Here is a 56,501-nt window from a genome sequence, read left to right as displayed (position 1 = left end):
CCGCTGGAGGGCGACGTGACCCGCGAGGATGTGCTGGCCGCGACCGAGGCGGTCGTGCCGTCGCTCGAGATCCTCGACACGCGCATCCTCCGCACCGATCCCGAAAGCGGCCAACCCCGCAGGATCTTTGACACGATTGCGGACAACGCTGCCAATGCCGGGATCGTCCTCGGGTCGGAGCGTCATGCCGCTGACGCGTTCGACCTGCGCTGGACCGGCGCCATCGTTCGCAAGAACGGAGAGGTCACGGCTACGGGCCTTGGCGCGGCGGTGCTGGACGATCCGGTGATGGGCCTTGTCTGGCTGGCCCGTCGCATGGACAAGTACGGGCAACGCATCGAGGCGGGGCAGGTCATCCTGTCGGGAAGCTTCATCGCGCCGATCGAATGCCCGCCCGGCACTGAGGTCGATGCCGACTTCGGGCCCTTCGGCTCGGTCTCCATTTCGTTCGTCTGAGGAAGCTGCCATGCCCGCCCCGAAAAACACCTTCAAGGTCCGCCTGAAATCGGGGGAGACGCAGTTTGGTCTGTGGCTCAGCCTCGGCGACCCGAGCGTGGCCGAGCTCTGCGCCGGCACCGGCTTCGATTGGCTGGTCATCGACGGTGAACACGGACCCAACGGGCTACGCGACGTGCTGGCCCAGCTGCGCGCGGTGGGTGACAAGACCCACGTCTTGGTGCGGACGCGCGACGACAACCGGGCCGAAATCAAGCAGATGCTCGATATCGGCGCCCGCACCCTGCTGGTCCCGATGATCGAGAGCGCCGACCAAGCGCGCGAGGTCGTCCGCTCGACCCTTTATCCCCCTCGTGGCGTGCGCGGTGTCGGTGCCGCGCTGGCCCGTGCGTCGGACTACAATGGCGTCGGGGACTATCTGCAGACTGCCAATGATGAGGTTTGCCTGCTTGTGCAGGTCGAAAGCATGGCCGGCATCGCCGCGCTCGATGCGCTACTCGAGGTCGAGGGGGTCGATGGCGTCTTCATCGGTCCCGCGGACCTCGCGGCTGACATGGGCCATCTTGGCCGTCCCGGCGCGCCCGAGGTGCAGGAGGTCGTGAACGATGCCCTCACGCGCATCCGCGCGGCGGGCCGGGCGGCGGGCATCCTGACGTCGGACCGCGTGCTGGCGCAGGGCTATGTCGAACTCGGGGTAGAGTTCCTGGCTATCGGGTCGGACGTCGGTGTCCTGCGCGCCGGCCTCACGGCCCTGCGCGGCGCGTTCTGAAGACGATCCCGCGCCGTCAAGGCCTTCGTCGGCGCGGGCAACCGCTCACATCATGCTTGGGAGCCAAAGGGACAGCTGCGGTACGGCAAGCAGGATGATCAGGCAGGCCAGCATCGCGAACCAGAAAGGCATCACGCCCCGGAAGATGTCGATCAGGGGCACATCCTTGGCCACCGATTTCACGATGAACACGTTGATCCCCACCGGCGGCGAGATCAGCCCCATTTCGAGCGTCAGCACCACGAGCACGCCGAACCAGATCGGGTTCACGCCAAGGTCCATGATGACCGGCATGAAGATCGGCAGGGTCAGCACGAGCATGGCCAGCCCTTCGAGGAAGCAGCCCAGCACCAGGTATATCGCCAGGATCAGGATCAGCGTGCCGTAGAACCCGAGGTCCAGAGTGACCAGCATCTCGCTGACTTCGGCGGGCAGGTGGCTGAGCGCGATGAACGGGTTGATCAGGTGCGCCGCGATCAGGATCAGCATGACCGAGGCCGTGGTGACGATGCTGCTGCGCGCGGCCGCCCAGAAGCTGCGCAGGTCGAGCGTTCCGCTGAACGCGCCGATGATGATGACGAGCCCGGCGCCGATCCCCGCCGCCTCGGTCGGAGAGAAATAGCCGGTGTAGATGCCGCCGATCGTGATGAACACGACCACCAGGATCGGCACGGCGCCCAGGAATGCGCGGCCCTTTTCCTTCATGTCGGTCGCGGGACCCTTGGGCCCCATCTCGGGCCAGATCGAGCAGAGGATCGTGACCGTCAGCAGGAAGGCCGCCAGAAGGAGAATGCCCGGAAGGATGCCAGCCATGAAGAGCCGGCCGATGCTCTGCTCGGTCAGGATCGCGTAGATCACGAAGCCGGTCGAGGGCGGGATCAGGATGCCCAGCGTTCCCCCCGCCGCGACGACGCCGGTCGACAGGCGCGGGCTGTAGTCGAAGCGGTCCATCTCGGCCAGCGCGGTGCGGCCCATCGTCAGAGCCGAGGCAACGGACGAACCCGACAAAGCCGCGAAGCCGCCGCAGCCGATCACGGTCGCCGAGGCCAGGCCGCCCCGGATCTGTCCGATGGTCGCATAGGCGGCGTCGTAAAGCCGCCGGCTCATCCCGGTGACGCTGGCCACGTTGCCCATCAGGATGAAGAGGGGCACGACGATCAGTTCGGAATCTGAGGCGAGGGCGAAGGTCTCGGACGACAGCAGCCCGGTCGCGGCCTGCAGTCCGTTCAGGATCCAGATCCCGACGAAGCCGACGGCGAACATGGCGAAGGCCACGGGAATACGGACGAGCAGCAAGCCCAGCAGCAGGACGAGGCCGACCGTGCCGACAAGAACAGGGCTCATAGAACGTCTTTCTTGGGATGCGGCTCGAACCCGCGGTCAAGGAGCAGGCTGACGGCGCGCAGAAACATGGCGAACGCACCGATGAGCGACAGGGCGCCCAGGGCGTACTGGAACCAAGCCGTCGGCAGGCGCAGCAGGTTGGTCGAGAGGTTCAGCAACTGGCTGAGCTGGGCGCTCTTGAACACGGTGAAGGCAATCAGGATGAAGATGACAGCCCCAAGCAACGCGGAAAAGATGTCGATCGCCCGGTTCACCGCCGGAGGGAAGGAGGATTCGAAGATGTCCACGACGATATGGCCGCCGGTGCGATCGCACAGGGCCATGCCGCCGAAAACGATCAGGACCATCGTCATGGTGATCAGGTCCTGCGACCCGTAAAGCGGACTGCCGAAGTTACGGCCGACCACGTCCACGACGATCACCGCCACGACGAAAAGGAGACCGAGGGTCCCGATGATCGCGGACAGGCCAATCAGCCTGTCCGCCACTTTCTGCAGCCTGGGCAGCATCACTCGCCCCGCATGGCCGCAAGCGCTGCGTCACCGTTCACCTCGGCGACGTACTCGCTCGTCACCTCGGAGAGGGCGTCGTCGAACGCCTTGCGCTCTTCTTCGTTCAAATCGATCACGTTGGTGCTGTCGGACTCGCGTGCCGCGTTCAGCGCGGCATCGGCCGTGGCGACCCAGGCCTCTTCGGTCATCTGCGAGATCTTCTCGCCCTTGATCTCGTCGATGGCCGCTTTCGCGTCTTCCGAGAGGCCGTCATAGGCCGACTTGTTCATCACCGTGTAGAAGGTGAGCCGGCCGAGGTTCGGCCCCGTCGTCACGCTGCCGACGACTTCGTTAAGCTTGAAGTCGGACATGACGGACGCGCCGCTGATGACGCCGTCGATCAGGCCGGTCTGAAGGCCGTTATAGACCTGCGTCATGGGGATCTGCACCGGCGTCGCGCCAAGCGCTTCCATGGCTTCGGCCGAGATCGACCCGGCAACGCGCATCTTCAGCCCCTTGAGGTCCTCGGGTGTGCGCACTTCCTTATCCCGCATCATCAGGATGTTCGGCTCGGAGGCCCAGAGCGCGATCACCTCGGTCAGGGGATACTCGCCGTTCAGCTCCTCGTCGAAGGCGCGCCAGAGCGCGGCATAGCCCGGCTGGTCCAGCGGCAGGGCGCCCGGAAGCTCGAGGATGAGGCTCTTGGGGAATTGCGACGAGGTATAGCCGTGGACGCCCCAGCCCATGTCGGCCGTGCCCTGGACCACGCGGACGAACTGGTCGGCCGGTCCTGCACCGAGTTCGCCACCGTGGAAGCTGCGCAGGGTGACGGCGCCGTCGGTGCCTTCCTGGATTGCGTCGGCCAGAGGCTGGATCTGTGCCTCGTTGATGGTATGCATCGGCGGCGCCCAGTTGGCATATTTCAGCTCCTGCGCGCCGGCGGTGGTGGCCAGGGACACGGCGACGGCCGCCCCGAAGGCGATTGACGTGATGTTCATGAGGTTCCTCCCTTATGGTGCCCTTGTATCAATCGGGCATCTAATTAACAAGTTAACTGTAGGATTGGTCAGGCGGCAACTGCTTCTTTCAGATCCGCCAGACTGACGGGCTTTCCGCCTGCCAGAAGTCGGCGCGCCTTCATGTGGACGCCCGCGCTGTTGACGGTTTCGACCGCCGCCAGCCCGTGCGCGTCGAACCGCGCCACGATCCCCTCCGACACGGCCTCCTCCGTGGCGTCCGGGCCTGCAAACCCGGCGATCTGCAGCTTTCTATCGTTCTGATCTGACCAGAACCAGGGCAGGGCGGCGTATTCGGCCGTGTCGACCTTGGCGATCCGGGCCGCGATCAGGCGGGCATGATCCGTTGCCGCCTGCACGCTTTCCAACCGAACATGCTGCCCTGTGCGGACATCGGGAAAGGATGCGCAATCCCCGAGCGCCGAGATGGCCGGGTCCGAGGTGAGCAGGGACGCGTTCACCTTCACTCCGTTCTCGACCTCGAGCCCCGCGTCCGAGGCCAATTCGGCGTTCGGGCACACGCCCGCCGCGAGGAGCACGAAATTGGCGGCGATCCTAGTCCCGTCGGCCAGAGTCACGCCGGCCTCGTCCACGCCGACAGCGGGTTGGCCGAGGTGCAGGCGGGTCCCCCATTCGCGGTGGAGCGCGGCAAAGTACTCCGACATCAGCGGCGAGACCGCGCGGGCCATCAGCCGTGGCGCGGCTTCGATGATGTCGACCTCGTGCCCCAGCTTGCGGGCCACGGCCGCGAATTCGAGCCCGATGAAGCCGCCGCCGATCACCGCGATGCGCTGCGGGCTCGCCAGCCGGTCACGGAGGATCTGGGCATCGGTCAGGCAGCGCAGGTCGCACGCACGATCAAGCCCCTCGATCGGCGGCCGCAGATTGCGCGTGCCCGTGGCGAGGATCAGGTGATCGTAGGGCAGCCGGCGCGCCCCTTCGGGGCCGCTGACGCTGATTTCCTGCGCCTTGCGGTTGATCCGGTCGACCGTCGTTTCCGGCAGGTACGTCACCTCTTTCGACGCAAAGAAGCTCTGCGGGCGTAGCGTCAGCGCATCCGCGTTGCCGTTCTGCAGGTAGGCCTTGGACAGGGGCGGGCGCTGGTAGGGCAGCCCGGGCTCGGCCCCCACGAGGATGATCGAGCCGTCAAAGCCGTTCTGCCGCAGGCTGATCGCCGCCTGAAGGCCGCCTTGTCCCGCGCCGACGATGACGACGGATCGCGGGGTCAAATCTGGTCCTCTGGCAGGTGGACGACGAGCCCGTCGAGATCGCCCGTTAGCTTGATCTGGCAGGACAGCCGCGATCGCTCGGTCACTTCCGACGCTGCCCCTTCGAGCATGTCTTCCTCGCCATCCGCGCGGCCGCCGACGCGCTCCTCCCACGCCTCGTCGACATAGCAGTGGCAGGTGGCGCACATCATCGAGCCGCCGCATTCGCCGACGATCCCGTCGATGTCGTTCGCGACCGCGGCGTGCATGACACTGTCGCCTTCGTCGGCCTCAATGGCGGTTTGGGTGCCGTCATGGGCAACGTAGGTTACCTTGACCATGTTATCCTCCTCCTTCTTCGTTGGTCCCGCGGGCCGTGGTCAGTTGAGCACGACCGGCAGGTTGATCGGCCCGCGGAAGCCGAAGCCTTTCCAGACGACGGTCTCGGGGTCGGTCAGGCGCATGTCGGGAAATCGGTCGAACAACATGGGAAGGATGATCTTTCCCACGGTCCGCCGCGCGATATGGGCGCCAGCGCAGTGATGCGGGCCGTTCCCGAAGGCCTGGTGCGGGTTCTTGTCGCGAAAGACAAAGAAATTCTCGCCGTTCTCGTAGAGGTCTTCGTCGCGGCAGGCCGACGCCTGGACCGTCATCACCGTATCGCCCTTGGGGATCTTGTAACCGCCGAGCTCGGTGTCCTCCGTCACGAGGCGCGAGCTGACCTGGATCGGCGCGACCCAGCGGATCGCTTCCTCAAAGGCCTTGCCCCAGGCCTCTTGCGCGCGCACTTCCTTCAGCTGCTCGGGCTCGGTCAGCAGACCGTAAAGAACCGTCGCCAGCGCATCGCGTGGCTCGTTGATACCGCCGCCGATGGCGATCTTGATGTTGGCGTAGATCTGGCTCAACGGGATCGGGTCGTCCGCGTTCAGCATCACCGAAAAGGCCGAGCCGTCATTGTCCGCCTTCCGGACGGGCGTCAGCTCGTCGAAGAGCGCATCCATCTCGTCATTGGCCTTGTCCGCGACGGCGAATGGCTCCGGCTTCCAAGCGAAATTGCCCGCCCCGTCGATCAGGGCCTGCGACCAGCGCTGCATCTGCTCGTCCGTGGCCTCGGGGATGCCAAGGATATGCGCGAGGATGCGGGCCGCCAGAGGGCCGCACAGCTCCTGGAAGAGGTCGACCGTCTCGCCGCGGGGCAGGCGCGCGATGTAGTCCTCCGCGATGGCCTCGTAGAGCGGACCCCAGTCGGTCTGAATCCGCTTGGGCGTCAGCGCCGGCATGATCGCCTTGCGCTCGCTCATGTGCTCGGCGCCGTCCTTGCGCATCAGCGTATGAGCGCGGAAGGCAGGCTTCATCGGCGTGTTGGGGTCATCGCTGCTGAAGAGTTCGGGGTTGTCCTTGACCTGCTTTGTCAGCGCCGCCTTCGTCAGAAAGGTGCGCCCGGCCGATGCGACCCGCAGAACCGGGCTTTCGGCGCGCAGTCTGCGGTAGATCGGGTAGGGATCGTTGATCAATTGATCCAGCGATATCTCTTGGTCCAGCGGTGCAAGCGCCATGGTTGTCCTCCCCCAAATTCTCCTCAGTGGACTTGGTACGGGAACAGCGGGTTGATCATCAATGCGATGGAATGGTTATATCCCATCAACGGATTTGATGGAGGTCCCGATGCCGCAAGCCAGCGCCGACCCGGGCAGCATCGATTTCGCGTCCCTCGACACGCTGCGGCTCGTGCACGAGCTGGGATCGTTCACCGCAGCGGCCGAGCGTCTTGGCGTCAACCAATCGGCCGTCAGCTACACGATCGCCAAGCTGCGGAGCTGTTTCCACGACCCGCTTTTCGTCCGCGAAGGGGGGCAGCAGGTGGCGACCGACCGGTGCGAGCAGATCCTGGCGCGCTCGATCCAGATTCTCGACGCACTGGACGAGATGGTGCAGCCCGAGATCTTTGACCGCGAGCACTCGGAGCAGACGGTCACGATCGCCTGCAACTATTACGAACGTATCCTGCTCATCCCGAAGATCGTGGCCGAGCTGCGCCGTCAGGCGCCGCGCATCTCGGTCCGGGTGATCAACGCGCTGGGTGACGGCCACCAGAGGCTTCTGAAGCGGCAGGCCGACGTGTTGGTCGGCCCCTTCGGGCGGACCGAGTCCGGCTTCCATTCGCGGCGGTTCTACACCGAGGAATATGCCTGTCTGATGGACCCGGCGCATCCCATGGCGGGTCAGTCGCTCGACGCCAAGAAGTACCTCGGCCTGAAGCACGTTTACATCAACTACGGTGGCGCCTGGAAGTCCGCGTACCTGCACGAGTTGGAGGCCGCGTCATACACGCTGACCCCGACTCTCATCGTGCCAAGCCCGGCGGGCCTCGACAGCCTGCTTGCCGGTTCGGATCTCGTGGCGACGGTTCCGCGTCGGCTGGGCGAGGCGATCTCGGACCGCCTCGTCCTGTCCGACAGCCCGTTCCGGGGGGCCTTCGATCTTTCGGTGGTCTGGACCGCCCGCACCAATGCATCGGCCATGCACCGCTGGCTGCGGGACGTCATCCTCGACACGTGCCGCGAGTAGGGCGGCCGCCAAGCCGCCGGACCTACATCATGTCACGCGGAATGCGGTGCTCGTATGGCTTTCGGAAGACCTCGACCCCGTTCTCTTCGGCCACCATCTCGCCGGTCAGGATCCACTCGTTCAGAGTGCAGGCAAGCGCCGCGAAGGACGTGGTGCGAGTGTGCCAGCCGGGGCGGCTGGTTTCGCAGATCCAGTCTGCGCGGCCCCTGCTGCTGGTCGGGTCGCCCTGGTCGATGCTCCAGACCTCGTTCTGGCTCACGCGGCTGGACATGCCCGTGTCGGGGTGCTCGGACAGGCCGGTATCGCTTTCGATGTGAAGCGACGTCCGGCCGATGGTGCGATCCGTCTCGATCCAGTGCCGCGCATGCGGGTCCGTGTGCGCGATGTAGTCGGGCAGCGGGTCCTCGTTCTCGGGCTCGGGAACGTGCACGTCGGTCGCACCCTCTGGCTGGGGCAGGCCCAGCTGGATCGAGGCCGTGTCGATCGTCACCCCGGGATCGGTGGGGGCGGGAAGGATCGTCGGCCAGTAGGCCGTCGAGATCGCGGCACGCAGACGGTGGCCGGGCCGAACGCGATAGCCACAGGCGTCGAGCTCGATCGCGATGTCCACGGGCGTGTCGTGGGGCATGGGCCGGGGATGCTCGTTGCCGTCACGGTGCGCGAGGTTCAGCACCCCGAACGCGATGCGGTAGGCCGTGCCGTCTGGATGCACGTCGACCAGCCGGACGCACAGGTTGGCGAGGTCGTCGGCGCAGGACACGCGGGCGCGGAACATAGGACGTCCCAGCATGTCGAGCGGCGCCTCGAGCGGCGCGGTCTCGAAGCAGAGAGACCCCGCGTCGTCCGCGCGCTGGTCCCCCGCCAGGTCCGAACCGGGCGCAATGGTGAACCATTCGCCCGCCATCACCCCCGTATCGAGGGGCGAGCGCAGATACACCTCGCGCGGGGTCGTGGCTTCGGCTTCACCGGGACACAGATGGCCGCCGGGACCCACATGGAACGGCACCTGGTCCGGAACCGTCCACGTGTCGAGCGCGAGCCACGTGCCCTCGTCGCGGTCGCGGCGCGGGGCAGGGGGGCGGTTGCCCTCGCTGCGGTAGGCGCGCACCTGCGGAAGCGTCTCGGCACCGTTGGGCTCGTCCCGCAGCCAACGGTTCCACCACTGCACGGCTTCGGACAGGAAATCCATCCGCGGCTTCGGCCAGGCGAAATGCGGATACTTGTGGACCCAAGGGCCGACGATCGCCTTTGCGCGCGGCCCCAGCCCCTCGATCGTCTTGAACGGCGTGGTGCGGTAGCCATCGGCCCAGCCGGCAAGGACGAGCACAGGGATCTCGACCTGGTCGAAATCCTCGCAGATCGAGGCGTGCTGCCAGAATGTGTCGCGTCGCTGGTGCGAGATCCAGTCGAGCGCAAAGTTCGGCGTATGCTCCAACCGCTCGAGCCACATGTCGCGCCAGGCCTCTCCGACCAGCTCGGGATCGGGCGGACGCGACTGGAACGCCTGCATCGTCGCTGCCCAGTTCAGGTTGGCGTAAAGGTGGCAGCCGTTCTTGTAGTGGACGTCGTCGTTGTAGCGGTCCACCGTCGATGCGATCGAGATCACCGCCTTCAGCGGAGAGGGGCGAAGCGCCGCCACCTGCAGGCCATTGAACCCGCCCCACGAGATGCCCATCATCCCGACATTGCCGTTCGACCAGGGCTGCGCGGCAATCCAGTCGATCACCTCGCAGGCGTTGGCAAGCTCGAGCTCGGTGTATTCTCCGTCGATCACGCCCTGGCTCTCGCCCGAGCCGCGGATGTCAACGCGCACCCCGGCGATACCGTTGGCGGCGAAGGTTGGATAGGTGCTTTCATCCCGCTGCGCGGTGCCGTCGCGCTTGCGATAGGGCAGGAATTCGAACACGGCGGGCACCGGGTCGGCCTCGGCGCCCTCGGGCATCCAGATGCGGGCGGCCAGGCGGGTGCCGTCGGCCAGGTCGATCCAGTGGTTCTCGATGACGGTGAAGTCTCGCGTGGTCATGCGGGTCCTTGTCGTTACTGCCCGCCGCTTTCCATGCGGCGGGAGGCCAGGGCTCGTTCGAGCCAGCCGGCCTCCATCTCGGGCACTGATTTCAGAAGCAGGTCGGTATAGGCGTCGAAAGGCGGTGACAACGCCTCGCCCCGCGGACCAAAGCGTTGCAGCTGTCCGTTCAGCATCACGGCAACCGAGTCCGCGATCGCGCGCACGATGGCGATGTCATGCGTGATGAAGATGTAGGACACGCCGGTCTGTTTCTGAAGCTTCATCAGGAGCTTCAGAATGCCCTCGGCCACCAGCGGGTCGAGCGCCGATGTCGGCTCGTCGCAGATGATGAGCTTCGGCTCCGCGGCCAGCGCCCGGGCGATCGCCACGCGCTGCTTCTGCCCGCCCGAAAGCTCGGCCGGATAGCGATCGGCGAAGCCACGCCCCATCTCGATGGCGTCCAGCAGCTCCTGCACCCGCTCGCGGCGACGTCCCCCGCGCATCCCGTGGTAGAACCGCAGCGGCCGGCCGATGATCTGCGCGACCGTGTGGCGCGGGTTCACGGCCGTGTCGGCCATCTGGTAGATCAACTGGATCTGGCGCAGCTGATCCCGGCTGCGCTCCGCGAGGCGGGGCGGCAGGGGCGTCCCCTCGAACTCGACGTTGCCCCCGGACGGGGGCAGCAGGCCGGTGATGACGCGCGCGAGCGTGGACTTGCCGGAGCCGCTTTCCCCGACCACCGCCAGCGTCTGCCCCGGCGGCACGTGCAGCGACACGTCGTCGATCACCTTCGGCCCCGTGCCGTAGGAGGCCGAGATGTTTCTGAGGCGCAAGATCGCCTTGGACTGCTGCTCGGCCGGCTCCTTCACTACGGTCCGGACGTTGACCAGCGCGCGGGTATAGTCCTCTTGCGGTGCCTCGATGATCTGGCGCGTGGGGCCGTACTCGACCATCTCGCCGTGGCGCAGGACCATGATGTCGTCGGCGATCTGCGCGACGACGGCGAGGTCGTGCGTGATGTAAAGCGCGGCAGTCTCCGTCTCTTCGATCGCGCGCTTGATCGCGGCCAGCACGTCGATCTGCGTCGTGACGTCCAGCGCCGTGGTGGGCTCGTCGAATACGATGAGGTCGGGCCGCGGGCACAGTGCCATCGCCGTCATCGCACGCTGAAGCTGCCCGCCCGACACCTGGTGCGGATAGCGGCGTCCGAAGCTGTCGGGGTCCGGCAGCCCGAGCATGCCAAAGAGGTCGGCCGCGCGGGCGCGTGCCTCGGTGCGGGACATGATGCCGTGGCGGACACTCCCCTCGATCACCTGGTCGCCCAGCCGGTGGGCCGGGTTGAACGCAGCCGCTGCCGATTGCGCGACGTAGCACACCCGCGTGCCACGGATTTGCCTGATGCCGCGGGGTCCGAGGTCGAGGATGTCCTGCCCGTCAAGCCGGACCTCGCCCCCGGTGATGCGCACGCCACCGCGCCCGTAGGCGAGGGCCGCAAGGCCGATGGTCGACTTGCCCGCACCGGACTCGCCGATCAGGCCCAGCACGCGGCCCTTTTCAAGGTCGAATGAGATACCCTTGACGATCTCGATCTCGCGGGGCGTGCCGTCTTCCTCGTAGGCGCGGGCGCCGATCTGGAGGTCGCGGACCTCGAGCAGGTGATCAGCCATCCCGGCCCCCTTTCAGGCTGGACGTGCGGCGCAGCAGCCAGTCCACCACGATGTTGACGCAGATCGCAAGGACCGCGATCGCGGCGCCGGGGATCAGCGAGGCGGGCACGCCAAAGATGATCCCGTTGCTGTTGTCCTTGACCATGCCGCCCCAGTCCGCGTCGGGCGGCTGAATGCCGAGGCCAAGGAACGACAGCGTCGACAGGAAGAGGACGGCAAAGGCGAAGCGCAGCCCGAACTCGGCCAGGAGGGGCGAGAGGGCGTTGGGCAGGATCTCGCGAAAGATGATCCAGCCAGTGCCTTCGCCGCGCAGGCGCGCCGCCTCGACGAAATCCATGACGGCAAGGTCCACCGCGACCGCCCGGCCCAGGCGGAAAACGCGGGTGGAATCGAGCACCGCCATCACGAGGATCAGGATCCACAGCTCTTGCGGCAGCGCAGCCAGCACCACCAGCGCGAAGATCAGCGTCGGGATCGACATCATCAGGTCGTTGAGGCGCGACAGGCCCTGGTCGATCCAGCCGCGCACCACGGCGGCAAAGAAGCTGAGGAAGATGCCGATCGCGAAACTCAGGACCGACGCGGCAAGTGCCACGAACAGCGTCGTCTGCGCCCCGTAGACCACGCGCGACAGCAGGTCCCGGCCGAGGTTGTCGGTGCCGAGGGGATGCGTCCATGTCATCGGCTCCCACACCTGCCCGACGACCTCACGCTCGCCATAGGGGGCGATCCAGGGGGCGAAGAGGGCGGCGAAGAAGGCCAGTGCGATACCGGCCATGCCGATCCAGGCCGAGGGGGGAACGTTGCGCAGCCTCATCGCGGGTGCCTCAGCCTCGGGTTCGCCACGATCGAGATGATGTCGGCGACCATGTTCAGCAGGATGTAGACGGCGGCAAAGATGATCCCGCAGGCCTGCACGACCGGCATATCCCGCACCGTGACGGCATCGACCATGTATTGCCCCATCCCGGGATAGACGAAGACCACCTCGACCACCACGACGCCGACGACGAGGTAGGCGAGGTTCAGCGCCACCACGTTCACGATGGGCGCGACGGCGTTGGGTGCCGCGTGACGGATGATGGCGCGCAGGGCGCCGATGCCCTTCAGCTCGGCCGTTTCCATGTATTGCGACGACATGATCGACAGGATAGCCGCGCGGGTCATGCGCATCATGTGCGCGATGACCACAAGCACGAGCGTGGCGACGGGCAGGGCAATCATCTCGAGTCGCTCGAAGAAGTCCATGCCAGTATAGACCGTGGCCGGAAACGCCGCGATGCCGAACTTCACCGAAAAGAACAGCATCAGGAGGTAGCCGACGAAGAATTCGGGCAAGGAAATCGCGGCCAACGAGACGATGTTGATCAGCCGGTCGGCAAGGCGATCCCTGTAGCGCACGGCCAGCATCCCGAGGCCAACGGCAAGCGGGACCGAGATGACGGCGGCGACCGCGGCGAGGAACAGCGAGTTGCCGAGCCGGTTGGCGATCTGCCCGCTGACCTGCTGACCACTTGCCCAAGACGAGCCGAAGTCGCCGGTTAACGCGCCGCCGAGCCAGTCTAGATACCTGCTCCAGACAGGCTCATCCAGGCCAAGCTCGGCCCGGATGTTGGCCACGGCCTGCGGCGTCGCGCCCTGGCCCAGATAGGTGCTTGCGAAATCCCCCGGAAGCGCCTCGATGCCGATGAAGATCAGCAGCGACACGGCCACCAGAAGAAGGGCCGACAGCCCCAGCCGCTGCAGGATCAGCTTGGTGACGGGGGACAGGCCGCGTCGCGACCCGTCCGTGCTTGTCTCAGCCATTCAGCCAGACACGGCTGATGACGCGCCCGTTCGACAGGTCGTTGCCGATGTCGTGGACATAGCCCATCAGGCGGTTCGTCGTGGCGTTGATGTAGTCGTTGAAGACCGGCAGGATCAGCCCGCCGTCGTTGCGCACCATCAGGGCCATGTCGCGGTACAGCTCTTCGCGCCGCGCGGTGTCGAGCGAGGCGCGCGCTTCAAGCAGCATCCGGTCGAAATCGTCGCGGTAGAAATGCGTGTCATTCCACTCGGCCGAGGACACGAAGTTGGTCGAGTAGCGCGAATCCTGCGTGGGACGCCCGCCCCAGTACGAGGCGCAGAAGGGCTGCACGTTCCAGACGTTGGACCAGTAGCCATCCGCCGGTTCACGCACAACGTCGATCTCGATCCCGGCCTGGGCCGCGTTTTCCTTGAACAGAACCGCCGAGTCGACCGCACCCGGGAAGGCCGTGTCGGATGTGCGCAGAGTGATCGGCCCCTCGTGGCCCGACTTGCGATAGAAATCGGCCGCGCGGTCGGGGTCGTAGCTGCGCTGCTCGATCCCCTCGGGGAAGAGGGCGTAGGCCTCGTTCACCGGGAAATCGTTGCCGATCGTGCCGAAGCCGCCCAGCACCTGGTTCAGCATCGCCTCGCGGTCGATCGCCAGCTTCAGCGCCATGCGCAGGTCGTTATTGTCGAACGGCGCCGTGTCGCAATGCATGAGGAACGAGTAGTATCCCTTGCCCGACGTCGTGAGGATCTCGACGCTGGGCGCCCGCTCCAGCAGGGGGACGGTCTTGGGGTCGATCGTGTTGATGAAGTGGACCCGGCCAGAGCTGACCGCCGCGACGCGCGCCGTGCTGTCGTTGATGACCAGGATTTCGGCGCTGTCCACGTTGCCGCGGTCGTCGCGCCAGTCATCCTCGTTGCGGGTGAAGGTCGCACGCACGCCCGGCTCGAAGCTGTCGAGCTTGTAGGGGCCGGTCCCGATGCCCGCCTGCGGATTGTCGCGCCCGCCGTTCGGCTGCATGATCAGGTGATAATCGGTCAGGATCAGCGGCAGGTCCGCGTTGCCCGCGTCCAGCGTGATGACAAGATCACCGTTCCGGTTCTCGATCCCCGTGATCGAGCTGAGCAGGCCCAGCGCGCCCGATTGCGACGCCTCGTCCGTGTGGCGCTGCAGCGTGGCGACGGCGTCGTCCACGGTGAACTCGCTTCCGTCGTGGAAGCGCACGCCCTTGCGGATCTTGAACGTCCATTCGGCGGCGTCGGCGGACGGGCTCCAGCTTTCGGCGAGGTTCGGGACGGGGGTCCCGTCATAGGGATCGGACTCGACGAGCGTGTCGCCCCAGGTCTGGACGATGACGAACATCACCGATCCGGTCGCCGCAGCCGGGTCGAGCGAGTCCGACGATGCCCCGCCACCCAGGCCGAGCTGCAGATGCCCGCCGCGCTGCGCTTCCTGCGCGGCGGCAGAGCTGGCGAAGACCGACGCGGCGGTCGTGGCCCCGATGCCGGCAGCAAGGCTGCGCCCCATGAACTCGCGACGGCCCATGCGTCCCGCGGTGACCTGGCGTCCCAGAAACTTGACGAAATTGTCCATGATGAAGACCCTTGCTCCCTGACTGAGGCATTTTCATTGTTCTTGCTCGGCTTCAGGAGGGCACGGGACGAAGGACCTCATCCTCACTGGCGCGAGTGCGCGGACCTTAAGCGAGAAGCTCAAGCTGTCGCAACCCGATGACCACGACGCATGCCCGTTGCAGGCATATCGACATTCAGGGGTGGCGCGGCCAGAAAGGCGGCAGGGTCGCGTGCGGCGCCTGCGACGGGCACGCCGCATGCCCCGCATCTTCAGGAGGAGAAAGACATGACTGTATTGAGCAGGATCATCTGTGCAGCACTGGCCGCCGGGACCGTAGCCGGCGCGGCGGCGGCAGAGACGCGGGTGACGTACAAGTCCGCGAAATCCGGGTCGTCGTACTACCAGATGGGCGTCGAACTGGCCGAAGCCATGAAGGCCGGCACCGACGGCGAAATCTCGGTCACGGTCGAGGAAAGCCAGGGGTCGGTTCAGAACGTGATGGAGGTCCGCGCCCGTGGTGGCGACTACGTCTTCACCACGCCGCCGGCGCTCGTGAGCTCGGCGCAGGAGGGCACCGCCGCGTTTGAGGGCAAGGGGTCGCCCGCCTTCGACGAGATCCGCGCCCTGTTTCCCATCCCGTCGCTCACCATGCACTTCGTCACGTCCGAGGAAAGCGGCGCGACCGGGCTCGCCGATCTCGAAGGCACCACGATCCTGCTGGGCAAAGGGTCTTTCGGCGCCACCGAGGGCGAGAAGTACCTCGAAACCTTCGGTCTGGTGGACAAGGTTGAGATTGCCGACGCGGAACTGTCGAACGCGGTGGCGGCGCTCAAGAACGGGCAGATCGACGGCTTCGTCACCGCGGGCTCCTTCCCTGCGCCCAACGTTGTCGAAGCGGCCGCCTCGACCCCCGTCAACGTGCTTTCGATGACCGACGAGCAGGTCGAGCAGACGGGCCGCGCACGCCTCGTCATTCCCGCCGGGACCTATGCGGGGCAGGAGGAGGACGTCGTTACCACATCGCTGCCCGTCGTCGCCTACACGACCACCAAGATGGACGACGAGACCGCCTATCAGCTCACCAAGACCTATTGGGAGAACAAGGAGAAGATGGCGAACACCTCTGCGTGGTGGGGTGGCGTCACGCCCGAGCTGATGAGCAACATCACCACCGAGCTGCATCCCGGCGCCGTCCGCTACTACGAGGAAGCGGGCATCGCGATCGACGGCTCCGACCAGTGACACCGGGGCGCGACGCAAGGCACCTCGCGTCGCGCCGATCCATCCAGAACCGAGCTTTCCGCCCATGATCAACCTGCCCGAGAACCGCTTCGCCGCGGGGTTCTGGATCGCGCTCGCCGTGGCGCTTGTCGCTTATCACCTCGCGCTCGTCTTCTCGGGGCTGGTGCCCAACCTCGTCAGCCGGCCGCTGCACATGGCGTTCATCCTGCCCTTCGCCCTGGTCTTCGACGCGGGCACGCGCCTGCGGCGGATCACCGGGATCGCGATTGCCGCCCTCGGGGTGGCCGCCGCGCTGTGGGTTGCCTGGCGCAGCGACATGCTCATCGACCAGTACGGCTTCATCGAGAACGGGTTTCAGCTGGCCGTCGCGATCACGCTGCTTCTCGTCGTGCTCGAGACCGCGCGCCGTGCGATTGGCTGGCCCCTGCCGCTCGTCGCGGCGCTGGCGCTGCTCTATGGATTGTTCGGTCAGTACATTCCCGGTGAATTCGGTCATTCCGGCACCCCGACCGAGAGCTTTTTCGGCACGCTGACCATCGCCGAAGGCGGGATCTGGGGCACGCTGACCGGCGTGTCGGTGAACGTGGTCGCCATCTTCGTGATTTTCGGTGCGGTTCTGAACGCCGGTGAGGCGGGACAAGGCTTCATGAACCTCGCCGCTGCTGCTGCGGGGCATCTCAAAGGCGGTGCGGCGAAGGTGTCGGTGCTGTCCTCGGCGCTGTTCGGTTCGATCTCGGGCTCGGCCTCGGCCAACGTGGCCTCGACCGGGGCGATCACGCTGCCGGCGATGACGAAGCTCGGCTATCCAAAGCGCCTCGCGGCCGCGGTCGAGGCGGTGGCATCGTCAGGCGGCCAGATCATGCCGCCCCTGATGGGCGCCGGGGCCTTTGTCATGGTCGAACTGACCGGCGTTCCCTACACCGAAGTCATGGCGGCGGCCGCGCTTCCCGCGATGCTTTACTTCCTCGCTGTCTGGGTGGGCATCAACGCCTACGCGCGCCGGTTCGAGCTTCGCAGCGTCGACCTTACCGACCGGCCCGCACGGCGCGACGTGGCGGTGACGTCCCTCTTTTTCCTCGTGCCGTTCAGCGTCCTTTTGTGGGGCATGTTCGGGTCCGGCTTCACTCCGGAATACTCGGCAGCCCTAGCCATCCTCGCCGCCGCGCTGCTTTTGCTCGTCAACGCGCAGCTGACGTTCCGGCCGCGGCAGATTGCCGAGCGCGCCACGCTCGCGGTCCTCAACGCGGCGCGCCAGGTGTCGATGATCGCCGCGATCATCCTCTGCGCCTCGATCGTGATCGGAGTCCTCTCGATCACCGGTCTTGGCGTGAAGATCACGTCGGTCATCCTGCAGGGCTCGGGCGGACTGCTCTGGCCGTCGCTTCTGCTGACTGCGCTCGCGTGCCTCGTTCTGGGCATGGAGGTTCCGACCACCGCGGCATACGTGATCTGCGTGTCGGTTGCGGGGCCTGCGCTGGTCGAACTGGGGTTGGCGCCGCTTCAGGCGCACCTTTTTGTCTTCTGGTTCGCGCTTCTGTCGACGATCACGCCGCCTGTCTGCGGCGCCGTCTTCATTGCGGCGGGCATGATCGGCGAGAGATGGTTGAAGGTCGCGGTGACGGCCATGGCGCTTGGCGTCGGCCTCTACGTCATTCCGCTCGGCATGATCGCAAACCCGTACCTGATCGCCTTGGCCGAGCATCCGGCCTTGGCCATCTTTGCCGCAATCCGGGTCGCCCTGGGCCTGACCCTCATCTCGTCCGGTTTGATCGGGGCGAGACGCGCAGTCCCGACGATCGCGTTTTGTGCGGCCGGACTGACGATCATTTTCCTGCCAGTCTGGCTCTGAAATCGTAAGGAGCTGCCGGCGCCCGGATGGTCCGAGCGCCGGCAGCAGGTCCTGGCTTACCCGCGCAGGTCTTCGGGCAGCAGCGCAGTCGGCATGTTCTGGTAGCAGACCGGCCGCAGGAAGCGGCGGATGGCAAGCGTTCCGACGCTCGTGGCACCGAAGTTGGTGGTCGCGGGGTAGGGGCCGCCATGCACCATGGCATCCGCCACCTCGACGCCGGTCGGGAAGCCGTTCACGAGGATGCGCCCCGCCTTCCGTTCGAGGATGGGCAACAGCGGCTGGGCAGCGTCGGCGTCGCTGTCATCCATCTGCAGCGTCACGGTGAGTTGTCCGTGCAGGGCTTGCGCGATCTCGCGCACCTCGGACGCGTCGGCGGCGCGCACGACGATGCCGGCCGGACCGAAGACCTCTTGCGCAAGATCAGAGGTGCCGAGCCACTCCGCCCCGGTCACCTCGAACAGCGCGGGCGTGCCGTGCCGTGCGTCGCAGCTCGACTGGATATGCGCCTTGACCGAGCCGACGCCGGCGACCTTTTCGACGCCGCGGCGGTAGGCTTCGGCCACGCCACCGGTCAGCATGGGCTGGGCGGCCACGTCCTCGAGCGTCTTGCGCGCAGCCTCGATGAAAGCCTCCGCGCCTTCGCCGTCCTCGATGACGACGACGCCGGGGTTGGTGCAGAACTGGCCGACGCCCATGGTCAGCGAAGAGGCCCAGGCGCTTCCGATCTCGGCCCCGCGGGAGGTGCGGGCGTCGTTGAAAAGGAAGACCGGGTTGATCGAGCCGAGTTCGCCGAAGAACGGGATGGGCTCGTCGCGCGACATCGCCAGGTCAAAGAGCGCCTTGCCGCCCCCGAACGAGCCGGTGAACCCGACGGCGCGGGTCAGCGGGTGGGTGACCAGCGCCTCGCCCGCCTCTTTGGTGTTGGACTGCACAAAGCCGAAGACGCCCTTGGGCATGCCGGTCTTCTCGATTGCCGCGGCGATGGCCTGCGCGACCAGCTCGCCCGTGCCGGGGTGGCCGGGGTGACCCTTGTAGACGACCGGGCAACCCGCGGCGAGCGCCGAGGCGGTGTCGCCGCCAGCGGTCGAGAAGGCGAGCGGGAAGTTCGATGCACCGAACACGCCGACTGGCCCCAGCGGGCGCTGCATCATCCGCAGGTCGGGCCGGGGCATCGGCTTACGATCGGGGAGCGCCTCGTCGTGGCGCCGGTCAAGGTAATCGCCCTTGCGGATATGGTTGGCAAAGAGGCGGATCTGGTTCGCGGTGCGGGGCAGTTCCACGCTTTTCAGCCGGGGCTCGGGCAGGCCCGTCTCGGCCATCCCGATCTCGGTGATCTCGTCGACGCGGGCCTCGATCTCTTCGGCGATGGCTTCGAGGAACAGGGCGCGATCCTCGCGCGAGGTCCAGCCGTAGGTCTCGAAGGCAGTCTCGGCGGCTTTCATTGCCGCGTCGATCTCAGCCTTGCCGCCACAGTGAACGGTGAGGGGATCGCCCGTGACGGGGTCGGACTGGAACGTTTCGCCGCCCTCGGTCCAGCTGCCGTTTATGAAATGGCGTCCGGTGAAATTGGTCATCGTCTGCTCCGTTAGATCAGTCGTGGAAAGGGTCCGCATGAACGTGGCGCCCGAGCATGAAGGCATCGGACACGTGGATCAGCGGGGTTACGTCAACATCCGACCGCCCTTCGGCGATCAACTGGCCAAGCTGGGCGTAGAGGGTGGGGTACTCTCCGACCGCGTCAACCGGCTGTTCCGCGCCATCGACGAAAAGCCGCGCGCCGCCTTCGATCAGGCGAAGCTGTCCAGCGTCGGTCTCGATCTCGATCTGCCAGATCTCGCCGCCCTCCTGCCGCCAGTCGAACGCGGCAGAGGCCTTGAGTTCTCCGCCGTCGGTAAAGGTGAGGTCCGCGGCGATGGGGGCCGCGCGGTTACCCGGAAATGTCAGTTCGGCGCCTACCAGATGCAGGGGCACGGGGCAAATCTCGGTCAGGATCGACAGCGCGTTGATGCCCGGATCGAAGACGCCGAGGCCGCCCGGCTCCCAGATCCATGCCTGGCCGGGGTGCCACTTGCGCACGTCCTCCTTCCAGTCGATCCGAAGGCTGGTGATGCGCTTGTCCGCCAGCCAGCTCTTGGCGGGGGCAACGCCTGCGGCCGCGCGTGAATGCCATGTGGTGAACAGCGTCACGCCGGCCTCGCGCGCCAAAGCCTCAAGGCGGAAGACCTCGGCTACCGAAGCGCCCGGCGGTTTTTCCAGCATGACGTGCTTGCGCGCGGCGATGGCCTCTTGCGCGATGGAAAAGCGCGGCACCGGCGGCATGCAAAGCGAAACCACGGGAATGTCCGGCCGCGCTTCGAGCAGCTCGGACAGCGTCGCGTGGTTCTCCACCCCGTCCACCCCGCCCGAGCGGCTGACCGTGGCCGCAAGCTCGAAGCGCGCGTCGCCGGTGATGGCGGGGATGTGCTGGTCCCGCGCGATCTTGCCGATGCCGACGAGGGCAATGGGAATGGGTCCGTTGTCTGCGGATGCGCTCATGCCTGTTCCGTTTCTTGTGTGTCTTGAAGACGTAGCCACTTCATGCGCGAAGGCTGGTCACGCGCAGAAGGCCCCGTTGCAGGAGGATGAAGAGAAGGAGGAGCACGCCGATCACGATCTTCGTCCACCAGCTGGACAGCGTGCCGTCGAAAACGATGTAGGTCTGGATCAGACCCATCGTCAGGACGCCGAACAGCGTCCCCATCACATAGCCGGCCCCGCCGGTCAGCAGCGTGCCACCGATGACGACCGCCGCGATGGCCGTAAGCTCTGTGCCCACCGTGGCGAGCGGATAGCCGGAGCCGGTGTAGATCGAGAAGACGATCCCAGAGAGTCCCGCCATGAAGCCGGAGAACGCGTAGATGCCGACCGTCGTGGGGCCCACGCGAACCCCCATCAGCCGCGCGCTCTGCTCGCCGCCGCCGATGGCAAAGACGCTGGCGCCAAACCGGGTGCGGTGCGTGATGAGCGAGCCCACGACCACAGTCAGCAGCATCACGACCCCGATCACCGTCAGCCGGCCCTTGCCCGGCATCAGCCAATAGGAGTCCTTGATGAAGGCGTAGAACGGGTGGTCGATCGGCACCGAGTCGATCGTCAGCATGTAGGCCGCCCCTCGGGCAAGGAACATGCCGGCGAGGGTCACGATGAAGGCGGGCATTCTGAGCAGGTGGATGACGCCGCCCATCGCCGCGCCGAACGCCGTCGTCACCACGAGCAGCAGCGCAAAGACCGCCAAGGGATGCAGACCGGTGTCGCGCAGCAGGACCGCGATGAAGACGCCCGAGAAAGCAATGACCGACCCGACCGAAAGATCGATGCCGCCCGACAGGATCACCAGTGTCATGCCGACCGCGACGATGCCGAGATAGGCGTTGTCCGTCAGCAGGTTCCCCGCCACCCGCGTCGAGAGCATGTAGGGGAATTGAATCCAGCACACGAGGTAGGCCAGCAGGAAGATCCCGATGGTGACGAGCAGGGGATAGAGCCGCGGGTTGACGGTCATGAGTTCGCTCCCGTGCGGGCGGGCTTCGGTTCGCGCTGCCGGTCCAGGGTCTGTCGCAGCATTTGCCAATGCCCGGTGAGGTTCGGCGACTGGACGACGAGGATGATCAGCACGAGGCCCGCCTTGATGACGAGGTTGTACTCTGACGGGAAGCCGGCGAGCAGGATGCCGGTATTGATGGTCTGGATGATCATCGCACCCAGCACCGAAGCCGCGATCGAGAACCGCCCGCCAAGCAGCGAGTTGCCTCCGATCACGACTGCCAGGATCGCGTCGAGCTCGAGCCAGAGGCCGGCATTGTTTGCGTCCGCGCCACGGATGTCGGCGGTCGCGATGATGCCTGCCAGCGCGGCGCAGAGGCCCGAGGCCATGTAGACCGCGATCAGCAGCACGGTGGCGTTGATCCCGGCGAGCGCCGAGGCCGAGCGATTGATGCCGATCGCCTCGACCAGCAGCCCCAGTGCCGTCCGGCGCATCAGAAGTGCCACCGCGACGGCGGTCAGGACCCAGATGAAGACCGGCACCGGAAGGCCCAACAGGATGCCCGACCCGAGCCACGAGAAGGCTGGATCGTTGAAGGTCAGGATGCGGCCCTCGGTGATCAGCTGGGCGATGCCGCGTCCCGAGGTCATCAGGATCAGCGTCGCGACGATCGGCTGGATGCCCACCAGTGCGACGAGGCAGCCGTTCCAGAACCCGCAGACGAGGCCCGCGACCAGAGCCAGCAGCACGGCGATGCCGACGCCCCATCCTGACGCAATGGCCCAGGCTGCGGTGGCGCCGGTAATGGCCATCACGGTCCCGACGGACAGGTCGATGCCCCGCGTCGCGATGACCAGCGTCATCCCGACCGCGAGAAGCGCAACGGGCGCGCCGCGCTTCAGCACGTCGATGACAGGGCCGGACAGCCGGCCGCCCTCATAGTCGATCGACAGGAACTGGGGAAAGAACAGAGAGACGAGCGCGACGAGCAGGACGAGCGTCAGCAATTGCGGCGCGACACGGGCGAGGGCACGTTTCATCAGGCGGCTCCCCGCGTCTCTGCGTCGGCTGCATCGGGGGCGGCTATGGCCCGCACGATGGCGTCGGTCGTGACCTCGCTCCCGGTCAGCTGGTGGGTGTGGCGGCGGTCCCTGAGGACGATGATCCGGTCGGACACCGCCACCAGCTCGTCGAACTCGGACGAGATGACCAGCAGGGACATGCCCTCGGCTGTCATCTGGTGGATCAGGCGCAGGATCTCGGCATGGGCGCCGACATCGATCCCGCGCGTGGGTTCGTCGAGGATGAGGAACCGCGGGTTCATCGCCAGCCAGCGCGCCAAGACGACCTTCTGCTGGTTGCCGCCCGACAGGTCGCCGACCGCCTTTTCGGCGTCCGACGTGCGGATATCGAGGCGGTGGATGTAGTCGTCGGCCAGCTTGTTCTGCTCGCCCCGCGGGATGGGGTTGGTCCAGCCGCGCCTTGCCTGAAGCGCCAAGATGATGTTCTCGCGAACCGAGAGATCGGCGATGATGCCGTCGGTCTTGCGGTCCTCGGGCGCGAAGCCGAAGCCGGCGCGGATGGCCTCGCGGGGGTTGCCGTGATCGACCGTGCCTTTGGCGTCGTGCGTCGTGCCGGTCTGGGGCGAGCGGACCCCGAAGATCAACTCGGCGCTTTCGGTCCGCCCCGAGCCCAGCAGCCCGGCGAGGCCGATGACTTCGCCCTCGCGGACAGCCAGATCGAAAGGCGCAACGACTCCCGGTCGGCCGGTTCCTTCGAAACGGAGCAGTTCGGGGCGTTCCTCGTGCGCGGCGACGGTCTTTTGCCGCTCATCCTCGGGTGCGCCTTCAAGCTCGCGCCCCAGCATGTGTTCGATCAGCTTCAGGCGGTCCAGATCGGCCGTGACCTCGGTAGTTATCTTCCGTCCGTTGCGCAGCACGGTCAGGCGGTCGCAAAGCTCGAAGACCTGGTCGAGGAAATGCGAGACGAAAACGATTCCAAGACCGCGGTCGCGCAGGTCGCGCACCACGTCGAAGAGCATCCGCACCTCGGCCGCATCGAGGCTGGCGGTGGGCTCGTCAAGAATCAGGACTTTGCCCGACAGCGCGACGGCGCGCGCAATGGCGACCACCTGCTGAACGGCGACGGAATAGGAGCCGAGATCGCGGCTGACGTCGATCTCGAGCCCGTAGCCCGACAGCATCTCGCGCGCCATCTCGCGCTGGGCCTTGGCCGAAACAAGGCCAAAGCGCCGCGGTTCGCGCCCGAAGGTCAGGTTCTGCGCGACGGTGAGGTTCGGCAGGAGGTTGACCTCCTGATAGACGGTGCCGATTCCGAGTTCCTGCGCCTCAGAGGTGGAAGAGGGCGAGACCGGCTTGCCCTCAAGCAGGATTTCGCCTTCGTCCCTGCGATAGGCGCCGGTCATGCACTTGATCAACGTGGACTTGCCTGCGCCGTTTTCGCCCAGCAGCGCGTGGACTTCGCCGGCCTTCAGATCGAAATCCACCCCATCCAGCGCCTTGGTGCCGGGAAAGGACTTCGAGAGGGAGCGGATTGAAAGCAGCATGGGAACCCCTTTCGCAGCTGCAGATGACCGGGGCGGAGAGTCCGCCCCGGTCGCTGGATCAGTAGCCCAAGTCCTTGCGTGCCTCGTATTCGGCCATCGGGTCGTCGCTCTGCGTGTAGAGCTTGGATTCCGTTTGGATGAACTTCTCGGGGGTCGTTCCGTCCTGCCAGTAGGCCTCGAGCGCGTCGAAGGCGGGGCCGGCCATGTTCGGCGTCAGCTCGACCGTGGCGTTCGCATCGCCCTTGGCCATCGCCTGAAAGATGTCCGGCACCGCGTCGATGGACACGATCAGGACGTCCTCGCCGGGATTCATGCCGGCCTCGTTGATGGCCTGGATCGCGCCGAGGGCCATGTCGTCGTTATGCGCGTAGAGGGCGCAGATCTCGTTGCCGGACTCGGCCTGCAGGAAGCTTTCCATCACTTCCTTGCCGCCGGTGCGGGTGAAGTCGCCGGTCTGCGAGCGCACGATCTCCATGTTGTCGTGACCCTCGATCGCGTTGCGGAAACCCTCCGCACGGTCGATGGCGGGGGAGGAGCCCGTGGTGCCCTGAAGCTCGACGATGCGGCACTCGCGGTCGCCGACCTCTTCGACCAGCCACTGGCCGGCCACCTCGCCCTCGTGAACGAGGTCCGAACCCACGGCGGTCAGGTAAAGGTCGTCTGGCGCGTCGACCTTGCGGTCGAGCAGGACGACGGGGATCTCGGATTCCTTGGCTTCTTCGAGCACGCTGTCCCAGCCGGTCGCGACGACCGGGGCGAGCAGGATGGCGTCGACGCCCTGCGCCACGAACGAGCGGATGGCGGCGATCTGGTTCTCCTGGCGCTGCTGCGCGTCCGAGAACTTCAGGTCAATGCCGCGCTCTTCGGCCTGCTGCCGGGTCAGCGTGGTCTCGGCGGCGCGCCAGCCCGACTCCGAGCCGATCTGCGAAAAGCCGACGGTTTGCGCCGAGGCAGCGGCCGCACACGCGATCATCGCCGCGCTGGTCATCAAGGTCTTAATCATGTCTCTCTCCCTATGAAATTCTGCGATGGCCGGCTTTCGCGCCGCGCCTCGCGCTTATGATCCTGCCCCGATAAGCGGGGCCTCCTCCCTGCTCACACCTCAAATCGTAACAAGCACCGTCAGTGACTGTCCTTGGGCACCTCCCGTCCTCGGCAACCTTTGAGAAAGTCGAAATCCGCCCCGGTGTCGGCGCCTTCCACGTGGTCGTGGAACAGCTTCGCGTAGCCGCTTTCGGGCGCGTCGGTGCGGGCGGTCCATTCGCTCAGCCGGCGCTCGATCTCTTCTTCGGGGACGTCGAGATGCAGACGCCGTGCCGCGACGTCGAGCTCGATCATGTCGCCGCTGCGCACGATCGCCAAGGGGCCGCCGACCGCAGCCTCGGGCGAGGTGTGCAGGACAACCGTCCCGTAGGCCGTGCCGGACATGCGCGCGTCCGAAATGCGGACCATGTCCTTGATCCCGCGGCGCAGCACCTTGGGCGGAAGCCCCATGTTGCCGACCTCGGACATCCCGGGATAGCCTTTGGGGCCGCAGTTCTTCAGCACCATCACGCAGGTCTCGTCGATATCGAGATTCTCATCGTTGATGCGTGCCTTGTAGTCGTCGATATCCTCGAACACGACGGCCCGCCCGCGATGGGTCATCAGGTGCGCACTGGCGGCCGAAGGCTTGAGGACGGCGCCGTTCGGGGCGAGGTTCCCGCGCAGCACGGCGATGCCGCCCGAGGCGGTCAGCGCCTTTTCAACCGGCAGGATGACGTCCTCGTTCCAGTTTGTCGCGTCCTTCACCTCGTCCCAGATCGTTTCGCCCGAGACGGTCAGCGAGTCCTTGTTCAGCATGGACGCCTCGCCCAGCCGCTTCAGCACGACGGGCAGACCGCCGGCATAGAAGAACTCTTCCATCAGGTACTTGCCCGAGGGCATCAGGTTGACGATCGTCGGCACGTCGCGGCCCAGGCGGTCCCAGTCGTCGAGCGTGATGTCGACGCCGACCCGCCCGGCAAGGGCAAGCAGGTGCACCACCGCGTTGGTCGAGCCGCCGATGGCGCCGTTGCACCGGATCGCGTTCTCGAAAGCCTGCTTGGTCAGGACGTCCGAGGGCTTGAGGTCCTGCTTCACCATCTCGACGATGCGGCGACCCGAGATCTGCGCCATAACCCGCCGCCGGGCGTCGACGGCCGGTATCGCGGCGTTGCCGGACAGCGCCATTCCCAAGGCCTCGGCCATGGAGGCCATGGTCGATGCGGTGCCCATCGTGTTGCAGGTGCCGCTCGAGCGGTTCATCGCCTGCTCGGCCTCCAGGAACTCTTCCTGCGTCATCTTCCCGGCTTTGATGTCCTCGGACATCTGCCAGAGTGCGGTGCCCGAGCCGACACGCTCGCCCCGAAACCAGCCGTTCAGCATCGGTCCGCCGGTCACGACGATGGACGGGATGTCGGTCGACGCCGCCCCCATCAGAAGCGACGGCGTGGTCTTGTCGCAGCCAACCAGAAGGACCGCGCCGTCGATCGGCTGCGCGCGCATCACCTCTTCGACGGCCATCGCCGCGAGGTTGCGGTACATCATGGCCGTCGGGCGGAACGTGTTTTCCGAGGCCGAGAAGACCGGCACTTCCAGCGGAAAGCCACCGGCCTCCCAGATCCCGGCCTTCACCTTCTCGGCGAGCTCGCGCAGGTGCCCGTTGCACGGCGTCAGTTCGCCCCAGGTGTTGAGGATGGCGATGACCGGGCGCCCGTCGAACAGGTCGTGCGGGTAGCCTTGGTTCTTGAGCCAGCCGCGGTGGTAGATGTTGTCGCGGCTCGTGCCGCCGTACCATTCCTGGCTGCGCAGCCTGCGGGGCCATTCTGCCGGTTTGAACGTCATCAAAGCACCCGTATCTCGGTCATGGCCTCGACCTCGCCAATGGGGCGATAGGCGAGGGGATTTCTCAGCGGCAGCCCGAAGGGGGAGGCCTCGATCTCGAACACGTCGCCGTCCTGGGTGCTTATGCCGTCGGCAAAGGACAGGGTGGCGGTGCCGAACATGTGGACGTGGACGTCGCCCGGTTGCCGGAACAGGGCGTACTTGAAGTGGTGATGCTCGAGGTTGCGGATCGAGTGGGACATGTTCGCTTCGCCCGACAGGAACGGCTTTTCGAAGATGACCTCGTCGTCGCGGCGGATGCGGCTGACGCCCTCCACGGTTTCCGGCAGCTCGCCCACCAGCAGTTCGGGACCGAAGGAGCAGGGGCGCAGCTTGGAATGGGCGAGGTAGAGGTAGTTCTGCCGCTCCGTCACGTGGTCCGAGAACTCGTTGGCGAGCGCAAAGCCGACCCGGAACGGCGTGCCGTCCTTGCCGATCACGTAGATGCCTGCGACCTCGGGCTCTTCTCCGCCATCGAGCGCGAAGCCCGGGCTCTCGAGCGCCGCACCCGGCCGCACCAGCGCCGCACCATTGCCCTTGTAGAACCATTCGGGCTGGACGCCGGCCCGCCCGTTCGTGGGCTTGCCGCCTTCGACACCCATGCGGAACATGCGCATCGAGTCCGTCTCGTCCTCGGGCTTCTTTGCGTGCATCGAGGCGCGAGTCGACGCCGAGCCCAGATGCGTCAGACCGGTGCCGGTCAGGTGCAGATGCGCCGGATCGGGGTGCAGCAGGGGCGGCAGGACCCGCCCTTCGATCAGGAGCCGCTCGAGATCGACCGCACCGTTCAGGCTGAGTCCGAGGATGTGGTCGCGTATCGAAGCGCCGGTCTCCGCCGCCTCGAGGGCCAGGTCGTAAAGCGACCGGTCGGTCTTGACGTCGTAGGCTTCCGAGCCTTCGCGGGCGACGACCTGCGGGCGGCCGTCATCGTTGATGTACTGAGAGAGCAGCATGCGCCTCACCCTTTCTTCTTGTTCATGACGTCGAAGATCACCGCGGCGAGCAGGACGAGGCCCTTGATCACCTGCTGGTAGTCGATCCCGATGCCGAGGATGGACATGCCGTTGTTCATCACGCCCATGATGAAGGCGCCGATGACCGCACCGACCACGGTGCCGACGCCGCCGGCCATGGACGCCCCGCCGATGAAGACGGCGGCGATCACGTCAAGCTCGAACCCCGCACCGGCCTTGGGCGTCGCAGTGTTGAGGCGCGCGGCGAAGACAAGGCCTGCCAGCGCGGCCAGCATCCCCATGTTGGCGAAGGTCAGGAAGACCAGGCGGCGCGAGTTGATGCCCGACAGCATCGCCGCCTTCTCATTCCCGCCGATGGCGTAGATGCGCCGGCCCGTCGTGGTGCGGCTGGTCACGAAGGAATAGACGGCGATGAGCAGCGCCATGACGATGAAGACATTGGGCAGGCCGCGGAAGTCGGCCATGAGCCAGCTCATCCAGGTGATACCGAAGAAGATGATCGCGGTCTTGGCGGCGAAGAAGGCGAAAGGTTCCTCGGGCGTGCCGGTCCGGGCCTGCACGATGCGGTTGCGGATCAAGAGCACTGTCAGAACGCTCGCGATCGCGAGACCGATCACGAAGGACATCAGGTTGAAGCCCTCCATCGCGAAGAGGTCCGGCACGAAGCCCGACGAGATCAGCTGGAACTGACGGGGGAAGGGGCCGACCGACTGGCCGGCCAGCAGCCAAAGCGTGAGACCCTTGAAGACGAGCATCCCCGCGAGCGTCACGATGAACGACGGTATGCGGAAATAGGCGACCCAGAAGCCCTGCGCCATGCCGATCAGCGCACCTACGACGAGGCAAAGAACCCCCGCCAGCAGGTAGGGCACGTCCCAGTTCACGATCATGACTGCGGCGAGTGCGCCGATGAAGCCAAGGACCGATCCCACGCTGAGGTCGATATGGCCCGCGACGATCACCAGCAGCATCCCGATCGCCATGATGACGATGTAGGAGTTTTGCAGGACCAGGTTCGTGAGGTTGACCGGCTTCAGCAGGATGCCGCCCGTCGCAACCTGGAAGAATGCCATGATCGCGATGAGCGCGAACAGGATGCCGTATTCGCGCAGGTGGTTCTTCAGGAACCGCCAGCTAGCGCCGGATTGGGTTTCGGCGGGGGTATTCACTGTGCTGTCGACGAGGTGAGTCATTGCGCGGGCTCCCCGGACTTGATGATGCACTCCATGATCTTCTCCTGGCTCGCTTCGGCTGTGGCCATCTCGGCGACGAAGCGGCCCTCATTCATGACGTAAAGACGGTCGGTGATGCCCAACAGTTCGGGCATCTCGGACGAGATCACGACGATGGCCTTGCCGCTGGCGGCGAGGTCGCGGATCACCGTGTAGATTTCGAATTTCGCGCCGACATCAATGCCCCGGCAGGGCTCGTCGAGGATCAGCACCTCTGGGTCGGCAAAGAGCCACTTGGACAGGACGACCTTTTGCTGGTTCCCGCCCGAGAGGTTCCCGGTTTCCTGCTCGATCGAGCTTGACTTGATGGCGAGCCGCTCGCGGTAGCGTGTCGCCACCTCGGCTTCGCGCGTGCTGTTAACGACGACCCCGTCGGCAACCGCGTCCAGCTTCGCCAGCGGCACGTTCCGCCGGATCGTGTCGTCAAGCACCAGCCCGTAGGTCTTTCGGTCCTCGGTCGCGTAGGCGAGGCCCGCGTTGATCGCCGAGCGCACCGTGGACAGGTCGGCGACCTCGCCATTGATGCGGGCTGTCCCCGAGATGTCGCGCCCGTAGGAGCGGCCGAAAAGGCTCATGGCAAGCTCAGTCCGTCCGGCGCCCATCAGGCCCGCGATGCCCAGCACCTCGCCGCGCTTCACGTGGAAAGAGACGTCCTTGACCACGGCCCGGTCGGACTGGACAGGGTGGTGGACGGTCCAGTTCTCGACCTCCATCGCGATCTCGGGGCGGATGTTCGGAGTGCGCTGCGGATAACGGTCGTCGAGCGGACGGCCGACCATGCCGCTGATGATGTCGCCTTCGCTGATGCCCTCGTGGCAATCGAGACGCGCGACGGCCGAGCCGTCACGGATCACGGTGACCGTGTCGGCGACCTGGCGGATCTCGTTAAGCTTATGGCTGATGAGGATCGAAGTGACGCCCTGGTTGCGGAATTCCTTCAGCAGGGCCAGCAGCTTGGCGCTGTCCTGCTCGTTCAGGGACGAGGTCGGCTCGTCCAGGATCAGCAGGCGCACGTCCTTGGACAGCGCCTTGGCGATCTCGACCATCTGCTGCTTGCCCAGACCAAGGTCGGCGACGATGGCGTTGGGGCTTTCATTCAGCCCGACGCGCTCAAGCAGCTCTTTCGCGCGGCGTTCGGTCTCGTGCCAGTTGATGATGCCGCCGGACGCGCGCTCGTTCCCGAGAAAGATGTTCTCGGCCACCGACAGAAGGGGGATGAGCGCCAGTTCCTGATGGATGATGATGATACCGCGGCTTTCGCTGTCGCGTATCCCACGGAACTGCTGGACCTCGCCGTCATAGAGGATGTCGCCGGTATAGGAGCCGTGCGGATAGACCCCCGACAGCACCTTCATCAGGGTCGACTTGCCGGCACCGTTCTCGCCGACCAGGGCGTGGATCTCGCCCTCCTCGACCTTGAGGTTCACGCGGTCCAACGCCTTTACGCCGGGAAATTCCTTGGTGATCTCCCGCATCTCGAGCAGGGTGGCCATGTCGTATTTTCCTTGGTCTTTTATGATCCGCGGCCGCTGAAGGCGGGGATCGGGTCGGGCGGCGCTATGTGCGCCGCCCGCGGGAAGATCACTGGATCTGGTCTTTGGAATAGTAGCCAGAGCCCACCAGCACGTCTTCCCAGTTGTCGGCGGTAACCGGCATGGGCTCGAGAAGGTAGGACGGCACGACCTTCACGCCGTTGTCGTAGGTCACGGTGTCGTTGATCTGCGGCTCGCCGCCCTGCAGCAGCGCGTCGACCATGCCGACCGTTACGCCGGCCAGTTCGCGCGTATCCTTGAAGATCGTGGAATACTGGTCGCCGCGGATGATCGCCTTGATCGACGGGATCTCCGCATCCTGGCCGGTGACGATGGGCATGGCCATGTCGCCCGAGCCGTAGCCCACGCCCCGCAGGGACGAGATGATGCCGATCGACAGACCGTCATAGGGCGACAGGACGCCGTGGACCCGCTGGTCGGTGTAGTTGGCCGAAAGCAGGTTATCCATGCGCGCCTGCGCGACCGAGCCATCCCAGCGCAGCGTTCCGACCGTGTCCATGCCGCTCTGCCCGGACACGATGTTGATCTTCCCGGAGTCGATGAGTGGCTGCAGCACGCTCATCGCGCCGTCGTAGAAGAAATACGCGTTGTTGTCGTCCGGCGAACCGCCGAAGAGTTCGACATTCCACGTTTCCTGGTCGGGGAAGCGCTCTTCGAGGCCACCCACGAGCGTGTTCGCCTGTTGCACGCCAACCTGAAAGTTGTCGAAGGTGGCGTAGTAGCTCACGTCGCCGGAATCGCGGATCAGCCGGTCATAGGCGACGACCGGGATGTCCATTGCCGCGGCGTTGGCAAGCACATTGGTCAGCGTCGTGCCGTCGATTGCAGCGACCACCAGCGCGTCCACGCCCTTGGTGACCATGTTCTCGATCTGCGCGAGCTGGTTCGGGATGTCGTCCTCGGCGTATTGCAGGTCGGTCGCGTAGCCGGCTTCCTCGAACTGCTTCACCATGTTCTCGCCGTCGGCGATCCACCGTGCGGAAGACTTCGTCGGCATCGCGATGCCGATGGTGCCCTTGTCCTGGGCGTAAGCCGGCAGCGCCAAAAGCGCAGCAAGCGCGGTAGCGCCAAGAGCGCGTCGCGTCAGTGTCATGGTATTCCTCCCCTCAGCCGGGGCAATGGGGCCCCGTCTTCTTCTGCGGCCCTTCAAGTGGGCGAGGACAGACTTGCGTTATTAACAGATATTCAACAAGTTCCGATTTTGCTTTTGGATATACCAGAACTGTCATGTCAGGCACCGATCCCAAAGAAATCTCCTCGACCGGCGATTTGGTCCGGCGGGGGCTGAAATTCTCGCAGCTTCGCCTCGTCGCGGCGCTGCTCGAGCATGGCCAGATCGCCGCGGCTGCGCAGCATGTGGGCATGACGCAGCCGGCTGCTTCGCGCCTCATGGTGCAGCTCGAGGCGATGGTGGGCACGCCGCTATACGTCCGGCACCCGCGCGGCATCGAGCTGACCGAGGCCGGGCGTATCATGGCAGTGCAGGCGACCGAGACGCTGAAGGGGCTGGATCGCGCCTCGCAGAAGGTCTTGGAACTGAAGGGCGGGGTGCGCGGGCACATCCGCGTCGGCTCGGTCACCGGGCCGTCGCTCGAGCACTTGCTGCCGGTCCAGCGCGAGGTGCGTCTCGCGTATCCCGAGATCGCGGTCACCGTGCAGGTCGACACGTCGGACCGGCTGGCGGATGCACTTCTGACGGACGACCTCGACTTTTACATCGGGCGAATTCCCGACGCGGCCGACGCGCGCCCCTTTTCTATCGACATGATCGGGCCCGAGCCTATCAGCCTGCTCGTCCGGCTCGACCATCCGCTGACGCGGAAGATCAATCCGTCGCTGTCGGATTGCCTCGCCTTCGACTGGGTCATGCAGCCGCCGGGGGGGCTGTTGCGGCGCGCGGCCGAAAGCCACCTGCTGGAGCTTGGCCTGCCAGTCCCGCCCCGCGTGGTCAGCACAACGTCAATCCTGTTCACCCTAGCACTCGTCAACGACACGAACGCCATCGCCCCCATCGCGCACGCAGTGTCGCAGTTCTTCATTGAACGCGCCGCGCTCGGGAGTCGCCTCGCCGTCCTGCCCATATCGGAGCAGATCGTGGTGAGGGATTTCGGCATCGTCTCTCGTGCCAACGACATTCCTACGCCAGCGGCCGAGCGATTCCTCACCCTGCTTCGCGCGCGGACCCAGAGCGCGCGGGGCAGGGGGATAGCGTAGACGGAATCCGCTGTTCGGACTTACCCGGAGAGAGACGAATTGTGCGAGGATAGCAGGTGCGGCACCCAAGTTTGACGCCTTTTTCCGGTGATGCTGGTGCGGCCGGTCGCCGCTGTCACTAGCCCTGTACGTTTTCATGCTGCGCATGGACGATTTTCGTGAGATGAGGGAAGAATACACCAGTCTGGACGGTTCCGACCGAATTGCGATGATCGCGCATGGCTCTGATTGACATTGGCCTGGAGCAGACCTCCAGCAAGACTCTACAGGAATTCCTGTACCAGCTGCGCGACCGGCTTGAACTGGATCACGCGGCCTATGCGGGTATGGACCAGTCGGGCGGCGACATCCGTGGATTCGTCACGTATCCCGACGAATGGGTCCGTCATTACAGCGAGAATGACTTTGCCAAGGTCGATCCGACCCTTCGACTGGCCAGCCGGAGCATCGCGCCTGTTGACTGGAGCCGGATTCCGCAAACCAGGGAGTACGGACGGCTCCTCGACCAGGCGAGCGAGTTTGGCATACCCCGAAACGGGGCGACCGTTCCCGTCAGGGGGCCGTTCGGCGACATCGGAATGCTGAGCGTATCGCTGCGCGGCACCCCAGAGCAGTGGGCACGTACTTACGCGCGGATCATCCCCGATCTTCAGGCCGCGGCCGTTCATGTCCATGATAACGTCATGCAGGCGTTCTTTCTGACGCACCCGGCCATGCGACCGACGCTGTCCCGACGCGAAATCGAGATCCTGCAATGGATTGCCGTGGGCAAGACTCAGCGCGATATCGCCGCAATCCTTGCAATTTCGGACCGGACCGTGGAAGTACACATCAGATCGGCGCGGACGAAACTCGGGGCGTTGACGACGGCGCAGGCCGTCGCCCGAGGGATCAAGGCACGGTTGATCGACCCCGAGTAGAACTGGGCCACTTCTCGCTCAACCCTACGGGATTTCCCCAATTGCTGCCCTTGCGGAAAATGACGATCAAACTCCCATAAAAATGCTGGGAGAACTCGCAATGATCATTATCGTCGACGCCCTCAATCGCCACGAATACTCCGGCCTGCTCGACCGCATGTTCCAGTTGCGGGCACAGGTCTTCGGGGGACGGCTCGGCTGGGACGTCAAGGTGGAGAACGGTCGTGAAATCGACCAGTTCGACGCTCTCGACCCTGGATATGTCATCGGTGTGAACGAAGATGGGAACGTCGTCTCGTGTGTCAGGGCGCTTCAGACCACGGGTCCGCACATGCTGGCCGATGTGTTCAGCGCCATCTTGGGTGGAGAGCCGCCGCTTAGAAGCCCCACAGTTTGGGAGTCCACGCGCTTCTGTGTCGACACCAAGCGCCTGAGCCTTGGGCGCGGTCCGGGCACGATCTCGGGTGCGACCAGCGAGTTGATGATCGGTTCGCTCGAATGGGCGATGTCAGCGGGTATCAGCGACATCGTCACCGTGATCGACCCGATCATGAACAAGGTGCTGAAACGGTCGAACAACGCGCCTTACGACTACCTCGGGTCGACGACGCAGATGGGGAAGGTTCCGGCGATGGCGGCGCTGCTCGACTGCACGCCCGAGCGAGTCGCGCAGGTGCGGGAGTTCTCCGGGATCCACCACGACGTCTTCGCCAGCCCAAGCGAAGCCGAGTGCTTCAAGGACAAGCCTCGGTCCGCAGAGCCCAAGACCAACTCGCAGATGCAGCGCTACCTCGAAGAGCAGCTGGACCAGGCTCACACGCCAAAAGATCGGGATGCGGCTCTGCGGACCTGGAGCCAGCTTCACGATCGGGGTCTGATCGATAGCCTTCCCCCCGCTCGGGCAGGTCGGCGGGTCTCGTAACGAAGGGCGCACGGCGCGCGATTTAAGGAAATGCGCGCGCCGCATGTGCGGGCAGCGGGAGTAAGCAGCGAATCTTTCGTGTTGCAGATGTGTAGGCGACGCATCTATCGTTCGCGAGACTTTGTCTTCCTGTTTTCCATGAACCGATTGCCGGCGCCTGACATGAATTGCCACACAACACCGGACGCTGGGCTGAATCAGAGCGTCCGGGGTCTCCAGAAAATCGGGCCGTGCGGCTACGCCGTCATGCTGCATCTGCGGGGTCTTTCCTGCCGGATGCTCGACCGTACGTATCCGCAGGAGTGGGTCGAACACTATAACGCAAACGGGTATGCGCTGCGGGACCCGATCGTCGGCTGGTGCCTTGAGCACGTCGGTGTCTTCAGGTGGTCCAATCCGGACATGCCCGATCCATACGGCGTCATGCAAAAGGCGGCCGAGTTCGGGTTGAGGTATGGCGCCGCGATATCGTTAGGGCCCAAGAACTGCCGCAGCATCTTCAGTGTCGCGCGTGCGGATCGCGAACTGCTTCCAAAAGAGCTGGAAGAGCTTGAGAAATTGGGTCGGCACATCCACCAGCTGCTCCCCCGCGAACTGGAGTTGACCGTCAAGCAGATCGAGGCGATCGAATGCGTCGCGGCGGGCATGCGTATGAAGCAGGCCGCCGCTTTCATCGGCATATCGGATTCCGCCCTGAAATTTCGCTTCCGCGCGATCCGCGAGAAGTTGAGCGCCCGCACGAACGCCGAGGCGATTCAACGGGCAAAAGACTATAATCTGATCTGAAATCTGCGCTCCGCGGCATCGGGCATCACGCGCGGGCCACCGTTTCGCGCAGGATGTCGAGGAACCGGGCCTGAGGGACGCTGGGCATCCAATCGTTTCGGTGCGTGTAGCCGATGGACCGCGCCTCGTCGTGCACGGGCGCGTCCAGGCGGATGAGCGCGCCCGAGGAAACCTCGTGCTTCACCTGCATCCTCGACACCACCGTCAGCCGATCCGAGCCGATCAGCAGGCCCTTCATGACAGAGTGTGATCCCGTCTCGATCGGCGACGGCACGCCGGGGGCGCGTGCGAGAACGCCGTGCAGACGGTCGAACTGCGCCCTGGCGGGAGCGCCGGCGCGGGGGGCGACCCAGGGGAACAGGGCCAGATCCGCTTCGCCCAGGTCGCACACCCCTTCCAGCGGGTGACCGGGGCGCGCGACGATCCAAAGGTGGTCCGCGAACAGCTCTGCCTGCGTCAGGCCATCCGGCAAGTCGCTGCCTCGCAGCGCTCCGATCATCAGGTCGAGCGTGCCGCGCAACAGGTCGCGCGCCAACGCACGGTAGAGGCCGTCCACCACACGTTGGGCAATGCCCGGATACTCCAGGGCGAAGGCGTTCTGAGCTGCGGGCAGGATCGCCGTCTGCGCCAGGGGCAGGCATCCGATGTCGAGCCGCCCTTCGAAACTGCCTTGCCAGCCCCGCACGTCGCGCTCGGCCTGGCGGAACTCGTTAAGAGCAAGCTGCGCGAGCTGCGTGAAGGTTTCGGCCTGACGACGCGGACTGAGCCCGCGCGAGGTCGTCTCGAAAAAGCGGGTCTCGCCGAGGGTTTCCAAGTCCCGGCAGGCGCGGCTGATGGTGGAGACCCGCTGCCCCAGGTGGATCGCAGCCGGCCGAAACCCGCCCCGCTCGATTGCAGCGATCAGCGCGCGCAGCTGGGCGACCGTGACCAGTTGCCAAAGATGCGGGCGCCCCACGGCGCGGGCCGCCCGTTGCAGAAACCCAAAGCCGCGGCGCAGCCGTCGCACGTAAAGCTCGCCCGGTTCGGTGGGTTTCATCCCGGTGCCGATTCGCTGGAACAGGGCGATGCCGAGCCGCGCCTCGATCCGGGACAGGCCCTGTGTCAGCGCAGGTTGCGACAGGCTGATGCGATCCGCGGCCGCAGACAAGGTGCCGGTTTCGGCAATTCCGACGATCCCCGCGAGGTGTCTGAGGTTGGGCACGGGGTCGAGCACAGCGTCGTCCAGTTGTTTCGATGTTGCGTAAACTGAATAATGCTGCCCGTCAGGGAAAGTAAATGAATTGGCTTAAGGAAGGGGCACGGTTCTAGGATCGCACGAGCAACGCCATGCCTTTCGGCGCGGCCCGATTCCAATGGGAGGAATAGTAATGCTGACCAGACTGAGCCTTGCCGCCTGTCTTGCACTATCCGTGACCTTGCCCGCCGCCGCGCAGGAGCGCGTCTCCATCGGCACCGGCGGCACCGGCGGCGTGTTCTACGCCATCGGCGCGGGCATGGCGGATCTCTTGAGCCGCGAGCTCGAGGGCGTCACGGCCAATGCCGAAGTGACCGGCGCCTCGGTCGAGAACATTCGCCGCGTCTCGAATGGCGAGATGACAATGGGCTTCTCGTCCGCGTCCACACTTTACGAGGCGAAGAATGGGCAGGGGGTGTTCGAGGGCGACGCGCAGAACGTGGCCGCGATCGCGTATCTTTACCCGGCGGTTCTGCAGATCGCCGTAGCGGCCGACAGTGGCGCAGAGAGCGTCGCGGATCTGGCCGATCTCGATATCTCGATCGGTCCCCCAGGATCGAACTCGGCGGTCTTCGCCGAGCGGCTGTTGGACGCGCATGACGCGTTCAACATGGGAAACATCTCGTTCCTGAGCTACACCGAGGCGACCTCGGCCATCAAGAACGGCCAGCTTGAGGGCACCATCATCCTTGCCGGCACGCCGGCGGCGGCCTTCATCGAGTTGTTCACTACCGAGGATGCCAAGCTGATCCCGGTCGAGCCGGGGAACGTAGAGGGGCTGCTGGAAGAGTATCCGTTCTACGAGCTCGTCGAGATCCCCGCCGGCACCTACGAGGGCGAGGACGAGGCCGTCACCGCCGTCGGTGATCCCGCGATCCTCTTTACCTCGGCCGATGCCGACGAAGAGACGATCCGCAACATCACCGCGGCGCTTTTCGACAACCTCGACGCTCTGGGCCAAGTCCATCCGGCCGCACGCAAGATCACGGCCGAGAAGGCAGGGAACGCCCCGATCGACCTGCATCCCGGCGCGCAGGCGTATTTCGACGGCCAGTAAGACTGTCCCAGACTTGGACGCGGCGACCGATCGCCGCGTCCGCTTCCAGTTTTCCCCAGCTCGAGAATCCCGATGTCGGACCTTTCGGTCATTCTGCCGCGCCGTGGCCTGAGCCGCGCTGAATACGTCCTAACGGTCGCTGCGGTGGCCATCCTGTCCGCGCTGGCGGTGGGGCTGGTGATCTGGTCGGCCTGGTTCGGGAACATTACCGCGCTGGTCCTGCGCTCGGTCTTCTTCTCGCTGACGGTCTCGGCGGGACTGATCATCGTCGCCACGGACCGCACGGCCCTGTGGTGGCGCCTGTGCCTCTACGCTCTCGCCCTGGCGGTGCTGATCCCGGGACCGTTCCTGTGGACCAACTACATGGACATCATACGTTCGGGCGGGATCGCGGATCGCACCGACGTGGTGCTGTTCGTGGTGTCGGTCGTCGCCGCCCTGATCGTCTCGCGCTATCTGATCGGCTGGGTCATGGTGGGGTTGGGCGTGCTGGCGCTGGCCTACGCCTTCTTTGGCAGCCACATCCCCGGCACCTATGGGCACGCGGGCTATTCGCTGGGGCGGGTAACATCGAACCTGTTCCTGCGGACCGAGGGCCTGTTCGGCCTGCCGATGGGCGTCGCGGCGCAGTACATTCTGCTGTTCTCGTTCCTCGGGACGCTTCTGCTCAAGACGGGGCTGGGGCAGGTCTTTGTTGACCTGGCCCATGCGCTGACGGGTAGGGTGCAGGGCGGACCTGCGCTGACGGCGGTGATCTCGTCCACCATGTTCTCGTCGATCAACGGATCGGCGGTGGCCGGCGTCGTGACAACGGGGACGTTCACGATCCCGCTGATGAAACGCACCGGCTATCGCCCCAAGGTCGCCGGCGCGATCGAGGCCGCGGCCTCGTCTGCCGGACAGATCATGCCACCCGTCATGGGGGCGGCTGCGTTCCTCATGGCCGAGCTGACGCAGACGCCCTACGCTACCATCGCGGCAGCCGCGCTGATCCCGGCGCTGCTTTACGTCTTCGCGTTGCTGGTCGCGGTGCGCGAAGAGGCGGGTAAGTATGATCTGAAGCGGTCCGTCGGCGCCGACGTGCCGCAACTGCGCGAGGTGCTGTTCAAGCGTGGTCACCTGCTGATCCCGCTGATTGCGCTGATCGTGTTCCTGGCCGTGGGCTACACGCCGTCGGCCGCCGCGGTCTTGTGTATCGTCGCAACGCTTCTGGTGTCGCTCCTGACGAAGGGCACGCGGATCGGTCCGGTCGACTTCGTGAAGGTGATGATGGAGACGGTGCGCAACGTCCTTCCCGTCATCGCCGCCGTGGCAATTGCGGGCATGCTGATCGGCGTCATGACGCTGACCGGCATGGCACTGAAGCTGTCGGCGCTGATCCTCGACATGGGTGCGGGCAGCCTGTTCCTGACGTTGATCCTGACGATGGTGGCCAGTTTCGTGTTGGGCATGGGGATGCCGACCTCAGCCGCCTACCTGCTGTTGGCCGTTCTGGTCGCCCCCGCGCTCGAACAGTTCGGGCTGCCGATCATCTCGGCCCACATGTTCATCTTCTATTACGGGCTTCTGTCCGCCATCACACCGCCCGTCGCTCTGGCAGCCTATGCCGGCGCCTCGATCGCCGGCGCCAGCCCCAACGAGACCGCGATCGAGTCCATCCGGCTGGGCTTCGTCAAGCTCGTGGCCCCGTTCCTCTTCGTCTATGCCCCCGAGCTTTTGCTGATCGGCACGCCGATGGGGATCGCTCTGGCGACCGTCGCCGCCTTTGCGGGTACCTTCGCGGCCGGGACTGCGCTGACAGGGTGGATGATGGTCCCGCTGCGCGCGGCGCACCGAGCGGGCTTTGCGGTGGTCGCGATCCTGTCCACCGTGTCGCTGGTCTTTCCCGTGGGCGGCGGCCCGAGCCTCGTGGCCCTTGCGGCGGCTCTGGCCCTGCTGACGGCCATCGTCATCCAGTTGTGGAGCATTCATGAAAATCGACCCGCCGACCTGGCATCCTGAGCCCAAGCGCCCCGACTACACGCCGCCCGCGGGAGCGGTGGACGCACATTGCCACGTCTTCGGGCCCGGTGACCGCTTCCCCTACGCGCCCGAACGGAAATACACACCGTCGGACGCGCCGAAGGAAAAGCTGTTCGCTTTGCGCGACCACCTGGGCCTGTCGCGAAACGTGATCGTGCAGGCAAGCTGCCACGGTCGCGATAACGCGGCGCTTCTCGACGCGCTGCGGAACGATCCCGAGAATTGCCGCGGCATTGCCGTGGTCGATCCCGAGATTTCGGACAACGCATTGCGGGACATGGATGCGGCCGGCGTGCGGGGCATCCGGTTCAACTTCGTGCGGCGGCTGGTGGACCCGGACCCGCAGGACGTTTCGGCTCGGCTGGCGGCGCGTGTGGCCGAACTTGGCTGGCACGTCGTGGTCTATTTCGAAGCGCTGGACCTCGACGAATTGGCGCCGTTCCTGCGCGATCTGCCCTGCGATGTGGTGATCGACCACATGGGCCGGCCCGACATCGGCTCCGGCGTCGACAACCCCGGCTTCACTTCGTTCCAGCGCCTGATGGAGCAGGAGGGGATGTGGACCAAGGTCAGCTGCCCCGAGCGTCTGACGACAGAAGGGCCGCCCTATGACGATGTTGCCCCCTTCGCGCGCACGCTGGTCGAGGGGTTCCCGGACAAGGTGCTCTGGGGCACCGATTGGCCGCATCCGAACATGAAGAGCCACCAGCCCGACGACGGTCTGCTCGTGGACCGCATCCCGGTCATCGCCCCGACGGAAGAGCTGCGCCGCAAGCTGCTTGTGGATAACCCGACGCGGCTCTACTTCAGCTGAGGGATGTGGCGGGACACGGGCACGTTCCGTGTCATGCACTCTGGTCAGTCGTGGGGCTCGGCCGCCGTGCGGTGAATGCGTGCCACGACCGGTCGGGGGATGATCCCCGAAAGCATCGACAGGACGCGGTTGTGGAATCCGGGGATCGCCCCGCGCTCTCCGGCCAACACCGCCTCGTAGCCCCGCTGGGCCACCTTGTCGGGGTCGTCCTTCGGGTATTTCGCGAGGCGCGTGCCTCCGAGATCGTTGTCGTCCCGGTGGAAGATCGGGGTATCGGTGCCGCCGGGCATGAGGCAGGTCAGCGTGACCTCGTTGTCCCGCCACTCGTCCTGCAAGGCGTAGCAGATGCCGTCCAGATACGCCTTGGTCGAGTTGTAGACCGCGTCGTAGGGCCGGGCATGTAGCCTGCAATAGAACCGGTGACGAGGATGCGCCCGCCGCCCGCGCCGCGCATCTTGCGTCCCATGCGGTGCAGCATCGTCGTTGTCTGCAGGATGTTGAGGTCGATCCGCTGCTTGATGTCGGACTACTCCTGGTCCGCGAAGGCCTCTCCCACGGCGCGGCCGCATTCGCGCAGAACAGGTGCACGGGACGGTCGCCGATCGCCGCCCAGAACGCGTCCACGCCAGAGCGGCTGGACAGGTCGACGACCATAGCCTCGACTTCTGCGCCATCGGTCCTGAGGCTATCTGTGGCGTCGTGGATCTTGTTCTCGTCGGCGCAGAGGATCAGGCCGTATCCATCCTTGGCGGCCAGTTCGGCCAAGCGATAACCGATGCCGCTCGAGGCCCCGGTGATGACGGCGATTTTTCAGCCATTGGGGGTCTCCTCGGGCTCGGCCATCTCGCGGTGCATCCGGGCGAGCACGCTTTTCGGCAGGATGTCGGCCAACGCTGACTGCACCTTCGTTGCAAAGGCAGGGGCCATCGCGGCCTTGCCTTTCTCCATCGCCTCGTAGCCCTTGCGCGCCACGCGCTTCGGGTCCGTCTTCTGGCTCGTCTCGCCCACCGGAGTGTCCTCGAGGCCGGCGCGGTCGAAGAACTCGGTATCGGTGGGGCCGGGCATGAGGCAGGTTACCGAGACGCCCGCGTCCTTCAGCTCGTGCCGTAGGCTGATGGCGAATGTGTCCACGTATGCCTTCGTCGCGTTGTAGACGGCTTGGTAGCTGCCCGGCATCAGCCGGTGACGAGGATGCGACCTTCGCCCTGGTCGCGCATCTTGCGCGCCGCGCGGTGCAGGATCGCGGTTGTGCCGGTGACGTTCAGGTGGATCAGGCTTTCGATGTCATCCTCGTCCTGATCGAGGAAGGCGTGGCCCAGACCGCGCCCCGCGTTGGCCAGCATGTAGTCGAGATGCCGCCCCTCGAGCGCCTGCCACAGCTTTTCGACCCCGCCTGCGGTGCCAAGATCGGGCTCGACCGCCACGACATCGGCGCCGGAGCCGCGCAGCTCTTGCGCGGCGGCGTCGATCTCGGGCTCGTCGGCGGCGATGATCGGATCGCAGCCGTCTTCGGCTGCGATCCGGGCCAGTTCGCGACCGATACCCGTGGAGGCACCGGTCACGACGGCAAGGGGCCTGCCCGCCATCAGGCGGCCATCCCCGGTTTCAGGATGACCTTGGTCCAGTCGTTCTGGTTGTACCGGAAGTTCTTGTAGCCCTCGACGGCCTGCTCGAGGGGCAGGCGATGCGAGATGAGGAACTGCGTATCCACCTCGCCCTCGCCGATGCGGCGCAAGAGCTCGTCCAGGTACTTCTGCACGTGGGTCTGGCCGGTGCGAACCTGAACGCCTTTCTCCATCAGCGCACCGAGGGGGAACTTGTCCGCCATGCCGCCATAGACGCCCGGGATCGAGACGCTGCCGCCCTTGCGGACGCACATGATCGCCTCGCGCAGGGCGTGGGCGCTGTCGGCGCCGATGCCGACATTCTGCTTGATGTTGTCCATCACCGTGTCGGGTGCGAAGCCGTGGCTTTCCATGCCGACGGCGTCGATCACCGAGTCCGGACCGAAGCCGCCCGACATCTCGGTCAGCGCCTCCATGACGTTGGTCTGCTTGAAGTCGATGATCTCCGCGCCGAGCTTCTTCGCCAGCGCGAGCCGGTTCGGATACTCATCGATGGCGATGACCCGGCCCGCCCCCATCGCAAGCGCGGATTGCACGGCAAAGAGGCCCACAGGACCGCAGCCCCAGACGGCAACCGTGTCGCCTTCCTTGATGTCGGCGTTCAGCGCACCTTGCCAGCCGGTGGGCAGGATGTCCGAAAGGAACAGGACGTCGTCGTCTTCCATCCCGTCCGGGATCACGATCGGCCCCACGTCCGAGAACGGCACGCGAACATATTCGGCCTGACCGCCGGGATAGCCGCCCGTCATGTGCGAATAGCCAAAGAGGGACGACAGGGCGTGTCCATAAAGCGGCTCTGTCAGGTCCTGCTTTTCGGCCGGGTTGGTGTTGTCGCAGGCCGAATACTGCTGCTGCTGACAGAAGAAGCAGCTGCCGCAGGAAATGGTGAAGGGCACCACGACCCGCTGGCCCTTCTTCAGCGTGCTCTTCGAGCCCGTCTCGACGACGCGGCCCATGAACTCGTGACCCAGAATGTCACCGGACTTCATGCCCGGGATAACCCCGTCATAAAGGTGCAGGTCCGAGCCGCAGATCGCGGTCGAGGTGACTTCGATGATGGCGTCGCGCGGGTTGACGATCTCCGGGTCGGGGACCGTGTCCACGCGGACGTCGTGCTTTCCGTGCCATGTGAGTGCGCGCATGTCGTACTCCCTCCTCAGGCCGCCGAGCGGCGGTTTGCGTTGGTGGCGATCTCGCCGGTTTCCATGAGCATCTTCAGCCGCTTCAGGTCGCGGCGGGCCTGCAGGTGCGGTTCCGCCTGGAGCATCTTGGCGACCGCCCGTCCGATGGCACCGCCCGGGGCGCGGTAGGCCAGGTCCAGCGTCACCTCTGTCCCGCGGTCTGCTGGGGCATCGCGGAAGAGAACCCGTCCGCGTGTCTCGACGTCCGAGGCATCCGTCGATGCCCACTCGATCCGTTCGTTCGGCACGTCTTCGGTGATGGCCGTCACCAGCGTCACGTCGCCGCTCGGGCCGGCGATCTGCCAGCGGGTCAGGTCGCCGTCGGCGGTGATTCTTTTCACGTTCTCCATGACGGGCGGCAGGTTGGAAAAGTCGCGCCAGAAGTCGTAGATCGCGCTGCGGGGCCGGTCGATGGTGATGGTGCGCCCCGTCACCTTTCGCCGTCGCGACGGCTGGCTGCGGGCGGTCCGCACCGGCGCGTCGTCCGGGATGCGCCGGTCGACCGAGTTGCGCGTCCGGGCCTGGTACCAGGTCAGCCCGGCGATGCCGACCAGGGCGCCGAGGCCGGCGACGAGCCACACATCCTCTGGATCTGGCCGGTGGACGGTGCTGCGTCGAGGAAGATAGTCGCGATACATGGTTACGCTCCCTTTGTGTCGGGTCCGCCTCCTCCGGCTGGCGTCTGTGCCCCCGGTGAAGACGATCGATGCTGTTCTAGATGCGGAGCCGTCGCAGCCCGCGAACCCGTGAAACGCGAACGCGCTTTCGCGCGAGTGCAGGTCACAGGGCATTTCTGGCTTCCCAACGTCCCGACTCCGACATGGTTCGGCACGGAAGCGCCTTGGTGGAAGTTTTTCCCACCAGCCCGTCCGACCGTGCACAAAAAACGCCCGCGCGTGGGGCGCGGGCATTCAGGTAGTCAGGTCAGACAAGCTCAGTCGTTCGAGCCGCCGCCCAGGTTCTCTTTCTTGGCCTGCTCTTGGGCAGCGCCAGCGACGCGGCTGACAGCGTCTTCGGTCCGGTCAACGGCGGCATCGGCGGCAGAACCTTCGCCCCGAGTCTCGTTGTCGGCCTTGTCCTTCATCTCGCGCGTGGCCTTGTCGGCATCCTGGCGGACTTCCTCGCCCACGGACTTCGCTTCGTTGAAGGCCGCGCCGGCGACTCGTTCAACCTTGGCGCGCTCCTCGGCGTAGACGCGCTCGGCCTCGTGATAGAGACGGTCGCTTTCCTCGCCGAAGTGCTCGTCCTCGTAGCGCGAGCGGGGCAGGCCACCGGCAATCGCCGCGCCGACCGCAAAGGCCAGGGCGCCGGCTACGAGCGGATGCTCTTCAAAGAAGTCGGTGGCCTTGTCCGCACCGCGGCGCATGCCACGGCTGGCCTGCTCGTTGGCAAGAATCGCGCGTTCACGGGCCGCCATGATGCGCTCGCGGGCTTCCTCGCTCATGTGCTCGGTGCCTTCCGAAAGGCGCCGGGCCATGTCGGACGACCGATCACGAACGCGACCCGCCATTTCGGACGACCCTTCACGGACCCGACCAGCCATCTCGGACGATCCGTCACGGAAACGGCCTGCGGTGCTCGACGCACCGCTGCGGGCGTTGTGCATCCCGGCGCGCATCCGCTGACCCAGGGTCGGGCCGTGGCTGTCCGAGTACCAGTTCGGACCTTCGCCCGCAGGAACGGGTCCGCGCGTGCCGATATGCGCGTCGGCGCCCTCACCATACGCGGTCCGACGACCCCCGCCATAGGCGTTCGTCCGGCCGCCGGCCGGCGAAAAGTCATCGTCGAAGTCATAGTCGTCGGAGTGATGGTCGGCACGCGCCCGGCGCGCAGATTCCTCGATGCGGTCGGTACTGGGTCCACGGCCGAAGATCAGCCAGCCCAGACCGACGCCGGTCACGGCCAAGGCCAGCGGGTTTTCCCGTGCGGCCAAGGCAATCGACTTGCCGAACTCACCGCCTTGCGAGCCGACGTTGTCGGTGATGGTACGGACGATCGCGTCGGGCGAAAACGTGTCCTGCAGCTCGGAGAGGGTGTTCTGAAGACCGTCGCGATTCTGCTCGAGCTCTCGTTCGATTTCGTCGGGTGTTCTGTTGTCGCTCATGTCAAAGTGCCTTCTTAACGGCCTCGCCATCGCGTTCCACATTCTTGGTGGTCCGCGTCGGAGCGAGGGAGGTCATCTTCAGATCTTTGGTGCCCTTGCTGGCAAGGATCGCCGCGATGATGGCAAAGACCACGCCGACGATCAGCGCTGCCCAGCCGGCGTCGAGGCCGAGCGAAGCAAGCGCATCAACCAGCGCAGCCGCAAGCACGTTCAGCGCCACGAGCATGATCACGATGCCGGCCACGATCATGCCGATGGCCGCAACGGCCTTGCGCATGTTCTGGTCCATCTCGGCCCGGAAGAGGTTCATTTCTCCGCGGACGAGCGCGACGACCTGCTGCAGCGCATCGCCGAGCAGGCTTCCGGTGTCACGAAGCTGGCGGCGCGTGCCGTGCTCGGTACCGGTGTGGTCGTCGGTGTGGGTTTCTGTGTGTGCCATCAGTAATCTCCCGTCGTCTTCGTTGCGGTGGGCGACGGCGTCGCGGTCGCGCTGGCGCCGGTGCCGGGCGTGGTGGTGGCCGGGGTCGTTGCCGGCGCAGGGATGTTCTCGCTGCCGGGCGCGCCGCTGGGTGCGGAGCCGCCTTCAGGGCGAGCTGTCGCCCCGATGTCAGTTCCGCGTGAACCGGGCGCCGAGGCCTTGGCGAAGCGCGTAACCGCGAAACCGGCGAGCGCCGCGCCGCCCAGGAAGGCCAGCGGGTTGCGCCGCGCAAAGCGGCTGACATCGCTGGCAAGCTCGCCTACGTCGCGGTCGCGGATGGTGTCAGAGGCATCCGCGAGCGATTCGGCGATCTGGCCAAAGGTCCGTTCTTGCGGAGAGCCGGAGCGCATCTCCTGCGCGGCCTTGCGCAGCGCGTCCGCGATGCCGGACATCTCGGTTGCGACGCCGCCACGGGCACGCTCGGCCTGGGACCAGGCCTCTTCGCGGGCGCGACCGCTCAAGTCTTCCGCGGTCGACCGTGCGTCTTCGGCCAGTCGCTCGGCGGAGCGCTTTGCGTCTTTGCCGGCTTCTTTACCGACATTGCGCGCGTTGGTGTTGGAATCGGTCATCTCAGTGCCTCCTTCATGCCACGACGTTGATGACGACAAGAATGACGACCACGAGGCCGATCAGATAAATTAGAGATTTCATGTCCTAGCCCTTACGACAGCCAATTCGTTATTGTCTGAAGCACCAAGCGATGGAGGGGCTGACGGTTCCGTGATTTTCGCGCGCAAGCGGTGCGGCGCTGAGTTTGGGACCTGGATTATAGGGAGCAGGACAGTGCTCTGCGGGAGCCTGTCGCCGGCTCCCTTTCGGGGCATACAGCTGCCGAGGGTCTCGCCCGGGATCGGGTGCGACCGGAGCCACAGGCGACCATGGATGTCGGCGTTCAGGAATTTCGGCGGGGCTTGGTGGCCGTGCTGAGGCCAAGTCGACTGAGAGCGCGCCGAGCTTTGTCATGTGGAGTTCGGCCATTCGGCGTCACGTCTGAAGGAGGCGATTTGGGCGCTGTCGGTCGCGGTATGCATCACCCGCCCAAGATCATTGAAGCGGCCGGGACTGTCAGGTCGCTAATGGGCGGTCCGCATGCGGTGCACGCACCGCTATACCTGATCATCGACCGGAGGATCGCCAGCTGCACGCGACGCCACGCTGGCACCGCGTTCCGCAGTTTAGGCGGCGCGGTCCGCGCCCATGTCCCCCTGATCGAGCGTCGAAAAAGCCGCATCTAACAGCGTGTCACCCTTCGGCAGGTAGTCGTTCAAAATCTCCGTGGCGCTTGCCCTCTGGGTCTCGTCATGCCGGCATCAGCCACCTCCTGCTCCGGCTCGGGGGCGCGGCTGCGCGGAAGTCACCGGAAGGTCGCGGGACCGCCTAATCCAAGCGTTGCTTCATACACACCGAGAACCTGGTCCTTCGCATCCATCGTGCGTGTGCTGAAAAAAACGGACGCTGTCTTGCTGACGTGCCCATTGGATGAGCAAGCGCACCCGCGGACCGGCGGCGGGACCACCCGCGCGTGACAGTCGGATGCCGGCTCGGCTTGATGCGACTGGAGCCGAGAGGGGAGAAACATGGCCTTCAGAACCATCATTTCACTGGCCTTCGCCGCGACGGCGACAACCGCCGCCGCGCAGGATATGCAGCAGGTTCCGTTCGCGCTCGATTGGGTGTTCGAAGGCCCCGCCGCGCCCTATTTCGCGGCAGCCGAGAATGGGCACTTCGCGGAAGAGGGGCTTGAGGTCAAAATCTCGGCCGGCACGGGCTCGCTCGATGCGATCCCGAAGGTAGCCACCGGCGCATTTCCGGTGAGCTTTGCCGACATCAATTCGCTGATCAAGTTCGTGGACCAGAATCCCGACGCGCCGGTCAAGGCGGTCATGATGATCTACGACAAGCCAGCCTTCGCCGTCATCGGCTGAGTCTCGCAAGGCGTCGAGGCACCCGCCGACCTCGATGGCAAGAGGCTCGGTGCGCCGCCGCCCGATGGTGCCTGGGCGCAGTTCCCCATCTTCGTCGCTGAAAACGGCCTCGACATGGAGGCGATCACGGTCGAGCCGGTCGGCTTTCCCACGCGCGAGCCTATGCTGGCCGAGGGCGAGGTCGACGCGATCACCGGCTTCTCGTTCACGTCCTTCCTGAATCTCTCGCGCCTCGGCATCCCCGAGGACGACATCTCGGTCCTTCTGATGGCCGACCACGGCGTTGACCTGTACGGCAACGCGATCATCGCCAACACCGACTGGGCCGCCGAGAACGAGGATGCGCTCAAGGGGTTCCTGTCGGCCGTGGCAGAGGGCTGGCAAGACGCGATCGCCGACCCGGCCGCTGCGACTGCATTCCTTTTGGAGGCAAACCCCGCCGCCGATGCCGAACTGGAGCAGCGCCGGCTGCAGCTGTCCATCGACCAGAACGTCCTGACCGACTGGGTGAAGGAAAACGGCTTTGGCATCATCGACCCGACGCGGCTCGACAGTGCGCTTGAGCAGATCGCGACGACCTACGAATTCCGGGGAGAGCCTTCGCCAGACGTGTTCACCGACGCCTACCTGCCCGAGGCCGAATTCACGCTGGACTGAGAAAGGGGGGCGCCCGTGGCGGCGCCCCGACGCATGACAGATCTTATAGAAAACGAAGGCGTCCGCTACGCCTACCGCACAGGCGACGGACCGCTTCCCGTGCTTGACGGGCTTGAACTGAGCGTCCCGGCGGGCGGCTTCACCGCCGTTGTCGGCCCGTCGGGCTGTGGAAAGTCCACTCTGACCCGCCTCGTCGCTGGCCTGATGCGGCCGGATCAGGGTATGGTCCGGCTGCATGGCGAGCCCGTGACCGGGCCGCGCGCGACCGTGGGAATGGCATTTCAGAACCCCGTCCTGCTGGAGTGGCGGACGATCCTCGCCAACGTGATGCTACCGCTTGAGATCGTGCCGACGAAGATGTCGAAGGCCGACCAGCAGGAGCGGGCGCGGTATCTTCTGAAGCTCGTTGGGCTGGAGGGGTTCGAGGATAAGCGGCCCTCGGAACTGTCGGGCGGGATGCGGCAGCGGGCGTCCTTGTGCCGGGCGCTGGTCCACAAGCCCGAGGTCCTGATCCTCGACGAGCCGTTCGGTGCGCTTGATGCCTTCACGCGCGAAGACCTCTGGCAGACCCTTCTGGAGGTGAAGGACAAGGAGCCGTTCACCGGCGTGCTCATCACGCATGACCTGCGCGAGTCCATCTTCCTGGCGGATCAGGTTGTCGTGCTGTCGTCTCGACCCGCGCACACGCAATACGTGATGGACATCCTCCGGTCGGGTAAGCGGACGCTCGATGACCTCTACACCCCCGAGGCGGCTGAGCGGCTCAACATCCTGCGCCACCAGATCGAGGTCGCCCAAGGCCGCGCCCCGGCCGAGGATCGCGCCAGGATCGATCCCGCACCCACCGAGCGTGCCGTTCCGGAGATCCTGCCATGATCCTGCGCAAGATCGGCGTGCCGGTGGCCGCCATCGTCGTTTTCCTCGTCCTGTGGGAGGCGCTCGTCTGGGTGAACGGCTGGCCGAACTACCGCATGGCCTCGCCGTCCGACCTGATCCCCGCCTACGAGCGTTACTGGCCACTCTTCATCAAGATGGGCTGGCAGACGCTGTGGCGGACCGTCGTAGGGCTTGTTCTCGCGGTGATCGTGGGCACCGGGATCGGGCTGGTCATGGGATCTCGCGGACCATGCGAGACGGGCTCTACCCGCTGCTCGTGGGGTTCAACGCGATTCCCTAGGCGACCGTGGTGCCCATCGTCGCGCTGATGTTCGTGGGCGCGCACGACTTCAATACCGTGCTGATCGCCTTCATGATCTCGTTCTTCCCGATCGCTGTCTCGATCTCGATCGGGCTGTCCACGCTGGAGCCGGAGTATCGTGACATCCTGCGCGCGCTCGGCGCGAGTCAGGCTACGATCTTCTGGAAGATCGCACTGCCCAAGACCCTGCCTGAATTCTTCGGGGCGTTGAAGGTGGCGGTCACGCTGGCCTTCATCGGCACGAACCTGATGGAGATCGTCTCGCCCCACGGTCGCGGTCTTGGTGCGCTGTTCGATTCCGGTAAGGCGAACAGCGACTATCCTCTGATGTTCGCCGTGCTTCTGGCGCTCGCCGCGCTGGGCGTCCTTCTCTATTACATCGTGGTCGCGCTGGAGAAAATATTCGCCGGTTGGGCGGAGCGGGCCGCCGGGTGATTGGTCCGTAGGCGCGCGCGGCTGTTGACAGGTCGCGTGCGCTGTCCCATGTCGGCGCGGACATACTTGCAACCGGGCGTTCCGTGGGCGCCGAACCGACGAGGAGGGCGCCAATGGCCCAGATCTCCCTGACATTTCCCGATGGCAACGCGCGCGAGTTCGAGGCTGGCGTGACCGCTGCCGAAGTGGCGGCCTCGATCTCGAAGTCGCTGTCGAAGAAGGCAATTTCTGCGAGCGTGGACGGGCGGCATTTCGACCTGCAATGGCCCATCGAGAACGATGCCCGAATTGCCATCCACACCATTGATGATGATGCAGCGGCCTACGAGCTGATCCGCCACGACCTAGCCCACATCATGGCCCGCGCGGTGCAGGAGATCTGGCCCGACGTGAAGGTCACCATCGGTCCGGTCATCAACAACGGCTGGTACTACGACTTCGATCGGGCCGAGCCCTTCACCCCCGAAGATCTTGGCCGCATCGAGAAGAAGATGAAGGAGATCATTGCCACGAAGGACGCGGTGCGCACCGAGGTGTGGGAGCGGCCCAAGGCGGTGGCCCATTACGAAGAGCGGGGCGAGCCCTACAAGGTCGAGCTGATCGAGGCGATCCCCGGCGACGAGCCGCTGCGCATGTATTGGCACGGCGACTGGCAGGACCTCTGCCGCGGGCCGCACCTGCAGCACACCGGGCAGGTTCCGCAGGACGCGTTCAAGCTTATGAGCGTCGCCGGCGCCTACTGGCGCGGGGACTCTTCCCGCCAGATGCTCCAGCGGATCTACGGCGTCGCGTTCAAGAACAAGAAGGAACTCGACGCGCATCTGACGATGCTGGAAGAGGCCGCCAAGCGCGACCACCGGCGGCTGGGCCGCGAGATGGACCTGTTCCACATGCAGGAAGAGGCGCCGGGACAGGTCTTCTGGCATCCCAACGGCTGGAACATTTACGTCACGCTGCAGGACTACATGCGCCGCCGCCAGCGCGAGCACGGCTATGTTGAGGTGAACACCCCGCAAGTCGTGGACCGCAAGCTATGGGAGGCGAGCGGCCATTGGGAGAAGTACCAGGAAAACATGTTCATCGTCGAAGTGGACGAGGAACATGCGCGCGAAAAGGCGGTCAACGCGCTCAAGCCGATGAACTGCCCGTGCCACGTGCAGGTCTATAACCAAGGGCTGAAATCCTACCGCGACCTGCCGCTGCGGATGGCCGAGTTCGGGTCGTGCAATCGGTATGAACCGTCGGGTGCGCTGCACGGCATCATGCGGGTGCGCGGCTTTACGCAGGATGATGCGCACATCTTCTGCGAAGAACGCCAGATCGAGTCCGAGACCAAGGACTTCATCGACATGCTCGCCGCGGTCTACCGCGATCTTGGCTTCCAGAAGTTCCGCGTCAAGTTCTCGGACCGACCCGATACGCGCGCCGGTTCGGACGAGGTCTGGGACAAGGCCGAGACGGCGCTGAAGACCGCGACCGAGGCTGCCGGCTATGCCTTCGAACTGAACCCAGGGGAGGGCGCCTTCTACGGGCCGAAGCTGGAGTTCGTTCTGACCGACGCGATCGGACGGGATTGGCAATGCGGCACGCTGCAGGTGGATTTCGTGCTGCCCGAACGGCTGGATGCAACCTATATTGGGCAGGACGGCGCCAAGCACCGGCCGGTCATGCTGCACCGCGCGATCCTTGGCAGCTTTGAACGCTTCATCGGCATCCTGATTGAGGACCACGCTGGCCGGCTTCCGCTGTGGCTCGCGCCGCGGCAGGTGGTCGTGGCGACCATCGTGTCGGACGCGGATTCCTACGCGCACGAGGTGGTCGCGGGGCTACGCAAGGCGGGGCTGCGGGCCGAGGTCGATACACGCAACGAAAAGATCAACTACAAGGTCCGCGAGCACTCGCTGGCGAAGGTGCCGGCGATCCTGGCGCTTGGGGCGCGCGAGGTCGAGGAGCGCTCGGTCTCGATGCGCCGCTTGGGTGACAAGCACCAGAAGACCATGTCGCTGGACGAATGCGTGACGCTTCTGGCATCCGAGGCGACGCCCCCGGACCTGCGTTGATCGGGGGGCGTGCGCTTCAGTTCCGAAGAGCCGCGCGCGTCTCTGCTGTCCACCCGAGATAAAGCGCCTCGCCGTCCTCGATGACGGGGCGCTTCATCAGGGTCGGCTGAGCGACGATCAACTCCACCGCTTCGCCTTCCCGCTCGGCTTCGGACAGCTGGCGCCAGGTCGTTGAGCGACGGTTCACGATCTTGGGTCCGAACGCCTCGTGAAAGCGCTCGGCCTTCCCCTGCGGCAAGCCATCTTTACGGACGTCTACGAAGGTCACGTCGCGCCCGGCTTCGTTCAGGGCCTTCAATGCCTTGCGGCAGGTGTCGCAGGTGGGGATTCCGTATAGCTGCATATTCACATTCATCCTTTCGCAAAGACTTCTCTTGCAATGGCGATCTGATTCGCGGTTAGGCTTAGATCGTCATTCTTTCCAAGGCACATGCTCCTGGAGCAGCCTGAACTGGAAGACCCTGGCTGCAATAAGGGCCGCTGACGAGCGGTCAAGACACGGAGAACTGGTATGCCCACTGGCACCGTCAAATGGTTCAATACCACCAAAGGCTACGGATTCATCGCTCCCGATGAGGGCGGAAAAGACGTGTTCGTCCACATTTCGGCCGTAGAGCGCGCCGGGCTGACGGGACTCGCCGACAACCAAAAGATCGCTTACGAGCTGGTTTCGAACCGGGACGGTCGCGAGTCGGCTGGCGATCTCCAGCCTCTCTGACCTTTTGGTTCGCTCGCAAGATTGACGGCCCGCTCCGGAAACGAGGCGGGCCGTTCTGATTTGCAGTCAGCGGCCTCGCATCGTGCGCAAGCTGTTCCTGTCGACGGAGTGCCTTAGGGGCGGGGGCGGTTGTCGGCTCCGTCCGCCGGAACGGCGGGAAGGAAATCACGCGACCGGTGCTTTCTCGGTATGATCTTGCGCCGCGGGAGGGGCCGAGAAAACTTTCGAGAAAGTGGCTGTTGTTTACCCTTTCCCCTGCCGGACCCTGTTACGATTGGTCAAGGACAGGCCACCCGACGACAGGGCTGGTCATTCCAGAATGCTACGGGTCACGCTGCAAGGAGTATGCGATGGGAACTCATAGCATGGCAGAATCCCGGATTCTGCTTGTCGAAGATGAAGCGCTGTTCGGCGTCGATCTGGCAATGACGCTGGAAGAGCGGGGTTTCGTCGTTTCGGGACCCGTGCGGTGCCCCGCCGTTGCTGAAGCCGCAATCATTGCCGGAGACGTCGACCTCGCGCTGCTCGACATTGAACTGGGGCAGGGTCTGAACAGTTTCGGCCTCGCACGGACTCTTCAAGCGCAATGTGTCCCGTATATCTTCGTCACCGGCCACGCGCCGTCAGCGCTTGCCCTTCCTCGCGACTTGTCCTGTCGCACGCGCATGACGAAGCCGGTCGATGTTCCAAATCTGCTGGTCCTCATACGTGAGGCGCTCGAGACGGCAGCCCATGCATTCAGTGGCACGATTGCGACCGCAGGCGGGGGAAATCGGGAAGAGGCGTCATCCGCCGCTCCGTCCGGATTAGAGGCAGCGTCGGCAGGCAAGATGGCGTGATGTCATCTTCCTTCGGTCGTTCAGTCCTTTGACCGCGGGCCGTAGGTCGCGAACTTCTCCAGCACGCGCGCAATCTCTTCATCGGGCAGAATCGCGGGAGTGCCGATTTGGCGTGCGATAGCGTACTGGCGCGAGAGTGTTTCAACCTCTTCAGCCAACCAAAGGGCGCGGGATAGGGAGGGTCCGCAGGCGATGAGGCCGTGGTTGGCGAGCAGGCAAGCCGTCCGGTCCTGAAGCGCGTCAAGCGCGTGGCGTGACAGCTCTCCGGTTCCGAAGGTCGCATAGGGTGCGCAGCGGATCGTCGAACCGCCGGCAGCGGCGATCATATAATGTACGGCCGGAATGGCCTCGCCCAGCATGGCCAGCGCCGTCGCATAGGTGGGATGGGCGTGGATGACCGCGCTCAGATCCGGGCGATCTCGCAGGATGTCCCGATGAAAGCGCCACTCGGACGAGGGCGCGTGCCGGCCAGATGCGGTGCCGTCCATCCCGACGAAGACGATATCCTCGGGTGCCATCGTCGCATAGGAGAGGCCGGAGGGTGTCACGAGCAACCCGTCGCCCCACCTTGCCGAAACGTTCCCCGACGTGCCCTGGTTCAGACCGCGGCGGTCCATGTCGAGGCATGTCTGAATGATCTGCAATTTCAGCGCGCGTTCTGCATCCTGCATGCGTCGTCCTTCCTGGGTCATGTGTGGCGCAACTCAACGGTTCGCGCGGGCGAGGGCTGCCACCGCGATCACGCCGGCGGCGGTCACGAGAAGCGCGGCCGGCGCTGCGTCACCAATCCGTTCGAGCGAAGCTTGCTCGTATACGCGGGTGGCTAGCGTATCGTAGTTGAACGGTCGCAGGAGGAGCGTTGCCGGCAGCTCCTTCACCGCGTCCACGAAGACAAGAAGAAGCGCCGTCGCCAGCGATCCTCTCATCAGCGGCAGGTAAACCGCGCCGAGTGTTCCGCCGGCGGTCCGTCCGAGCGCGCGTGCTGCCATGGGCAGGCTAGGCGACACCCGCCCCATCGCGGCGTCCGTGGCGCCTTGGCCGATGGCGAAGAACCGAACGAAATAGGCGAGCACGATCGCGGCCGCCGACCCGGTAAGGAGCAACCCGGGGTCAGGCGCCCCCAGCGATACGATCAGATCGGCAACACGATTGTCGAACCAGGCAAGTGGCAGGAGCAGGCCGATGCCAAGTACTGCTCCGGGGGCGGCGTAGCCGATCATCGTCGCAGGCATCAGAAGCCGCGGAAGGCCGCGCCCGGACAGGCGCACCCCGTAGACGAGAAAGACTGCCGCTCCTACGGTCAATGCGGCCGCGGCCCCACCTGTCGTGAAGGAGTGTAGCGCAGCCTGGACCAGGCCGGGATCGAGCCATCGATCCGCCTCGTTCGCCGCGTGGCCAAAGAGGATCGACACCGGCAGCCCGAAGCCCAAGGCGAAGGGGATCGCACAGAAGGTGGTTGCCGCGGCGCCCGCGAGGCCGCGGATCCTTGTGCGGGTAGGGCGCCGCTCGGACCGGGTCATGGCGTAGAAGCGCGACCGGCGGCGCGAGATCTTTTCGAGCGTGACAAGAACCAGGACGAGCATGAGGATCACGCAGGCAATCTGCGCCGCACCGCCGGGGTTTCCCTGCTCAAGCCACACGGTGAAGATGCCAGTGGTCAGCGTCTGAACACCGAAATAGTCGACCACGCCGAAATCGTTGATCGTTTCCATCATCACGACCGCCATGCCGGCAGCGATGGCGGGCCGTGCCAAGGGCAGTCCAACGCGAAGGAAACGAGATCCATGCCCTGCACCTAGGGCGCGCGCGACTTCGAAGCTCTGCGCGGACAACTCGCGAAAGGCCGCCCGCGCCAGGAGATAGACGTATGGATAGAGTGCGGCGGAGATTACGATGACTGCGCCGCCCCTGGAGCGGACCTCCGGGAAGGCATAGTCGCGGGCGCTCTCCCATCCCGCCAGCGCCCGAAGACCTGTCTGCACGGGGCCGGCATATTCGAGGAAATCGACGAGCGCGTAGGCACCGACATAAGCGGGGACGGCCAGCGGGAACAGCAGCGCCCACTCTAGCCAGCGAGACGCCGGGAAGCGGTACATCACCACCATCCAGGCTGCCGTGGTGCCGACCACCCCCGTGACGACCCCGACCATTGCCATCAGCAGGATTGAGTTTCCCAGATACCGGGGCAGGGTGGTCGAGACGAGATGCCGCCATATGTCCTGCGTGGGATGCAGGGCCATCCAGATGACGGCGACGATGGGGAGAAGAACGACTGCCGCGATGACAGCGGCCCCGACGGACCATCCGGATGTAGTTCTTGAAGTCGGCGCTATCTGAGAAGTTCGCTCGGTCATGCTAGCTAGTTACGGTGCGGTCGGAGTCGTGTCCAGAAACCGTGGTGGCGGCGAGATCGTGTGATTGCGCGGCGCAGGGTTGCGCACGACAAGAAGTTACCTGGTTGGCTGCGCCGGCGTGCCGGACGTGTCTCGAAGCACTTTTTTGATCTTCAGGCGAGTTTTTCTCTTGCGGGTTTTGTTTGCGGACCGTAGATAGCGCTTCACCGGCGGCGCTGAGG

At 65.4% G+C, this 56,501-nt stretch carries 51 protein-coding genes and 3 pseudogenes (1 of these 54 running past the window's edge); 18 read left to right on the top strand and 36 right to left on the bottom strand.

What is annotated here, in order from left to right:
* Positions 1-456: the 3' portion of a 2-oxo-hept-4-ene-1,7-dioate hydratase gene (gene hpaH / locus ACFDS3_RS04620; RefSeq protein ID WP_375261171.1), read on the top strand. Its footprint begins 342 nt before the window's first position; 456 of the gene's 798 nt are visible here — the last part of the coding sequence; the start codon falls outside the window, past its left edge; the stop codon is at positions 454-456.
* 10 nt (positions 457-466) lie between these two features.
* Positions 467-1,225, top strand: a complete 759-nt coding sequence (locus ACFDS3_RS04615; protein WP_375261170.1) for an aldolase/citrate lyase family protein — start codon at positions 467-469, stop codon at positions 1,223-1,225.
* Between the two features lie 45 nt (positions 1,226-1,270).
* Here ACFDS3_RS04615 and ACFDS3_RS04610 read toward each other — a convergent pair whose 3' ends face one another.
* The 6 genes from ACFDS3_RS04610 to ACFDS3_RS04585 all read right to left on the bottom strand — a co-directional run bounded on the left by ACFDS3_RS04610 (position 1,271) and on the right by ACFDS3_RS04585 (position 6,840).
* Entirely contained in the window at positions 1,271-2,569 is a 1,299-nt protein-coding gene (locus ACFDS3_RS04610) for a TRAP transporter large permease (RefSeq protein WP_375261169.1), read from the bottom strand.
* Complete coding sequence (locus ACFDS3_RS04605) at positions 2,566-3,078, bottom strand: TRAP transporter small permease (RefSeq protein ID WP_375261168.1); 513 nt, start codon at positions 3,076-3,078, stop codon at positions 2,566-2,568. Before ACFDS3_RS04605 ends, ACFDS3_RS04610 begins: the two co-directional genes overlap by 4 nt.
* Complete coding sequence (locus tag ACFDS3_RS04600; protein ID WP_375261167.1) at positions 3,078-4,058, bottom strand: TRAP transporter substrate-binding protein; 981 nt, start codon at positions 4,056-4,058, stop codon at positions 3,078-3,080. The genes ACFDS3_RS04605 and ACFDS3_RS04600 overlap by 1 nt, the downstream gene beginning before the upstream one ends.
* A 68-nt stretch (positions 4,059-4,126) precedes the next feature.
* Positions 4,127-5,305, bottom strand: coding sequence for an NAD(P)/FAD-dependent oxidoreductase (locus ACFDS3_RS04595; RefSeq protein ID WP_375261166.1), 1,179 nt, complete (start codon positions 5,303-5,305; stop codon positions 4,127-4,129).
* On the bottom strand, positions 5,302-5,625 hold the full coding sequence (locus ACFDS3_RS04590; RefSeq protein ID WP_375261165.1) for a 2Fe-2S iron-sulfur cluster-binding protein: 324 nt from the start codon (positions 5,623-5,625) through the stop codon (positions 5,302-5,304). The genes ACFDS3_RS04595 and ACFDS3_RS04590 overlap by 4 nt, the downstream gene beginning before the upstream one ends.
* Positions 5,626-5,664: 39 nt before the next feature.
* Positions 5,665-6,840: a cytochrome P450 gene (locus tag ACFDS3_RS04585; RefSeq protein WP_375261164.1), complete on the bottom strand. Its 1,176-nt coding sequence runs from the start codon at positions 6,838-6,840 to the stop codon at positions 5,665-5,667.
* A gap of 109 nt (positions 6,841-6,949) precedes the next feature.
* On the opposite strand from ACFDS3_RS04585, the gene ACFDS3_RS04580 reads away from it, so the two are divergent.
* The gene (locus ACFDS3_RS04580) at positions 6,950-7,852 is read left to right on the top strand and encodes a LysR family transcriptional regulator (RefSeq protein ID WP_375261163.1); all 903 of its coding nucleotides are present in this window, start codon (positions 6,950-6,952) and stop codon (positions 7,850-7,852) included.
* A 22-nt stretch (positions 7,853-7,874) separates the two neighbouring features.
* Here ACFDS3_RS04580 and ACFDS3_RS04575 read toward each other — a convergent pair whose 3' ends face one another.
* From ACFDS3_RS04575 to ACFDS3_RS04555, 5 genes are read right to left on the bottom strand one after another with little or no spacing between them, the layout of a single operon-like run.
* Positions 7,875-9,875, bottom strand: a complete 2,001-nt coding sequence (locus ACFDS3_RS04575) for a CocE/NonD family hydrolase (RefSeq protein WP_375261162.1) — start codon at positions 9,873-9,875, stop codon at positions 7,875-7,877.
* 14 nt (positions 9,876-9,889) lie between these two features.
* Positions 9,890-11,524 (bottom strand): ABC transporter ATP-binding protein, encoded by a 1,635-nt coding sequence (locus tag ACFDS3_RS04570; RefSeq protein ID WP_375261161.1) that lies wholly within the window; start codon positions 11,522-11,524, stop codon positions 9,890-9,892.
* Entirely contained in the window at positions 11,517-12,335 is an 819-nt protein-coding gene (locus ACFDS3_RS04565) for an ABC transporter permease (protein WP_375261182.1), read from the bottom strand. The genes ACFDS3_RS04570 and ACFDS3_RS04565 overlap by 8 nt, the downstream gene beginning before the upstream one ends.
* A 2-nt stretch (positions 12,336-12,337) precedes the next feature.
* The gene (locus ACFDS3_RS04560; protein WP_375261181.1) at positions 12,338-13,294 is read right to left on the bottom strand and encodes an ABC transporter permease; all 957 of its coding nucleotides are present in this window, start codon (positions 13,292-13,294) and stop codon (positions 12,338-12,340) included.
* A 28-nt stretch (positions 13,295-13,322) separates the two neighbouring features.
* A complete protein-coding gene (locus ACFDS3_RS04555) occupies positions 13,323-14,912 on the bottom strand; it encodes an ABC transporter substrate-binding protein (RefSeq protein WP_375261160.1) in 1,590 nt (529 codons plus the stop codon).
* A 267-nt stretch (positions 14,913-15,179) separates the two neighbouring features.
* Here ACFDS3_RS04555 and ACFDS3_RS04550 point away from each other — a divergent pair, with 267 nt between their 5' ends.
* Both ACFDS3_RS04550 and ACFDS3_RS04545 read left to right on the top strand, forming a co-directional pair.
* Complete coding sequence (locus tag ACFDS3_RS04550) at positions 15,180-16,136, top strand: TAXI family TRAP transporter solute-binding subunit (RefSeq protein WP_375261159.1); 957 nt, start codon at positions 15,180-15,182, stop codon at positions 16,134-16,136.
* A gap of 64 nt (positions 16,137-16,200) precedes the next feature.
* Positions 16,201-17,985, top strand: a complete 1,785-nt coding sequence (locus ACFDS3_RS04545) for a TRAP transporter permease (protein WP_375261158.1) — start codon at positions 16,201-16,203, stop codon at positions 17,983-17,985.
* Positions 17,986-18,041: 56 nt separating this feature from the next.
* Here the strand turns inward: ACFDS3_RS04545 and ACFDS3_RS04540 are convergent, their stop codons facing one another.
* The 11 genes from ACFDS3_RS04540 to chvE form a co-directional block, all read right to left on the bottom strand.
* A complete protein-coding gene (locus ACFDS3_RS04540; RefSeq protein WP_375261157.1) occupies positions 18,042-19,559 on the bottom strand; it encodes an aldehyde dehydrogenase (NADP(+)) in 1,518 nt (505 codons plus the stop codon).
* Between the two features lie 16 nt (positions 19,560-19,575).
* On the bottom strand, positions 19,576-20,520 hold the full coding sequence (locus tag ACFDS3_RS04535; RefSeq protein WP_375261156.1) for a Gfo/Idh/MocA family protein: 945 nt from the start codon (positions 20,518-20,520) through the stop codon (positions 19,576-19,578).
* Positions 20,521-20,560: 40 nt separating this feature from the next.
* Positions 20,561-21,526 (bottom strand): galactofuranose ABC transporter, permease protein YjfF, encoded by a 966-nt coding sequence (gene yjfF, locus ACFDS3_RS04530; RefSeq protein ID WP_375261155.1) that lies wholly within the window; start codon positions 21,524-21,526, stop codon positions 20,561-20,563.
* Positions 21,523-22,548 (bottom strand): ABC transporter permease, encoded by a 1,026-nt coding sequence (locus tag ACFDS3_RS04525; RefSeq protein WP_375261154.1) that lies wholly within the window; start codon positions 22,546-22,548, stop codon positions 21,523-21,525. The genes yjfF and ACFDS3_RS04525 overlap by 4 nt, the downstream gene beginning before the upstream one ends.
* Entirely contained in the window at positions 22,548-24,074 is a 1,527-nt protein-coding gene (locus tag ACFDS3_RS04520) for a sugar ABC transporter ATP-binding protein (RefSeq protein ID WP_375261153.1), read from the bottom strand. Before ACFDS3_RS04520 ends, ACFDS3_RS04525 begins: the two co-directional genes overlap by 1 nt.
* Before the next feature lie 58 nt (positions 24,075-24,132).
* Positions 24,133-25,077 carry a galactofuranose ABC transporter, galactofuranose-binding protein YtfQ gene (gene ytfQ, locus ACFDS3_RS04515; RefSeq protein WP_375261152.1) on the bottom strand — a complete coding sequence of 315 codons (945 nt, stop codon included), beginning with the start codon at positions 25,075-25,077 and terminating at the stop codon, positions 24,133-24,135.
* Between the two features lie 119 nt (positions 25,078-25,196).
* Positions 25,197-26,939, bottom strand: a complete 1,743-nt coding sequence (gene araD, locus ACFDS3_RS04510) for an L-arabinonate dehydratase (protein WP_375261151.1) — start codon at positions 26,937-26,939, stop codon at positions 25,197-25,199.
* Complete coding sequence (gene araD1, locus ACFDS3_RS04505; RefSeq protein WP_375261150.1) at positions 26,939-27,931, bottom strand: AraD1 family protein; 993 nt, start codon at positions 27,929-27,931, stop codon at positions 26,939-26,941. The genes araD and araD1 overlap by 1 nt, the downstream gene beginning before the upstream one ends.
* 5 nt (positions 27,932-27,936) lie before the next feature.
* On the bottom strand, positions 27,937-29,145 hold the full coding sequence (gene mmsB / locus ACFDS3_RS04500; protein ID WP_375261149.1) for a multiple monosaccharide ABC transporter permease: 1,209 nt from the start codon (positions 29,143-29,145) through the stop codon (positions 27,937-27,939).
* Positions 29,142-30,677, bottom strand: a complete 1,536-nt coding sequence (gene mmsA / locus ACFDS3_RS04495; protein WP_375261148.1) for a multiple monosaccharide ABC transporter ATP-binding protein — start codon at positions 30,675-30,677, stop codon at positions 29,142-29,144. Before mmsA ends, mmsB begins: the two co-directional genes overlap by 4 nt.
* 88 nt (positions 30,678-30,765) lie before the next feature.
* Complete coding sequence (gene chvE / locus ACFDS3_RS04490) at positions 30,766-31,830, bottom strand: multiple monosaccharide ABC transporter substrate-binding protein (RefSeq protein WP_375261147.1); 1,065 nt, start codon at positions 31,828-31,830, stop codon at positions 30,766-30,768.
* A 134-nt stretch (positions 31,831-31,964) separates the two neighbouring features.
* Between chvE and ACFDS3_RS04485 the strand changes: the two genes are divergently transcribed.
* The 4 genes from ACFDS3_RS04485 to ACFDS3_RS04470 all read left to right on the top strand — a co-directional run bounded on the left by ACFDS3_RS04485 (position 31,965) and on the right by ACFDS3_RS04470 (position 35,579).
* On the top strand, positions 31,965-32,951 hold the full coding sequence (locus ACFDS3_RS04485; protein WP_375261146.1) for a LysR family transcriptional regulator: 987 nt from the start codon (positions 31,965-31,967) through the stop codon (positions 32,949-32,951).
* A 218-nt stretch (positions 32,952-33,169) separates the two neighbouring features.
* Complete coding sequence (locus ACFDS3_RS04480) at positions 33,170-33,871, top strand: autoinducer binding domain-containing protein (RefSeq protein ID WP_375261145.1); 702 nt, start codon at positions 33,170-33,172, stop codon at positions 33,869-33,871.
* Between the two features lie 100 nt (positions 33,872-33,971).
* A complete protein-coding gene (locus ACFDS3_RS04475; protein ID WP_375261144.1) occupies positions 33,972-34,793 on the top strand; it encodes an acyl-homoserine-lactone synthase in 822 nt (273 codons plus the stop codon).
* Positions 34,794-35,039: 246 nt separating this feature from the next.
* On the top strand, positions 35,040-35,579 hold the full coding sequence (locus ACFDS3_RS04470) for an autoinducer binding domain-containing protein (RefSeq protein ID WP_375261143.1): 540 nt from the start codon (positions 35,040-35,042) through the stop codon (positions 35,577-35,579).
* A gap of 25 nt (positions 35,580-35,604) precedes the next feature.
* On the opposite strand, the gene ACFDS3_RS04465 is transcribed toward ACFDS3_RS04470, so the two are convergent.
* A complete protein-coding gene (locus ACFDS3_RS04465) occupies positions 35,605-36,792 on the bottom strand; it encodes a LysR family transcriptional regulator (protein WP_375261142.1) in 1,188 nt (395 codons plus the stop codon).
* Between the two features lie 154 nt (positions 36,793-36,946).
* Between ACFDS3_RS04465 and ACFDS3_RS04460 the strand changes: the two genes are divergently transcribed.
* From ACFDS3_RS04460 to ACFDS3_RS04450, 3 genes are all read left to right on the top strand, one after another.
* Positions 36,947-37,870, top strand: coding sequence for a TAXI family TRAP transporter solute-binding subunit (locus ACFDS3_RS04460; RefSeq protein ID WP_375261141.1), 924 nt, complete (start codon positions 36,947-36,949; stop codon positions 37,868-37,870).
* A gap of 72 nt (positions 37,871-37,942) precedes the next feature.
* Complete coding sequence (locus tag ACFDS3_RS04455) at positions 37,943-39,871, top strand: TRAP transporter permease (protein WP_375261140.1); 1,929 nt, start codon at positions 37,943-37,945, stop codon at positions 39,869-39,871.
* Positions 39,840-40,706 (top strand): amidohydrolase family protein, encoded by an 867-nt coding sequence (locus tag ACFDS3_RS04450; protein ID WP_375261139.1) that lies wholly within the window; start codon positions 39,840-39,842, stop codon positions 40,704-40,706. Before ACFDS3_RS04455 ends, ACFDS3_RS04450 begins: the two co-directional genes overlap by 32 nt.
* A gap of 44 nt (positions 40,707-40,750) precedes the next feature.
* Here the strand turns inward: ACFDS3_RS04450 and ACFDS3_RS04445 are convergent, their stop codons facing one another.
* The 9 genes and pseudogenes from ACFDS3_RS04445 to ACFDS3_RS04405 form a co-directional block, all read right to left on the bottom strand.
* The gene (locus ACFDS3_RS04445) at positions 40,751-41,041 is read right to left on the bottom strand and encodes a hypothetical protein (protein ID WP_375261138.1); all 291 of its coding nucleotides are present in this window, start codon (positions 41,039-41,041) and stop codon (positions 40,751-40,753) included.
* Positions 41,042-41,309: 268 nt separating this feature from the next.
* A pseudogene (locus tag ACFDS3_RS04440) lies at positions 41,310-41,471 on the bottom strand (oxidoreductase); the annotation flags it as partial.
* 45 nt (positions 41,472-41,516) lie between these two features.
* Positions 41,517-41,837: a hypothetical protein gene (locus ACFDS3_RS04435; RefSeq protein ID WP_375261137.1), complete on the bottom strand. Its 321-nt coding sequence runs from the start codon at positions 41,835-41,837 to the stop codon at positions 41,517-41,519.
* 44 nt (positions 41,838-41,881) lie between these two features.
* A complete protein-coding gene (locus ACFDS3_RS04430) occupies positions 41,882-42,292 on the bottom strand; it encodes an SDR family NAD(P)-dependent oxidoreductase (protein ID WP_375261136.1) in 411 nt (136 codons plus the stop codon).
* Entirely contained in the window at positions 42,292-43,473 is a 1,182-nt protein-coding gene (locus tag ACFDS3_RS04425) for a zinc-dependent alcohol dehydrogenase (protein ID WP_375261135.1), read from the bottom strand. Before ACFDS3_RS04425 ends, ACFDS3_RS04430 begins: the two co-directional genes overlap by 1 nt.
* A gap of 14 nt (positions 43,474-43,487) precedes the next feature.
* Positions 43,488-44,150, bottom strand: coding sequence for an SRPBCC family protein (locus ACFDS3_RS04420; RefSeq protein WP_375261134.1), 663 nt, complete (start codon positions 44,148-44,150; stop codon positions 43,488-43,490).
* 296 nt (positions 44,151-44,446) lie between these two features.
* The gene (locus ACFDS3_RS04415; RefSeq protein ID WP_375261133.1) at positions 44,447-45,616 is read right to left on the bottom strand and encodes a DUF3618 domain-containing protein; all 1,170 of its coding nucleotides are present in this window, start codon (positions 45,614-45,616) and stop codon (positions 44,447-44,449) included.
* Position 45,617: 1 nt separating this feature from the next.
* Positions 45,618-46,055: a phage holin family protein gene (locus ACFDS3_RS04410; protein WP_375261132.1), complete on the bottom strand. Its 438-nt coding sequence runs from the start codon at positions 46,053-46,055 to the stop codon at positions 45,618-45,620.
* The gene (locus ACFDS3_RS04405; RefSeq protein WP_375261131.1) at positions 46,055-46,663 is read right to left on the bottom strand and encodes a hypothetical protein; all 609 of its coding nucleotides are present in this window, start codon (positions 46,661-46,663) and stop codon (positions 46,055-46,057) included. Before ACFDS3_RS04405 ends, ACFDS3_RS04410 begins: the two co-directional genes overlap by 1 nt.
* Before the next feature lie 1,008 nt (positions 46,664-47,671).
* On the opposite strand from ACFDS3_RS04405, the pseudogene ACFDS3_RS04400 reads away from it, so the two are divergent.
* The 4 genes and pseudogenes from ACFDS3_RS04400 to thrS all read left to right on the top strand — a co-directional run bounded on the left by ACFDS3_RS04400 (position 47,672) and on the right by thrS (position 52,369).
* Positions 47,672-48,676, top strand: a pseudogene (locus ACFDS3_RS04400) (ABC transporter substrate-binding protein).
* 33 nt (positions 48,677-48,709) lie between these two features.
* Positions 48,710-49,552: an ABC transporter ATP-binding protein gene (locus ACFDS3_RS04395; protein WP_375261130.1), complete on the top strand. Its 843-nt coding sequence runs from the start codon at positions 48,710-48,712 to the stop codon at positions 49,550-49,552.
* Positions 49,549-50,309: pseudogene (locus ACFDS3_RS04390) on the top strand (ABC transporter permease). Before ACFDS3_RS04395 ends, ACFDS3_RS04390 begins: the two are co-directional and overlap by 4 nt.
* A 113-nt stretch (positions 50,310-50,422) precedes the next feature.
* Positions 50,423-52,369 carry a threonine--tRNA ligase gene (gene thrS / locus ACFDS3_RS04385; RefSeq protein WP_375261129.1) on the top strand — a complete coding sequence of 649 codons (1,947 nt, stop codon included), beginning with the start codon at positions 50,423-50,425 and terminating at the stop codon, positions 52,367-52,369.
* Between the two features lie 16 nt (positions 52,370-52,385).
* Here the strand turns inward: thrS and ACFDS3_RS04380 are convergent, their stop codons facing one another.
* A complete protein-coding gene (locus ACFDS3_RS04380) occupies positions 52,386-52,712 on the bottom strand; it encodes an ArsC/Spx/MgsR family protein (RefSeq protein WP_375261128.1) in 327 nt (108 codons plus the stop codon).
* Between the two features lie 168 nt (positions 52,713-52,880).
* Here ACFDS3_RS04380 and ACFDS3_RS04375 point away from each other — a divergent pair, with 168 nt between their 5' ends.
* Together ACFDS3_RS04375 and ACFDS3_RS04370 are read left to right on the top strand one after the other, a co-directional pair.
* A complete protein-coding gene (locus ACFDS3_RS04375; protein ID WP_375261127.1) occupies positions 52,881-53,087 on the top strand; it encodes a cold-shock protein in 207 nt (68 codons plus the stop codon).
* A 239-nt stretch (positions 53,088-53,326) separates the two neighbouring features.
* Complete coding sequence (locus ACFDS3_RS04370) at positions 53,327-53,926, top strand: hypothetical protein (RefSeq protein ID WP_375261126.1); 600 nt, start codon at positions 53,327-53,329, stop codon at positions 53,924-53,926.
* A 20-nt stretch (positions 53,927-53,946) separates the two neighbouring features.
* On the opposite strand, the gene ACFDS3_RS04365 is transcribed toward ACFDS3_RS04370, so the two are convergent.
* From ACFDS3_RS04365 to ACFDS3_RS04355, 3 genes are all read right to left on the bottom strand, one after another.
* Positions 53,947-54,597 (bottom strand): class II aldolase/adducin family protein, encoded by a 651-nt coding sequence (locus tag ACFDS3_RS04365; RefSeq protein ID WP_375261125.1) that lies wholly within the window; start codon positions 54,595-54,597, stop codon positions 53,947-53,949.
* A 33-nt stretch (positions 54,598-54,630) separates the two neighbouring features.
* Positions 54,631-56,280 (bottom strand): ABC transporter permease, encoded by a 1,650-nt coding sequence (locus ACFDS3_RS04360; RefSeq protein ID WP_375261124.1) that lies wholly within the window; start codon positions 56,278-56,280, stop codon positions 54,631-54,633.
* Position 56,281: 1 nt separating this feature from the next.
* Positions 56,282-56,501, bottom strand: a 220-nt coding sequence (locus ACFDS3_RS04355; RefSeq protein ID WP_375261123.1) for a hypothetical protein, incomplete at its 5' end; no start/stop codon positions are given.

This window comes from Palleronia sp. (assembly GCF_042089775.1).
Taxonomy (GTDB): domain Bacteria; phylum Pseudomonadota; class Alphaproteobacteria; order Rhodobacterales; family Rhodobacteraceae; genus Palleronia.
The sequence above is the reverse complement of the archived record's forward strand: the minus strand, read 5'-3'. Positions and strand labels throughout refer to the sequence as shown.

Bases quoted from the DNA above. Each gene is read 5' to 3' on its own strand.
- ACFDS3_RS04615 (WP_375261170.1), top strand. From the start codon at position 467: ATGCCCGCCCCGAAAAACACCTTCAAGGTCCGCCTGAAATCGGGGGAG.
- ACFDS3_RS04610 (WP_375261169.1), bottom strand. From the start codon at position 2,569: ATGAGCCCTGTTCTTGTCGGCACGGTCGGCCTCGTCCTGCTGCTGGGC.
- ACFDS3_RS04605 (WP_375261168.1), bottom strand. From the start codon at position 3,078: ATGCTGCCCAGGCTGCAGAAAGTGGCGGACAGGCTGATTGGCCTGTCC.
- ACFDS3_RS04600 (WP_375261167.1), bottom strand. From the start codon at position 4,058: ATGAACATCACGTCAATCGCCTTCGGGGCGGCCGTCGCCGTGTCCCTG.
- ACFDS3_RS04590 (WP_375261165.1), bottom strand. From the start codon at position 5,625: ATGGTCAAGGTAACCTACGTTGCCCATGACGGCACCCAAACCGCCATT.
- ACFDS3_RS04585 (WP_375261164.1), bottom strand. From the start codon at position 6,840: ATGGCGCTTGCACCGCTGGACCAAGAGATATCGCTGGATCAATTGATC.
- ACFDS3_RS04580 (WP_375261163.1), top strand. From the start codon at position 6,950: ATGCCGCAAGCCAGCGCCGACCCGGGCAGCATCGATTTCGCGTCCCTC.
- ACFDS3_RS04575 (WP_375261162.1), bottom strand. From the start codon at position 9,875: ATGACCACGCGAGACTTCACCGTCATCGAGAACCACTGGATCGACCTG.
- ACFDS3_RS04570 (WP_375261161.1), bottom strand. From the start codon at position 11,524: ATGGCTGATCACCTGCTCGAGGTCCGCGACCTCCAGATCGGCGCCCGC.
- ACFDS3_RS04555 (WP_375261160.1), bottom strand. From the start codon at position 14,912: ATGGACAATTTCGTCAAGTTTCTGGGACGCCAGGTCACCGCGGGACGC.
- ACFDS3_RS04550 (WP_375261159.1), top strand. From the start codon at position 15,180: ATGACTGTATTGAGCAGGATCATCTGTGCAGCACTGGCCGCCGGGACC.
- ACFDS3_RS04545 (WP_375261158.1), top strand. From the start codon at position 16,201: ATGATCAACCTGCCCGAGAACCGCTTCGCCGCGGGGTTCTGGATCGCG.
- ACFDS3_RS04540 (WP_375261157.1), bottom strand. From the start codon at position 19,559: ATGACCAATTTCACCGGACGCCATTTCATAAACGGCAGCTGGACCGAG.
- ACFDS3_RS04535 (WP_375261156.1), bottom strand. From the start codon at position 20,520: ATGAGCGCATCCGCAGACAACGGACCCATTCCCATTGCCCTCGTCGGC.
- yjfF (WP_375261155.1), bottom strand. From the start codon at position 21,526: ATGACCGTCAACCCGCGGCTCTATCCCCTGCTCGTCACCATCGGGATC.
- ACFDS3_RS04525 (WP_375261154.1), bottom strand. From the start codon at position 22,548: ATGAAACGTGCCCTCGCCCGTGTCGCGCCGCAATTGCTGACGCTCGTC.
- ACFDS3_RS04520 (WP_375261153.1), bottom strand. From the start codon at position 24,074: ATGCTGCTTTCAATCCGCTCCCTCTCGAAGTCCTTTCCCGGCACCAAG.
- ytfQ (WP_375261152.1), bottom strand. From the start codon at position 25,077: ATGATTAAGACCTTGATGACCAGCGCGGCGATGATCGCGTGTGCGGCC.
- araD (WP_375261151.1), bottom strand. From the start codon at position 26,939: ATGACGTTCAAACCGGCAGAATGGCCCCGCAGGCTGCGCAGCCAGGAA.
- araD1 (WP_375261150.1), bottom strand. From the start codon at position 27,931: ATGCTGCTCTCTCAGTACATCAACGATGACGGCCGCCCGCAGGTCGTC.
- mmsB (WP_375261149.1), bottom strand. From the start codon at position 29,145: ATGACTCACCTCGTCGACAGCACAGTGAATACCCCCGCCGAAACCCAA.
- mmsA (WP_375261148.1), bottom strand. From the start codon at position 30,677: ATGGCCACCCTGCTCGAGATGCGGGAGATCACCAAGGAATTTCCCGGC.
- chvE (WP_375261147.1), bottom strand. From the start codon at position 31,830: ATGACACTGACGCGACGCGCTCTTGGCGCTACCGCGCTTGCTGCGCTT.
- ACFDS3_RS04485 (WP_375261146.1), top strand. From the start codon at position 31,965: ATGTCAGGCACCGATCCCAAAGAAATCTCCTCGACCGGCGATTTGGTC.
- ACFDS3_RS04480 (WP_375261145.1), top strand. From the start codon at position 33,170: ATGGCTCTGATTGACATTGGCCTGGAGCAGACCTCCAGCAAGACTCTA.
- ACFDS3_RS04475 (WP_375261144.1), top strand. From the start codon at position 33,972: ATGATCATTATCGTCGACGCCCTCAATCGCCACGAATACTCCGGCCTG.
- ACFDS3_RS04470 (WP_375261143.1), top strand. From the start codon at position 35,040: ATGCTGCATCTGCGGGGTCTTTCCTGCCGGATGCTCGACCGTACGTAT.
- ACFDS3_RS04460 (WP_375261141.1), top strand. From the start codon at position 36,947: ATGCTGACCAGACTGAGCCTTGCCGCCTGTCTTGCACTATCCGTGACC.
- ACFDS3_RS04455 (WP_375261140.1), top strand. From the start codon at position 37,943: ATGTCGGACCTTTCGGTCATTCTGCCGCGCCGTGGCCTGAGCCGCGCT.
- ACFDS3_RS04450 (WP_375261139.1), top strand. From the start codon at position 39,840: ATGAAAATCGACCCGCCGACCTGGCATCCTGAGCCCAAGCGCCCCGAC.
- ACFDS3_RS04430 (WP_375261136.1), bottom strand. From the start codon at position 42,292: ATGGCGGGCAGGCCCCTTGCCGTCGTGACCGGTGCCTCCACGGGTATC.
- ACFDS3_RS04425 (WP_375261135.1), bottom strand. From the start codon at position 43,473: ATGCGCGCACTCACATGGCACGGAAAGCACGACGTCCGCGTGGACACG.
- ACFDS3_RS04420 (WP_375261134.1), bottom strand. From the start codon at position 44,150: ATGTATCGCGACTATCTTCCTCGACGCAGCACCGTCCACCGGCCAGAT.
- ACFDS3_RS04415 (WP_375261133.1), bottom strand. From the start codon at position 45,616: ATGAGCGACAACAGAACACCCGACGAAATCGAACGAGAGCTCGAGCAG.
- ACFDS3_RS04410 (WP_375261132.1), bottom strand. From the start codon at position 46,055: ATGGCACACACAGAAACCCACACCGACGACCACACCGGTACCGAGCAC.
- ACFDS3_RS04405 (WP_375261131.1), bottom strand. From the start codon at position 46,663: ATGACCGATTCCAACACCAACGCGCGCAATGTCGGTAAAGAAGCCGGC.
- ACFDS3_RS04395 (WP_375261130.1), top strand. From the start codon at position 48,710: ATGACAGATCTTATAGAAAACGAAGGCGTCCGCTACGCCTACCGCACA.
- thrS (WP_375261129.1), top strand. From the start codon at position 50,423: ATGGCCCAGATCTCCCTGACATTTCCCGATGGCAACGCGCGCGAGTTC.
- ACFDS3_RS04380 (WP_375261128.1), bottom strand. From the start codon at position 52,712: ATGCAGCTATACGGAATCCCCACCTGCGACACCTGCCGCAAGGCATTG.
- ACFDS3_RS04375 (WP_375261127.1), top strand. From the start codon at position 52,881: ATGCCCACTGGCACCGTCAAATGGTTCAATACCACCAAAGGCTACGGA.
- ACFDS3_RS04365 (WP_375261125.1), bottom strand. From the start codon at position 54,597: ATGCAGGATGCAGAACGCGCGCTGAAATTGCAGATCATTCAGACATGC.
- ACFDS3_RS04360 (WP_375261124.1), bottom strand. From the start codon at position 56,280: ATGACCGAGCGAACTTCTCAGATAGCGCCGACTTCAAGAACTACATCC.